This window comes from Nocardioides sp. J54, from assembly GCF_000519005.1.
Classification (GTDB): Bacteria; Actinomycetota; Actinomycetes; order Propionibacteriales; family Nocardioidaceae; genus Nocardioides.
In genome coordinates, this window is record NZ_JAER01000025.1 from 1 (window position 1) to 55,620 (window position 55,620).

Sequence of the window (55,620 nt, forward strand, 5' to 3'; positions counted from 1 at the left end):
ACGTCATCTGCGACACCGACGGCACCCCCGTCACCGCAGCGCAGGCCAAGCAGATCATCGCCCAGCAGTGGACCGTCCCACCCGAGGTGCGCTCGCGCCGCCGCAGCAAGAAGGCGGGGAAGGCCCCTCACCAAGCCCCAGCGGGGCATGCAAAGCCAGACACCCAACGGCGTCGGCACACGAGGCGACCTTCCCCACCAACGATCCTGACAACCGGCATCGACGACGTCAAACAACCCGCCACTTGACGCCTGATCCCCAATAGGGAATCAGCCGAAGCGGTTCACCACCCAGAGCAGCTCGCGGTACTCGTCGTCCTCCTCGGGCGGCGGCGGGTCGACGTCGTGCACCGTCCGCACGGCCGACGGGTCCACCGGTGGGGGCAGGCGCCGGAAGCGCTCGGTGCGGGGCTGCTCGGCCATGGCGACTCCTTCCGTCACCTCCACGGTACGCCGGAACGCGTCCTCCCGGGAGGTGATCCGGCGGCCCGGGGATCAGACCGGGGTCGGACGCCGCGCCCGTCCGTCCCACCTACGGTGGTGCCGTGGCACGTCAACTGAGGCAACCCCTGCGGCTCGGCCCGCGCGCCGAGCGGTGGTTCGACGTCACGCTGGTCGTGCTCCTGCTCCTGCCGGTGCCGCTGGTGCTCGTGCTGGTCGACGTCCTCGACGGCGTGCTCATGACCGCCCAGATCACCCCGCTGCTGTGGCGGCGCCGGCACCCGGTGGAGGTCTTCGTCGTCATCGCCGCCGCGACCGGCCTCCAGGCGCTGCTCGTCGACTACCCCCTGTGGAGCCAGCTGGCGTTCCCCGTCGCGACCTACTCGGTCGCCCGCCACGCCAGCGCCCTGCCGGCTGCGGGCGCGCTCCTCGTCGGCGTGGTCGGCGCCGGGGTCGCGGCGGTGGACTGGCTCACCAACTTCGACGACCAGGCGATCACCTGGCAGAACTTCACCGCCTATTTCGTCCCCGTCGCCCTCTTCGTCGTGGTCGCGTGGGCGCTCGGCACGCTCGCGCGCACCCAGCAGGCGTACGTCGACGCCCTGGTCGAGCGGGGTGAGCGGCTCGAGCGCGAGGCCGCGCAGCAGGCCGCGCTGGCGGCGGTCGAGGAGCGGCACCGGATCGCCCGCGAGATGCACGACGTCGTGGCGCACAGCCTGACCACGATCGTGGTGCAGGCCGACGGGGCGGGTGCGGCCGCGCGGCAGGACCCGGCGGTCGCCGTACCGGCACTGGGCACGATCGCCGCCACCGGGCGCGAGGCCATCGCCGAGCTGCGCCGCATGCTCGGGGTCCTGCGCGCGGAGGACACCGGCGTCACCGCGCCGCAGCCGCGGCTCTCCGACCTGCCCGCACTGCTGGCGGAGGCCCGCGACGCCGGCACCCCCGTCGAGTGGTCGCTCCCGGACCCGGCCCCGGCGGTGCCGGACGGGGTGGCGCTGACCGCCTACCGGATCGTGCAGGAGGCGCTGAGCAACGTGCGCAAGCACGCCGGACCCGACGCCCGGGCGAGGGTGGAGGTGCGCGAGGACGGCCCGGAGCTGGTCGTCGAGGTGCACGACGACGGCCGTGGTGCGGCGGCGACCGACGACGGCCGCGGGCTGGGGCTCGCCGGGATGCAGGAACGCGTCGCCGCCCACGGCGGCAGCCTCGCCATCGGACCGGTGGCGGGTGGCGGCTTCCGCGTGTGCGCGAGGATTCCCCGGTGACCGCGACCACCGACGGCACCCCCGACGCGACCCCGACGCCGATCCGCGTCTTCCTCGTCGACGACCAGGAGCTGGTGCGCGCGGGCTTCCGGATGCTCATCGACAGCGAGCCCGACCTCACCGTCGTCGGCGAGGCGGGCGACGGCAGCGAGGCCCTCCAGCGGCTCGCGGTGACCGGTTGTGACGTGGTGCTGATGGACGTGCGGATGCCGCGCCTGGACGGGGTCGAGGCCACCCGCCGGCTGGCCGAGCGGCCCGGTGCGCCGCAGGTGGTGGTGCTGACGACCTTCGACCTCGACGAGTACGCGTTCGCCGCGATCCGGGCCGGTGCCGCCGCCTTCCTGCTCAAGGACGCCACCCCGGACACCCTGCTGGGCGCCATCCGCACCGTGCACGCGGGCGACTCGGTGGTCGCGCCGAGCACCACCCGCCGACTGCTGGAGCACTTCGCGTCCGCCCTGCCCGCCCCCGGCGCGGCGACCGGGGACGCCCCCGCACCCGACGAGCGACTGGCGACGCTGACCGACCGCGAGCGGGAGACCCTGGTGCTCGTGGGCCGCGGGCTGTCGAACAGCGAGATCGCCGCAGAGTTCGTGGTGTCCGAGGCGACCGTGAAGACGCACATCGGCCGGCTGCTCGCCAAGACCGGCTCCCGCGACCGCGTGCAGCTGGTCGTCCTCGCCTACGAGACCGGGCTCGTCCGACCGCAGGAGGACTGAGCCCGCCCCGGCGGTCGCGACGTCCACCCGTCGTCGTACCTGCAGCTCACGCCGTGGCCTGACGACCTGGCGGCCGCGGCGGACGAGGCTCGGGGCATGTCCTTCCCGACCTCACCGACCACCCGTCCCACTCCCCCGACCCACCCTGCGCCGCCGGCCCCGACGACCCCGACCGCGCCGGCCGCGACCGCCCGCGGCCTGGCCCGCAGCTACGGCCGCGGCGACACGGTCGTGCACGCGCTGCGCGGTGTCGACCTCGACCTGCCGGCCGGCAGGTTCACCGCGATCATGGGCCCGTCCGGCTCCGGCAAGTCCACGCTGATGCACTGCCTCGCCGGCCTCGACCAGCCCACCGGAGGCTCGGTCAGCGTGGCCGGCCAGCCGCTCGACGGGCTCTCCGACGACGCGCTGACCCGCTTCCGCCGCGACCACGTCGGGTTCGTCTTCCAGGCCTTCAACCTGCTGCCGATGCTGACCGCGGAGCAGAACATCTGGCTGCCCACCGAGCTCGCCGGCCGCGCCCGCGCCGACCTGCGCGAGCGCTTCGACCACGTCGTGGAGACCCTCGGCCTCACCGGGCGGCTCGACCACCGTCCCGCCGAGCTCTCCGGCGGCCAGCAGCAGCGGGTCGCCATCGCCCGCGCCCTCGTCGGCAGCCCCGCGATCGTGTTCGCGGACGAGCCCACCGGCAACCTGGACTCAGCCGCGTCGGCGGAGGTGCTGTCCTTCCTGCGCGGCTCGGTGCGCGAGCTCGGCCAGACCGTCGTCATGGTCACCCACGAGCTCGACGCCGCGGCGTACGCCGACGACGTCGTGGTCCTCGCCGACGGCCGCATCACCCACCGGCTCACCGATCCCGCCCCGGCCGACCTCGTGGCCGCGCTGAGCCCGGCGGCCGCCTGATGCGCACCGTCCTGCTCGCCTCGCTGCGCACCCACACCCGGCGGTACGGCGCCGCGCTGCTCGCAGTCGTCGTCGGGGTCGTGCTCGTGGTGGTCACCGCGGCCCTCTCCTCCGCCGTCCGTGACGGCCTGACCGCCGGCCTCGACGAGCCGTACGACGGTGCCGACGCCGTGCTCGACCGGCCGGCTGCCGACGACGCGGCCCGGCTCCTCGCCGCCGCACCCGAGGCCGGTGCCGACGCGTGGCTGGTCGGCTGGACCCTGCAGCCCCTCGGCCACGGGGGCACGGTGGTCGACACCAGCGCCGACGTCGGCCAGGTGCCGGACCGCCCGGACCACCGCTGGCAGGAGCTCGTCGCCGGCCGGTTCCCCGCCTCACCGGGTGAGGCGCTGATCGACCCCAACGCCGCGAAGGCCGACGACGTCGCCCTCGGCGACCGGCTGCGCGTCGGCACCGGCGCCGACGCGCTCGACGTGACCGTCGTCGGGCTCGCCGACTCCCCCTCGTCGTTCTCGGTGGCGTCGGTCTACCTGCTGTGGTCCGACCTGTCCCGGTGGCAGGACGAGCTCTACGTCAGCAGCGTGGCGTGGTCCGGTGGCGAGGGGTTCGGCGCCGCCCGCGACGCGGTCCGCTCCGTCGTACCGGGGGCGGAGCCGGTGCGCGTGGGCGCCTTCGTGCAGGAGCTGCAGACCGAGGTCAACAACGGCGTCGACGTCGTCGCGATCATCGCCCTGCTCTTCGCCACGATCGCCCTGCTGGTGGCGGTGCTGGTCATCAACAACACCTTCGCCATCCTCTTCGCCCAGCGCAGCCGCGACTTCGCGCTGCTGCGCTGCGTCGGGGCGACCCGCCGCCAGGTGCTGCGCTCGGTGCGCGCGGAGTCGCTGGCCCTCGGGGTCGTGGCGGCCGTGGTCGGCACCGGGGCCGGCCTCGTCGCGGGCCGTGGCCTGGTGGCGCTGGTCAACGACCGCTGGCCGGAGGCACGCCTCGGCGCGGCCGCCGTCAGCGTCCCCTGGCTGGTGGTCGCCGCGGCCGTGGCCGTCGGGGTGCCGCTGGTGGCGGCATGGCTGCCCACCCGCCGGGTCGTGCAGGTCAGCCCGCTCGCGGCGCTGCGGCCCGACGACAGCACCCGGCTCGCGACCGCGCCCGGCCGCACCCGGGTCGGCCTCGGGATGCTGCTGGTCCTCGCCGGATCGGCTGCGCTCGCGGTCGCCGTCGCCGTCGCCGCACCGGCCTTCCTCGTGCTCGGCGGTGCCGCCACCTTCCTCGGGGTGCTGCTGCTGGGCCCGGCGGTGGTGCCCGGCGCGCTGCGCGCCGTCTCCGGGCTCGTCGGGCGTGCCGTCGGCCCGGCCGGCCGGCTCGCTGCCGGCAACGCGGTGCGCAACCCCCGGCGCACGGCCGCGACCACGGCGTCGCTGCTGATCGGGGTGACGCTGACGACCGCGGTGCTCACCGGGCTCGCCAGCTCCCGCACCGCCGTGGGGGACGAGATGGACGCCCAGCACCCGGTCGACCTCGCCCTGACCGCGCCACGACCGCTGCCTGCGGACCTGCCGGCGCGGGTGCGGGCCGTCGAGGACGTGGCGGAGGCGGTCCCCGTGCCCGGCGCCCCGGCCACCGTCGCGGGCGAGGAGCTGCCGGTGCTGGCTCCGACCCGGGCGGCGGACGCGGTGCTGCACCAGGCGCTGCCACAGCCGCGGCCGAGGCAGGTCCTCGTGCCGTGGGACCTGCTGGGCGACGACCTCGTCGAGGGCGACCTCGTCGACGTCGTCGTGGGCGGTCGCGCCACGACGCTGCGGGTGCGCGGCGGCGAGGGGTGGGGCGAGGCGGCGCTGGTGGCGCCGCAGACCCTCGCCCGGCTCTCCCCCGCGCCCGGCACGCAGGCCGTGTGGGTGCGCGCCGCGGAGGGTGCGGACCCCGAGGACCTCGCCGGGGCCCTCGAGGCGATCGGCGGCCCCGTCGACGCCGCCGTCGAGAACGGCCTCGCCCGCCGTGCGTACGTCGACCTCCAGCTCGACGTCCTGGGCGGCGGCGTGGTCGGCCTGCTCGCGATCGCCGTGGTGATCGCCCTCGTCGGCATCGCCAACACCCTGGGGCTCTCGGTGCTCGAGCGGGGCCGCGAGCACGCGCTGCTGCGGGCGCTCGGGCTCACCCGCCGGCAGGTGCGCCGGATGCTGGCCGTCGAGGCGGTCCTGCTGTCCGGCGTCGCCGCCCTGCTCGGCACCGCGCTGGGCGTGACCTACGCGTGGCTCGGCGTGCAGGCCCTGGTCGCTCCGGCCGTGTCCGGCGCCGCGCTGGTGCTGCCGTGGGGCCAGCTCGGGCTCGTCGTGGCGCTCTCGGCGGCGGCCGGCCTCGCCGCGGCGGTCCTGCCCGCGCGACGTGCCGCCCGCACCGCTCCGGCCGCGGGGCTCGCCCTGGACTGAGCGGCACCCGAGCACGCCGGAAAGGGCGGAATCCCCCGGTCGCTTTCGCACCGGCCACTAGGCTGCGCCGCGTGAGTGACTGGGGGAAGGTCCGCCTGCACGTGGTCACGGGCAAGGGGGGCACCGGCAAGTCGACGGTCGCCTCCGCGCTCGCCCTCGCCCTGGCGACCCGCGGCCGCAACGTCCTGCTGTGCGAGGTCGAGGGACGCCAGGGCATCGCCCGGATGTTCGACGTCGACCCGCTCCCCTACCAGGAGCGGCGGCTCACCACCGGCCTGCCCGACGCCACCGGCGGCCGCGGCGTCGTGCACGCGCTGCACATCGACGCCGAGTCGGCGCTGCTGGAGTACCTCGCGATGTACTACCGGCTCGGCCGCGCCGGCAAGGCGCTCGACAAGTTCGGGGTCATCGAGTTCGCGACCACCATCGCGCCGGGCGTCCGCGACGTGCTGCTGACTGGCAAGGTCTACGAGGCGGTGCAGCGCAACGCCCGCAACAAGGGCGCCATCGAGTACGACGCCGTCGTGCTCGACGCGCCGCCGACCGGCCGGATCACCCAGTTCCTCAACGTCAGCAACGAGCTGGCGGGGCTGGCGAAGGTCGGGCCGATCAAGGCCCAGTCCGACACGATGATGACGCTCTTCCGGTCCCCGCAGACCGCCGTCCACCTGGTCACCGTGCTCGAGGAGATGCCGGTGCAGGAGACCGCCGACGGGATCGCCGAGCTGCGCTCCGCGGGGCTCCCCGTCGGCGGGGTCGTGGTCAACCTGGTCCGCCCCCGCGACCTGTCGGCCGAGCAGCTCGCCGCGGCCCGCGCCGGCACCCTCGACCGGGCCGCCCTGGAGGCCGACCTGGCCGCCGGCGGGATCGACGTCACCCCCGAGCTCGTCGACGGCCTGCTCGCCGAGGCCGCCGACCACGCCGAGCGCCGCGCGCTCGAGGACTCCCAGCGCACCCTGGTCGCCGGCCTGGGTGTGCCGTCCTACGAGCTGCCACGGATCGCCGGCGGCATCGACATGGGCGGGCTCTACGAGCTCGCCCGGCTCCTGCGCGAGCAGGGCATGGCGCCGGCAGGAGGAGAGCGCTGATGGCCCGCAGCACCCAGCACCGTCCGACCCGGGTCGGACCCGCCACCCACGAGCGCGCCGGGACGCTCGACGTCGACGCCCTCCTCGACGACCCGACCACCGGGATCATCGTGTGCTGCGGGTCCGGCGGCGTCGGGAAGACCACGACGAGCGCCGCGCTCGCGCTCCGGGCCGCCGAGCGGGGTCGCAAGGTCGTCGTACTCACCATCGACCCGGCGCGCCGGCTCGCGCAGTCGATGGGCATCGAGGCCCTCGACAACACCCCGCGCCCGGTCGCCGGGGTCGCGGGCGAGGGCCACCTCGACGCGATGATGCTCGACATGAAGCGCACCTTCGACGAGGTGGTGCTCTCCCAGGCCAGCCCCGAGAAGGCGCAGCAGATCCTGGCCAACCCGTTCTACGTCGCGCTGTCGAGCTCGTTCGCGGGCACGCAGGAGTACATGGCGATGGAGAAGCTCGGCCAGATCCACCGCGACGCGCAGGCGGCCGGCACCTACGACCTGATCGTCGTGGACACCCCGCCGTCGCGCTCGGCCCTGGACTTCCTCGACGCCCCGGAGCGGCTCTCCAGCTTCCTCGACGGCCGGTTCGTCCGGCTGCTGCTGGCACCGGCGAAGGGGCCGGCGCGGCTGATGACCGCCGGCTTCAGCCTGATCACCAACGCGCTCACCCGGATCCTGGGCGCGCAGTTCCTCAAGGACCTGCAGACCTTCGTGACCGCGCTCGACACCGTCTTCGGCGGCTTCCGCCAGCGCGCGCAGCAGACCTACTCGCTGCTCAAGGCCGACGGCACGGCGTTCCTCGTCGTGGCGGCACCCGAGCCCGACGCCCTGCGCGAGGCGGAGTACTTCGTCGAGCGGCTCAGCGAGGACGGCATGCCGCTGGCCGGACTGGTCGTCAACCGGGCCAGCCCGGAGCCGGCCGGCGACCTGTCCGCCGACGAGGCGACGGCCGTGGCCGACCGCCTGCGCCGCACCGACGGCACGTCGGTCGCGGCCGCGCTGCTGCGCCTGCACGCCGACCGGGTGCGCATGGTCGAGCGCGAGCGCACGCTGCGCGAGCGGTTCGCGACCGCCCACCCGCAGGTGGAGACGGTCGTCGTGCCTGCCCTGGCCGGCGACGTGCACGACCTCGGCGGCCTGCGCCGGGTCGGCGACCTGCTGGCCGAGGGCGCGTAGCAGCGACCGGCGACGCCGTCGTACGACGGCGGTCCGTCAGGCGCCGGCCGTGCCCGACCGGTGGCACCGTCGGCACGGCCGCCGGGGTGTCCCGGCGGGCCGCACCAGGCGGTCGGTCAGACGCGCGCGGCGTTCTGGTTGCGCGCGTCCTCGAGGACCTTGCGCCACGAGGCGTTCGGCCGGCGACGCAGGAGAGCGCGACGCTCCCGCTCCGTCATGCCGCCCCAGACACCCCACTCGATCTGGTTGTCCAGCGCCTCCGCGAGGCACTCGGTGCGCACGGCACAACCCGCGCACACCTGCTTCGCCTTGTTCTGCTCCGCACCCCTCACGAAGAGCTGGTCCGGCTGGCCCTCGCGGCACGCGGCGCGCGGAGCCCAGTCATCTACCCACATGTTGTCCCCTTGTGGTCCCACTCGGAACGCCAGCACCCCCACAGCGCTCGGTCGTTCCGTCCGGTTCAAAGTAAAGGATTCAACTGCCGACGGCTACCGCTCGTTGGGCCCAACCTGTCTAGTCACATCGGACTAGACAGGAGGAGGTCACCGCGAGGCCCTCCGGTCCGTCCGGGCACCTCTGGCGAATCCGGTCGGCCGGGACCGGTCACGTACCCTGACGGCATGTCCAAGACCCGGTTCGACGGCCTGCCGCCCGGCAAGGTCTTCTCCCACCTCGGAGTCATGCTGCTGGTGGCCGCCGTCCTCGGCGTCGTCGTGTCCGGACTCGCGATCCCGTTCGCGGGCGTCGCCGGCTTCACCGCCCGCAACGTCGCCGAGTCGGTCGACGAGCTGCCCCAGGAGCTGGAGACCGAGCAGCTGCCGCAGCGCACCGAGGTGCTCGACAAGGCGGGCAAGACGATCGCGACGCTCTACGACCAGAACCGCGTGAACGTCCCGCTGCGCCAGATCTCGCGCACCATGGTCGAGGCGATCGTCGCCATCGAGGACTACCGCTTCTACCAGCACGGCGCGCTGGACCTGAAGGGCACGTTGCGGGCCCTGTTCACCAACCAGGCCGCTGGCGGCGTGACCCAGGGTGGCTCGTCGATCACCCAGCAGCTGGTCAAGCTGACCCTCATCACCCAGGCCAACGGTGACGAGGAGGCGATCCGCAAGGCCAAGGAGGACAGCTACGGCCGCAAGCTGCGGGAGCTGCGCTACGCGATCGCCCTCGAGAAGCGCCACAGCAAGGACTGGATCCTCGAGCGCTACCTCAACACCGCCTACTTCGGCGACGGTGCCTACGGCGTCCAGGCGGCCGCCCAGCACTACTTCGGCGTCAACGCCAAGGACCTCAACCTGCGCCAGTCCGCGCTGCTGGCCGGCCTGGTGCAGAGCCCGGAGGCCTACAACCCGACCCGCAACCCGGCCCAGGCCAAGGTGCGCCGCAACGTCGTCCTCCAGCGGATGGCGCAGCTGAGCGTCATCCCCCAGAAGAAGGCCGACCGGCTGGTCACCACCGGTCTCGGCCTCAAGGTCGAGGAGCAGCCGAACGGCTGCGTGAACTCCCGTGCCCAGTTCTTCTGCGACTACGTCGTGCGCTGGCTCAAGACCGACCCCGCCCTCGGCGAGACGCCCGAGGAGCGCGACCGCCTGATCTTCAACGGCGGCCTGACGATCAAGACCACCATCGACATGGGCTTCCAGCGCGCCGCGCAGGACGCCGTCGGCCGGGCTGTCTTCAAGGACGATGGCGCCATCGGCGGCATCGCGCTCGTGGAGCCGCGCAGCGGCAACGTGCGGGCGCTCGCCCAGTCCCGCCCGATGGGCAAGGGCAAGGGCGAGACCTTCCTCAACTACACCGTCCCGCGCAAGTACGGCGACGCCGCCGGCTTCCAGCCCGGCTCGACCTTCAAGGCCTTCGTGCTGGCTGCCGCGATCAAGCAGGGCATCCCCCTGACCCGCACCTTCCCGGCGCCGAACCCGGGCTACTTCCCGCTCAACCAGTTCGAGACCTGCGACGGGCCCTACCAGAGCTCCGAGGTGTGGCAGCCGAAGAACTCGACCAGTTCCTCGTCGAACCCGAACCTCTACGAGGGCACCCAGAAGTCGGTCAACACGTTCTTCGTGAACCTCGAGCGCGAGACCGGTCTGTGCGAGCCGTGGAAGCTGGCCCGCGCGATGGGCATCGACTTGTCGAAGGAGTGGCAGAAGCCGGCCTTCACCCTCGGTGTCGCGGACGTCAGCCCGCTCGACATGGCTCAGGCCTACGCGACCTTCGCCGGCCGCGGGCTGCACTGCGAGTCGCGCCCGGTGACCCAGATCGAGGACGCCGACGGCAACGTGCTGAAGAAGTACGACAAGAACTGCACCCAGGCCCTGCCCGGACCGGTGGCCGACGGCGTCAACGACGTCCTGCGCGGCGTCGTGGCGCCGGGCGGCTTCGGCGCGGCCCTCAACCCGGGCCAGCCCGCTGCCGGCAAGACCGGGACGACCAGCGACAACAAGGCCGTGTGGTTCGCGGGCTACACGCCGAACCTCGCCGGAGCCGCGATGGTGGCCGGCGTCAACAAGGCCGGGCAGCCCGAGTCGCTCGACTACAAGTACGTCGGCGGCCGGACCCTCTACTCGTCCTCCGGCTCGACGACCGCCGGTCCGATCTGGGGCGACACCTTCAAGGCGATCGCCCAGTGGCTGCCCGACGACGACTTCGTCCGTCCGTCGTCCTCCGACGTGGCCGGCCTGCTGGTCCCCGTGCCCTCCGTGGGCGGCCTGAGCTACGACGAGGCGGCCGACCGGGTCGAGGCAGCCGGCTTCACCGCCGTCCGCGGCCCGTCCCGCACGTCGGGCTACCAGCGCGGCCTGGTCGCCTACGCCTACCCCGGCGACAAGGCCGGCGAGGGCGACACGATCACGCTCTACATCTCCAGCGGTCCGAAGGAGCAGCGCAAGCCCAAGGGCAACAAGGGCAACCGCGGCCGCGGGGGCGACGGACCCGGCAACAACGGCCGCGGCGGCGGTCGCGGCGGGAACTGACCCGCCCGGCTGGCGCAGACGCACGACGAGGGGCTGACCGGACCGGTCAGCCCCTCGTCGCGTCCGTGCCGGTGCCCCGGACCGGGGCAGGCGGTCAGCCGAGCTGGCGACGTACCTCGGCGGCGACCGCGGCGCCGTCGGCGCGGCCCTTGACCTGCGGGGTCACCACGCCCATGACCTGGCCCATGGCCTTCGGGCCGGCGCCGGCGACGCCGAGCTTCTCGACGGCCTCCTTGACCACGGCGGCGATCTCCTCCGGGCCGAGCTGGGCCGGCAGGTAGTCCTGGATGACCGCGGCCTCGGCCCGCTCCTTTGCGGCGCTCTCGGGGCGGTTGCCCTCCTCGAAGGCGACCGCGGCCTCGCGGCGCTTCTTCGCCTCGCTGGCGAGCACGGTCAGCACCTCGTCGTCGGTGAGCTCCTTGGCGACCTTGCCGGCGACCTCGGCGTTGGAGACGGCGGTGAGGATCATCCGCAGCGTCGAGGACCGGACGTCGTCACGAGCCTTCATGGCGGTGGTCAGGTCGGTGCGCAGGCGGTCCTTGAGGGTGCTCATGGTCCGATTCTGCCGGGTGTGCGGGAGAGTGTCCCCATGGGTTTCCTCCGCACGCTGCTGCGCACCGCCGCCCTCGGTGGCACGGCGGGGGCTGCGGTGACGTCGTACGCGCTGTGGGAGGCGCGGCAGTACACGGTGCGCCGGTTCGACGTGCGGGTGCTGCCCGCGGGCTCCCGGCCGCTGCGGGTGCTGCACCTGACCGACATCCACATGACGCCGGGGCAGCGGCGCAAGCAGGAGTGGTTGCGCTCGCTCGCCGACCTGCGACCGGACCTGGTCGTCGACACCGGCGACAACCTCGCCCATCGCGACGCGGTGCCGGTCGTGCTCGACAGCCTCGGCCCGCTGCTCGAGGTGCCGGGCGTGTTCGTCCACGGCTCCAACGACTACTTCGAGCCCGGGGTGCGCAACCCCCTCGGCTACGTGCTCCCCGACACCGGGCACCGCTACACGCACACCCCGCAGCTGCCGTGGCGCGACCTCAGCGCCGGCCTCACCGGCGCCGGGTGGCTCGACCTCACCAACCGCCGCTCGCGGCTGACCGTCGGCGACACCACCATCGCGTTCGCCGGCGTGGACGACCCACACCTGTCCTACGACGACCTGCCGGCCGTCGCCGGGGCCGTGGACCCGGCGGCCGACCTGCGCCTCGCGGTCGCGCACGCGCCGTACCTGCGGGTCCTGGACCAGTTCGCCGCCGACGGGTACGACGCGATCCTCGCCGGCCACACCCACGGCGGCCAGGTCCGCCTGCCCCTGCCCGGCGGGTCCCGCGCCTACGCCACGAACTGCGACCTCGAGCCGGCTCGGGCGCGCGGCCTGCACCGCCACCCGGCCGGCTCGCGGCCCGGCGACCCCGGCTCGTCGTGGCTCGAGGTCTCGGCCGGCATCGGCACGAACCCCTACACCCGGATCCGGGTGGCCTGCCGGCCCGAGGCCGTGCTGCTCACCCTGCTCCCGGCGGCCTGACCCCGGCGTCGGCGCGTGGCGTCCCCCGATTCGGGATCAGGCCCTCCGCTCCGCTATGCTCCCCTGCGTTGAGTGGCCCTTCCGGGGTCGCTGAACGGCGGGCTGTGGCGCAGCTTGGTAGCGCGCCTCGTTCGGGACGAGGAGGCCGCAGGTTCAAATCCTGTCAGCCCGACCGACCAGCAGGTGGATCCCACGGGATCCACCTGCTGTCATTTCCGGGTCCGTTCCGGGGACCGAGCCGACGCCGATCCGCCGGGCGGTCGTGACAGACTTCCCCCCATGTCTGACGAGCAGGACAAGCTGAAGCTCAGCCTGGAGGCGCCCAGGCTGTTCGGCCGGAAGAAGAAGGCGGCCGAGCCGGCAGGCTCACCGACCCCCGCCCGGTCGTCCCGTCCTGCCGCCCGCAAGCCGGCCCCCGCCGAGCCCGAGCGCGCCCCGGAGCCCACGCCCGCGCCGGTCGAGGAGACGGCCGAAGCGCCCGTCGAGGCAGCCACCGTCGAGGCGGCCGCCGAGCCCGTGGCAGCCGAGCCCGTCCCCGAAGCGGTCGTCGACCCGGTCGTCGAGCCCGAGCCGGTCGTCGAGCCCACCCCGGATCCGGAGCCGGTCGTCGAGCCGGAGCCCGTCGAGCCGGAGCCGACCACGGTCCTCGAGCCGGTCGAGGCCGCGCCGGCCGCCGCCGTGCAGAAGCCTGCGGCGAAGGAGAAGCCCGCCGCCGAGGAACCTGCGGCCGGGAAGCCGGCCCCCAGGAAGCCGGCCCTCAAGAAGCCGGCCCTCAAGAGGCCGGCGGCCACCGAGCCGGCGACCGGGCCCGGCATCGACGCCGACCTCGAGGACGCCGAGATCGCAGCCCTGGCGAGCCAGGAACCGCTTCTGACGACGTACCGCGCGGCTGCCGTGGTCGGCCTCGTCGTGGGCGCGGCGATGGTCGTGCTGACCTTCCTGTCGCTGCGCGGCTGCGAGGCGGTGCGCGGCACGTCGTCGTGCGGGGGCGGTCCGGGCTTCCTGCTGCTGGTCGCGACCTTCGCGGTCTGCGTGCTGCTCGGCAGCGCCCTGCTGCGGACCTTCCAGATCCCCGACCCCGGCAGCAGCAGCTTCCTGGCCGTCGGCCTGGTCGCCGTGGTCGCGCTGCTGTTCCTGATCGACGTCCTGGACCACTGGTCGATGCTGGTCGTGGTGCCGCTGCTCAGCGTGGGCGGCTTCCTCGCCTCGGTGTGGGTCACCAAGACCTTCGTCGAGCCCGCCGACGCCTGAGCGGGCAGACCTGACCGACAAAACTCACCCCTGACCGACGAAGCTTTGTCGGTCAGGCGTGAGTTTCGCCGGTCGACCGGCGAATCTGTCGTCAGCGCGCGGCGGCGATGAGCTCCGCGATCTGCACGGTGTTCAGCGCGGCACCCTTGCGGAGGTTGTCGTTGCTGATGAAGAACGCCAGGCCGCGGTCGCCGTCGACGCCCTCGTCCTTGCGGATCCGGCCGACGTACGACGGGTCCTTGCCGGCCGCCTTGCGCGGCGTCGGGACCTCCTCGAGCTGCACGCCCGGGGCGTCGGCGAGCAGCTCGCGCGCCTTGTCCGGGGTGATCGCGGCCGCGAACTCGGCGTTGACGGCCAGCGAGTGGCCGCTGAAGACCGGCACGCGCACGCAGATGCCGGAGACCTTCAGCTCGGGGATGCCGAGGATCTTGCGGGACTCGTTGCGGAGCTTCTGCTCCTCGTCGGTCTCGTTGAGGCCGTCGTCGACGATCGAGCCGGCCAGCGGCAGCACGTTGTAGGCGATGGTCTCGACGTAGGGCGCGGGGTCGCCGAAGGGCACGGCCTCGCCGTCGTAGGCCAGCGGCCGGGGGTCCTCGATGGCCGCGACGCCGGAGGCGAGGGCCTCCACGCCGGCGACGCCCGAGCCGGAGACGGCCTGGTAGGTCGACACCACGAGCCGCTGGAGCCCGGCGGCGTCGTGCAGCACCTTGAGGATCGGCATGGCAGCCATCGTGGTGCAGTTGGGGTTGGCGATGATGCCGCGCCCGGCCTCGACCACGCCCTTCATCGCGTCCGGGTTGACCTCGGAGACGACCAGCGGGATCTCGGGGTCCTTGCGGAACGCCGAGGAGTTGTCGACGACGATCACGCCGGCGTCGACGAAGCGCTGGGCCTGGGCGCGGGAGGTGGTCGCGCCGGCGGAGAAGAGCGCGACGTCGAGCCCGGCCGGGTCGGCGGTCGCGACGTCCTCGACGACGACGTCCTTGCCCTGGAACGGCAGCACCTTGCCCGCGGAGCGCGCGGAGGCGAAGAAGCGGACCTGGTCGGCGGGGAAGCTCCGCTCCTCCAGGATCTGGCGCATCGCGACACCGACCTGCCCGGTCGCGCCGACGATTCCGATGTTGATGCCCATGGTGATCAGCGACCCGTTCCGCCGTACACGACGGCCTCGATCTCGTCCGAGCCCAGCTCGAACGCAGCGTGCGCGGCGTTGACCGCCGCCTCGACCTGCGCCTCGGCCACGACGACCGAGACCCGGATCTCCGAGGTGGAGATCATCTCGATGTTGACCCCGGCCTCGGAGAGCGCCTCGAAGAAGCGCGCCGAGATGCCCGGGGAGGAGCTCATGCCGGCGCCGACGATCGACACCTTGCCGACGCTGTCGTCGTAGAGCAGGCTGTCGAAGCCGACGCTCTCCTGCAGCCGCGAGAGCGCCGTCATCGCCGTCTGGCCCTCGCCGGCCGGCAGCGTGAACGAGATGTCGGTCAGGCTGGTCGCGGCCGCCGAGACGTTCTGCACGATCATGTCGATGTTGATCTGCGCATCGGCCACGGCGCGGAAGATCGCGGCCGCCTCGCCCGGCTTGTCCGGGACACCGACGACGGTGATCTTGGCCTGGCTGCGGTCGTGGGCGACGCCGGTGATGATCGCGGCTTCCATGTTCTGATCCTCCTGGTGGACGTCCTCGGCCTTGACGACCCAGGTGCCCTCCTTCTCGGAGAAGGAGGAGCGGACGTGGACGGGCATGCCGTAGCGGCGGGCGTACTCGACGCACCGCAGGTGCAGGATCTTGGCCCCCTGCGCGGCCATCTCGAGGGTCTCCTCGTAGGAGATCCGCGGCACCTTGCGGGCGCGGGGCTCGATGCGCGGGTCGGCGGTGAAGATCCCGTCGACGTCGGAGTAGATCTCGCACACGTCGGCCTCGAGCGCCACCGCGAGCGCGACGGCGGTCGTGTCCGACCCGCCGCGGCCCAGCGTGGTGATGTCCTTGGTCGTCTGCGAGACGCCCTGGAATCCAGCGACGATGGCGATCGCGCCCTCGTTGATCGCGGCCTCGATGCGGCCCGGCGTGACGTCGATGATCTTGGCCTTGCCGTGCGCGGCGTCGGTGATCACGCCGGCCTGCGAGCCGGTGAACGAGCGCGCCTCGTGGCCGAGGTTCTGGATCGCCATGGCCAGCACGGCCATCGAGATGCGCTCACCGGCGGTGAGCAGCATGTCGAGCTCGCGCGCCGGCGGCAGCGGCGACACCTCGTTGGCGAGGTCGATCAGCTCGTCCGTCGTGTCCCCCATCGCCGAGACCACGACGACGACCTGGTGGCCGGCCTTCTTGGTGTTCACGATGCGCTGCGCGACGCGCTTGATGCCGGCGGCATCGGCGACCGACGAGCCGCCGTACTTCTGCACGACAATGCCCACGGGGGCTCACTCCTGGCGGTTCGGGGGAAGGGACGCACCCTGCGACCGCCTGGCCGCCGGGCCTCGGAGCCTGGCTCCGGGGCGATTCTACCGAGCGGCGCTAGGCGTTTTCGGGGCTGTCCAGCGCGGCGGACGCCGCCTCGACCAGCTCGATCTCCCCGGTGCTGGCGAGGTCGACGTCGAGCCGGTCGTGGGCGACCACCGAGAGCAGCGCCTTCATCGACGCACCGGCCAGGGTGCCCCACGACGAGACGTAGGAGAACTGCCACCACCACAGGGCCTCCTCGACGTCACCGGCCTCGTAGTGGCGCACCCCGACCGCGAGGTCGGCGGCGACGCTGGTGAGGTCGTCGGAGAGCAGGCCCTCGACCACCTCGGGCTGGTAGGGGTCGAAGACGTAGCTGTAGGTGTCGAGGTCGCCGAGCAGCTCGGCGAGCTGGAGCCGCAGCTCGTCGAGGTCGGGGTCCGGGCCGTCGTCCGGCTGGAACTCCTCGCGGGGCGAGAAGTCGCGGTGCACGCCCAGCCGGGCGCCGGTCAGCGCGATCTGGCCGATCTGCAGCAGCAGCAGCGACACCGCCTGACCGCCGGTCGCCTCGGCCGCGACGACCCGCAGGCCGTCGAGGAAGGAACGCACCGACGACGCGATGTCGTCGGCGAAGCGCACCGTCTCGGTCTCGACCGCGATCAGCGCCTCGAGGGCCGCGAGCCCTGGAAGCTGCTCGCCGCTGGTGTCGGCGGTGCCGTTGCCGTGTCCGCTCATGTCGCTGCCTGCCTTCCGACGAATGCCCGTCCGAGGGTGACCTCGTCGGCGTACTCGAGGTCCCCTCCCACCGGCAGTCCACTGGCCAAACGCGTGACGCGCAACCCCAGGGGGCCGAGCATCCGGGTGAGGTAGGTGGCCGTGGCCTCCCCCTCGAGGTTCGGGTCGGTCGCCAGGATCACCTCGGTGACCGTGCCGTCACCGAGGCGGGTGAGCAGCTCACGGATGTGCAGCTGCTCCGGCCCGATCCCGTCGATCGGCGAGATCGCCCCGCCCAGCACGTGGTAGCGGCCGCGGAACTCCCGGGTGCGCTCGATGGCGACGACGTCCTTGTACTCCTCCACCACGCACAGCACCGACGGGTCGCGGCGCGGGTCGCGGCAGATGCGGCACTGGTCGTCCTCGGCCACGTTGAAGCACACGGTGCAGAACTTGACCTTGTCCTTGACCTCGACCAGCACGTCTGCGAGGCGGCGTACGTCGGCCGGGTCGGCCTGCAGCAGGTGGAACGCGATCCGCTGCGCGCTCTTCGGACCCACGCCCGGCAGGCGGCCGAGCTCGTCGATCAGGTCCTGGACGACACCTTCGTACACGGCTGGTGCCCGATCAGAACCCGAGCTGGCCGGGCTGGCCCGGAGCCTGCCCGGAGCCGCCGAGGCCGGGGAGGCCGCCCATGCCACCCATCTCGCCGAGCGGGCCGAGGGAGTCCTGGGCGAGCTGGTCGGCCTTCGCCCGCGCGTCGCGGAAGGCCGCCACGACGAGGTCACCGAGGTCCGCGAGCGCGTCGGCGTCGGTGCCCTCGACCGCCTCGGGCTTGATCGTGACGGCGGTCAGCTCGCCGGAGCCGGTGAGCGTCACGCTCACCGCACCGCCGGCGACGGTGCCCTCCACGGTCGCGTCGGCCAGGCGCTGCTGCGCCTCGACCAGCTGCTCCTGCATCTGCTGGGCCTGCTGGAGCAGGGCGTTCAGGTCGAGGCCACCGCCTCCGCCCAGCGCGTCGAACGGGTTCTGGCTCATCGGTCGTCTCTTCCCTCGGGGGTGTGGTGGGCAGTGGTGCGGGTCGGGGTGGGCGGGGCGACTCAGCCGCCGCGCGGGATCTCCTCGATCACCTGGGCGCCGAGCTCGCGGGCGAGCAGCTCCGCGCTCGACTCGGCGTCGACCTCGGCGTCGTCGAGGTCGACGTGCGCGTCGGGGTCCTCCGGCGGGGCCGCGGCGTACTCGTCCTCGCGGGCCTGGATGTCGGCCATCCGGGGCCGGCGCGGGGTCGGCTCGGCCGGGGCCGCGGGTGCCGCGTCGCCGGGCACCGCCCACGGCGGGGCGTCACCGGCCGGTTCCGGGGAGCCGGCCGCCGGCTGGGCCGGGGCGGCCTGCGCGGGAGGAGCCGCCGGGGCGGGCGGCGGGGTGCCGCCGGGCTGGGCGGCCGGGTCGATGATCGCGTCGATGCGCACCGTGGCGCCGATCTCGTCGATCACCGCCTGCTGGACGATGTCGGCGTGCCCGCCCGACTCGAAGGAACGGCGGGGGCCGTCGGCCTGGAACCCGAGCGAGATCACGTTGTTGTCGAACGCGACGACCTGGGAGTTCTGGGTCAGGTGGATCCAGGTGACCCGCTTGACGCCCTTCACCCGGTCGATCACCGAGGGCCACAGCCGGCGGATGTCGACCAGGGTCAGCCCGCTGCCCCCATTGCCCCCACTGCCCCCGCCGGCGGCCGGCGCGGGCGCCGGCGGCTGGGACGCTGCGGGCTCCGGGCGCTGCGCCGGCGGCGGCGTGGGCTGGACCGGCTGCTCGACCGGCTGCTCGACCGGCTGCTCGACCGGCTGCTGGGCCGGCTGCTGGGCCGGCTGCTGGGTGGGGGCCGGGGCAGGCTGCTGCGGGGCGGGCGGCTGGACGACCTGCAGCTGGATCGCGGGGGCCGCGGCGGCCGGGCGCTCGTCGACCCGCTCCGGCGCGGCGCGCTCGGCGCGCGACGGCGCCGGGCGGTCCTGGGCCGGGACGACGGGGGCCACCGCCGGGGCGGCCTCGGCGGACGTCGTGCCGCTGATGGAGATGCGGCGCTCGAGGCGGTCGAGGCGGGCCATGACGCCCTCGGTGCTGTGGTCGGCGGCCGGGAGCAGGATCCGGGCGCAGATCAGCTCGAGCAGCAGCCGCGGCGCGGTCGCGCCGCGCATGTCGGTGAGGCCGGTGGCGACGAGGTCGGCGGCGCGGGTGAGCTCGGCGCGGCCGAAGGCGTTGGCCTGCGCGACGAGGCGGTCGGCCTGGTCGCCGGACACGTCGAGCAGGCCGGACGCGGCGGCGTCGGGGACGGCGGAGAGGATCACGAGGTCGCGCAGCCGGCGCAGCAGGTCCTCGGTGAACCGGCGCGGGTCCTGGCCGGTCTCGATCACCTTGTCGACCACACCGAACACCGCCGAGCCGTCGCCGCTCGCGAACGCGGAGACCACGTCGTCCAGCAGCGTGTCGGGGGTGTAGCCGAGCAGGCCGCTGGCCAGGTCGTAGGTGACGCCGGCCGGTCCGGCACCGCCGAGCAGCTGGTCGAGCACCGAGAGGGTGTCGCGGGCGGACCCGGCGCCGGCGCGCACCACGAGCGGGAGCGCGGCCGGCTCGATGGAGACGCCCTCGCGCTCGCAGAGCTCGGTGAGGTAGCTCGTCAGCAGCCGCGGCGGGATCAGCCGGAACGGGTAGTGGTGGGTGCGCGAGCGGATGGTCGGGATGACCTTCTCCGGCTCGGTCGTGGCGAAGATGAACCGCAGGTGCGGCGGCGGCTCCTCGACGAGCTTGAGCAGGGCGTTGAAGCCCTGCGTGGTGACCATGTGGGCCTCGTCGATGATGTAGACCTTGTAGCGGCTCTTCACCGGGGCGAAGAACGCCTTCTCGCGCAGGTCGCGCGCGTCGTCGACACCGCCGTGCGAGGCCGCGTCGATCTCGATGACGTCGATCGACCCGGGGCCGTTGCGGGACAGGTCGCGGCAGCTCTCGCACTCGCCGCACGGGTCGGCGATCGGGGCCTGCTCGCAGTTCAGCGCGCGGGCGAGGATCCGCGCGCTGGTGGTCTTGCCACAACCACGCGGCCCGGAGAAGAGGTAGGCGTGGTTGACCCGGTTGCCGGCCAGCGCGGCGCGCAGCGGCTCGGTCACGTGCTCCTGACCGATCACCTCGGCGAAGGTCTCGGGCCGGTAGCGGCGGTAGAGCGCAAGCGGGGAGTCCACCCCTGAACACTAACCAGCGGCCCCGACACCCCGACAGGGCACCGGCCCCGGGACGCAAAGGCCCCCCGCACACCCGATAGAGCTCACTTACCCTTGCTGCCTTCCGGCCCTGGGGGAGTTGGGTGAGATACCGCCGCACGGGGGGTTGTCCCCCACTGTAGACGACCCCACCGGGCGCACCGAACTCCGGGCCGGGCGGACCCGAGCGGCACCCACGCGGGAGTCGAGCGGGGTACGAGGCGATTTCCTCGACCCGGTCGCCGACCGGTAACCTCCTCCGCGGAGGTATCGCCTAGTGGCCTATGGCGCTCGCTTGGAAAGCGGGTTGGGTTAACAGCCCTCGGGGGTTCGAATCCCCCTACCTCCGCCATCGGACGGCGTCGACCAGCGGGTCGGCGCCGTCTCGCATTTCCACCGGCACCCGCCTCAGGGGCATGCCGCACCGCTCGCCGTCGAGCCCGGCGACGAGGCTCGCGGCGGGCAGAGCGCGGCGGACTGCGACAGCTCGGGGCCGGGGGTGAGAAGCCCGAGCCACGTGGCCGGTACGACGACCGGGGGCACCCGGCGGTAGCCGAGGTTCTCCAGCTCGGTGCGCCCCGCGACCGGGTACCTGCGGCCGGTGTCGTCGACGAGGTGGACGCTGTCGCTGCGGGAGGTGTCCCAGCCCGCGGAGCGCACCACGGCGCCGTACCCCGGTTCGACCACGACGGCGGCCTGGGCGGGGCCGACGTCACCGATCATCGCCGAGCCCGGGGGGAAGGTCGCCAGCAGCACGGCCGGCTCCTCGTCCTCCGCCGTCTCGAGGACGCCGCAGAGGGTGTCGGTGCGCTGGGCGGCGCCGTCGCGGAGCAGGTCCTCGGGCCAGCGGGCGTCGTAGGTGCGGGCGGCGGTGCGGAAGTCGCGCTCGCCGCCCACGGCGCGGACCGCACGCGGCAGGCCGCCGCCGACCGGGGTGTTGCGCAGCACGGCGAGGGCGAAGTCGCTCAGCAGCACGAACCCGTCGCGGCTCACGGCGTAGTGCTGGCCGCTGCGCTCGTGGAAGTCGCCGACCCGGGCCCTGGAGTAGCCGGGCAGGTCGACCGGCTCGCCCCAGCCCTGCAGCCCGAGCCCGCTCGCCGTGAGCGCGCCGCCGGCAGGGAACAGGTCGAGCCAGGCGTCGGGGACGCGGACCTCGTTGCTGGCGTCGAGGCGGAGGTCGGCGTACAGCCCGTCCCGGTCGGGGGCGCGGTAGGCGTAGGCGCGCACGGGGTGCCCCGGGACCGACGCCTGGGCGACGAGGTAGCGCTGGCCGCTCGGGACGCCGCGCACGACGAACCCGAGGTCGGGCGTCACCTGTACCGACCGGGTCGGTCGCACCTCGGCCTGCACCCCCTTGCCGTCGGCGGTGCACGCGACCCACCCGGTGTTGAGCAGGTGGTCGGCGGCGGGGACCGTGGGGGGCGCGTCCAGGATCCCGATCGAGGGTCCCTTCCTCCGGTCGGCCAGGACGTCGTCGGGGACCTTCGTGGTCGTCACGTCGGCGCCGAGGACGAGTCGGGCCGACGTCGCGTTGGCGACCGGGCGCAGCTGCTCGTGCCCCTGCGCCCGGGCCTCGTCGAGGATGACGTAGAGCGCGCCGCGGTCGTCGGTGAGCAGGCCGGGGCGGTCCCAGTCGACGGTGGGACGCTGGGTGAGGGCACCGGCGACCGCAGCGCCGGCGAGCAGGAGCACCGACAGGGCGATGCCGCCGACGACGGTCCGGCTCGGTCGGGCAGGCTCGACCTCGCGCCCACCGGGTGCGCCGGAGACGAACGCCGTGACCAGGCGGCGCCGGTTGAACGCGTGGGCCTCGACGAGGTCCTTCCTCGACGCCATCAGCCGAGCGCCCCGCGCACGGACTCGAACAGCCCGACCGCGACGACGAGCAGGGGCAGCAGCGCGATGAGTGCCGTCGACTCGAGGACGTCGCCGAGCCGCCCGCGCCGCACGGACGGGGCAGCCGGCACGAGCGTGGCGACGAGCAGGACCGCGCCGACGACGGCGAGCAGCGCGCTCAGCGTCGGGCGCCAGTCGTCGTGCAGGACGAGCACCGCGAGCGCCGTGGCCGCGAGCCCGGCGACACCCGACACCAGGCCGGCGAGCACCTCGCTGCCGGTGCGGTACTGCCGGGTGCGCAACATGACGACCAGGCACGCGTCGACGGCCAGCAGGGTGCCGGCAACGCCCAGGCTGACGGCCAGCGGAGCGGCGACCACGACCAGGAGGCCGACGGTGCCGGTGATGGCGAGCAGGATCTCGTGCGCGACCCGCGCGTCCGCGGCGACCTGCTGGCGCGCCACGTCGACGCCGGCAGCACGGTCGGCACGGTCGGTGCCGGCGACGAGGTCCGCGATCTCGGCGACGTCGGTGCCCGGCGGTGCAGTCGGGGTGGTCGGGGCGGTCGGGGTGGTCGGGGTGATCGGGGTGGTCGCGTTCGGCTCCACGGCCCCCATGACCGGGTGGGGCTCGGGGACGCGGGTCGAGGTGGCGCCCAGGGCCAGCCACGGGAACACGCTGCCGGCGAGCACGGCGAGGCAGAGCACCACCGTCATCACCTCGGCCGCGCCGACGGCCCCGTCGCCGGCGTCGAGGTAGAGGCCGAGGAGCAGGCCCAGCGCGCCGACGACCACGGGCGGGAAGACGAGGGTCCGCCCGGCGCCGAGGCCCAGCACGCAGGCCAGCCCGGCGAGGAGGGCACCCGCGCCCGCCCAGGCGAGTGGCCGGCCGAGCAGCGCGGCGTCCTGCGGCGCGAGCATCACGCCCGCCGCGGCGGCGTACCCGGCGCCGAGCCAGGCGACGCCGACCGCCGCCTCCGCCTCGCGCTGGACGCGGGACAGCACCACGGCACCGGCACACAGCCCGACGGCGACCGCGACGGTCGCGCCCGCAGCGAGGTCGGACCCACGCTGCACCAGCAGGGCCGCAGCGCCGAGGGCGAGGAAGAGGCTCGCCGCCACCAGTGCCGTACGACGACCCGTGGCCGGGCGCCACGGCTCGAGGTCCTCCTCGACGACGTCGGCCATCGCCTCGACGACGTCGTCGTAGACCCGTGGCGGCGGCTCGTCGACCCCGGCCGTGACGGTGAGCAGACCACCGTCCTCGACGCCCTGGAGGGTGAGCCCGGTGTCCGGGCCGAGCCGGCGGCCGTCGGCGGTGACGACCCGGTAGCCGCCGTGCACGGTGGCCGGGTCGAGCAGCCCGACGCTGCGGGCGAGCTCGGGGAGGAGCTCGGCGACCGGCACCGCCCCGGGCAGCACGAGGTCGACGCGCCGGGTGCCCGAGGTGACCGTCACCCGGACCAGCCCGGACGCGACCGTGCCTGGCGCCCGGCTGGCTTGCGTCATCTGCTCACACCTTCCCGAGAGGGTCGAGGGGGTCATCGTGGCACGGCCGCCCCGCCCGGCCCGGGGCGGTCGTGGCGGAGCCGTGGTGCTCAGTCCTGGAACCGTCCGGCGCCGCGGCGGTCGGCGGCGAGGTACTCGGCGTTGGACTGGTAGACGCTCTGGTGGCTGCGGTCGAGCAGGTCCTTGAGCTCCTGCATCGCCCAGTCCCAGGCGGCCTTCGAGGCGCGGTAGGCCTCCTGCTGCTGGCCGCTCCAGGTAGCGACCTTCGGGGCGACGTCCTGCTCGAGGTGGTTGAGGCTCTCGTCCATCTTGCGGACGGTGTTGTACATGGCCTGGGCGGCGGCGTCGAGGGCGCCGTGCTGCACGCGCAGGCCGTCGAGGGATCCGAAGTCAGCGGTCATCGTGGTGTCTCCTCAGCTCTGGGGGTGTGCCTGGTGTGCGGACGGGGTCACTGGGCGCCGAGGCGGTTGAGCAGCGCGTTCATGCCCGCGCCCTGCGCCTCGTCGACGGCCCGGTTGTCGGCCTCGGTCGCGGTCAGCGCGGCGTGGAACCGGTCCAGCGCGCCGGTGACGACCCGGTGCTTCTCCACCCATGCGGCCTTGAGCTGCTGGAAGGTGAGGCCCCCGGTGCCGACCCAGGCCCGCTGCATGTTCGCGAGGTCCGCCTCCATCTGGGCGGAGTGCTGCGCGAGCTCCTGCTTGGCCTGGACGACGCGGTCCGCGATCTGCTTCAGCGCCCCTTCTGCGTGGCCGAACTCGACATCCGACATCTGTTGCTCCTTGGTCAGTGGGGCTGCCGCCCCGCGGTCATCTCCCTGTGCGGCTCCCGAGAAGCACCCACTGCCAGTAAGAGCCGGTGTCGTGCCTGCTACCCGGACGGCGACCGGCGCGAAACCTCAGCTCGTGATTTCCCACAGGTGGCGGAACAGGCCGACCGCGACCACCAGCGACCCGACCGCGAGGGTGCCGCACAGCGCCTCGGCGACCTCGGCACGACGGGCCCACCAGGTCGAGCGCCACCCCCGCCCGACGAGGACCGCGGCGACGACGAGCGCCACGCCGACGGCGACGGCGACGGCGGCCGGCGCGAGCAGGGCGGGCAGGTCGGCGGCGGCCCCGTCCGGCTGGACGCCGAGCAGCACCGCGGCGAGCAGGGCCAGGGCGAGGACACCCGCGACGCGGAGCAGGCGCCGGGCCGCGCGGTGGCGGTGGTTGCGGGCGGCGAGCAGCAGGCAGGCGCCCCCGAAGCCGACCAGGCACCGGGCGCCGGTGCGGTCCGGCGGCAGGTCGGCGGTCCACAGCAGCAACGGCGCCGACAGGGCGACGACGACGAGGATCGCGACCGACGCCGCCCGGAGCGTGCGCCCGGCGCGTTCGGCGACGTCGGCGACACCGGCGACACCGGCGACACCGGCGACACCGGCGGCCGGTACGACGGACCGTCCGCGCCCACCCTCGGCGGGCTCGCGCGCGGACCAGGCGGTGACGGCGAGCCGGTCGAGGTCGAGGAGGTGGTCGTCGGGCACGTCGACCGCGAGCCCCGGCGCGAGCCGGGCCGCCAGCACGGCCGCGAGGAGGAGCACCGCCCAGATCGCCTGGGCGGGAGCTCCGGTGAGCGGGGCGGTGCCGGCGACGACGAAGGTGGCCGTGCCGGCCACCAGCCAGACGTGGAGGGCCTGCTCGGCGGGGCTGCCCGACCGGCCCAGGGCGCGACCGGCGGCAGCCGTGACCGCGGCGGCGAGGCCGACCGCGCCCAGCACCACCGGCAGCCGCCCGGGGTGCGGGTCCCAGAGCACGGCGAGCGTCGCGGCAGCCGCGAAGGCCGGGGCCGCCACGACGCGCTGGGCGGCGCGGGCGCCGTACGGGAGGCAGCCGGCGAGCGCAGCCAGCCCGAGCACGACGACCCCGGGCCAGCGCTCGTCCTCCGGCAACGACGCGGTGCACAGCCCGGCGAGGAGGGCGGCGGCGACGGCGGCGCAGAGCCACGCCGCCGGCCCCGTGCCGGGCACGAGCCCGGGGTCGCGCCGGCCCGTGGCGGTCGCGGTCCGGCGCGGCGCGGCACGATCCGCGGGCTCGACGGCGACGAGCAGGGCACCGGGCTGCAGGCCGGCTGCACCGACCCGGTCGGTCATCCGGAGCGGGGCACCGGTGGGCGTGACGAGCGGCAGCGGCGCCGGCAGGTGCGCCTCGGCGGCGTACACGCGGGCGACGTCGGCGAGGGTCGCGCCGGCGGGAACGGTCAGGTCGAGCACCCCACCCGGTCCGTGCACGGTCACGGCGGTGACCGTCCCAGCCGAGGACGGCCGGGACGACGGACGCGACATCGTGGCTCCCGGGATTGGTGGCTGTGCCCGCAGGGTAGTCCTCGACCTCATGCGGCCCCACCTAACCGCCCGGCGACCGGCCTATCATCGTGGGCGTCGCATCGCGACGATCGGGCGTCGACGACAGGGGACCACGGCGTGACCGTGACGCAGGACAGGACCGGCAGCAGCCCGGAGGGCGCGGACCGCCCGGCCCCGGCCGGTGCGCTGACCCAGCGGGGCCGTCGTGGCGAGCGCCCGGACCTCCCCTCGGGCCGGCTCCAGGTCGAGCCACCCCCGCGCGTCCGGCCCGGCGAGGGCGCCGCCGGGATGGCCATGAACGCGATCCCGATGCTCGGCAGCCTCGGTGCGATCGTGCTGGTCGCGGGCGTCGGCGGCACGGGGCAGGGCCTGGTGCTGCGCCTCGTCGCGGCCGGCATGTTCCTGCTCGCCACGGTCGGCTTCATCCTCGTGCAGGTCGACCGGCAGCGCCGCCAGCGCCACCAGCAGGTGACCGGCTCCCGCACCGAGTACCTCCACTACCTGTCCACCGTCCGCGAGGCGGCCCGCGCCGCCGCCGGGCAGCAGCGCAGCGCCCTGGCCTGGACGCACCCCGAGCCGACCGCCCTGGCGGCCCTCGCCGAGGACCGCTCGCGGGTGTGGGAGCGGTCGTCCGCCGACCCCGCCTTCCTCGAGGTGAGGTACGGCGTGTGCGCCCAGCCGCTCGCCCTCGAGCTGGTGCCGCCCCGGGACGTCCCCCTCGACGCCGACCCCGCCTCCGCGTCGGCCCTGCACCGGCTGCTCGCCGTGCACCGGACGCAGCCGGACCTGCCCGCGTCGGTCGACCTGCGCGCCTTCGACCGGGTCGAGGTGTGCGGCGGCGAGGAGGAGGCGCGCGGCCTGGCCCGGGCGCTGATCGCCTCGGCCACGACCTTCCAGTCCCCGGAGAACCTGCTCGTCGCCGTCCTCGCGACCGACGCGACGCTGGCCCACTGGGACTGGGTGAAGTGGCTGCCGCACGCCCACAGCCGGCACCAGACCGACGCGGTCGGGCCGGCCCGGATGGTCTCGACGTCGCTGGGCGACCTCGCGGCGATGCTGCCGCCGGACCTCGGCGAGCGGCCGCGGTTCGGCACCGACGAGCGCGCCGCGCTCCCCCACATCCTGCTGGTCACCGACGGCGCACAGCTGCCGCCCGGCAACCACCTGGTCCCGGAGGACGGCCTGCACGGCGTCACCGTCCTGGACCTGTCCGCACGCTGGGGGGAGCTCGAGCACCCCACGGCGCTGCGGCTCGAGCTCGGCGGGCGCGACGACCGCAGCGCCGAGGACGGCCGGGTGCCGCTGACCGCGCTCCGGGTGCGCAGCGAGCCGGTGCCGGCCCGCGGGGACCAGTGCGGCCTGGCCTCGGCGGAGGCGCTCGCCCGCCGGTTGACACCGCTGTTCACCCCCACCAGCGGCGCGGCCGTCGGCGACGACGCCGCCGACATCTCGGCGCCGACCGACTTCATGGACCTGCTCGGCCTGGGCGACGTCCACGCCTTCGACCCGGCCAGCGCCTGGCGGTCGCGACCGGCCCGCGACCGGCTGCGCGTGCCGATCGGTGTCGGCGACGCGGCGGCACCGATCCACCTCGACATCAAGGAGTCCGCCCAGCAGGGGATGGGTCCGCACGGCCTGGTCATCGGCGCGACCGGGTCCGGCAAGTCCGAGCTGCTGCGCACCCTCGTGCTCGGCCTGGCGATGACCCACTCCCCCGAGCAGCTGAACATGGTGCTCGTCGACTTCAAGGGCGGCGCGACCTTCGCCGGGATGTCCGCGATGCCGCACGTCTCGGCGGTGATCACCAACCTGTCGCAGGAGCTGACCCTCGTCGACCGCATGCAGGACGCGCTGTCCGGGGAGATGGTGCGTCGCCAGGAGCTGCTCCGCGGGTCCGGCAATTTCGCCTCGGTCCGCGACTACGAGAAGGCCCGGCTCTCCGGCGACCCCGCCGGGGCCGGACTCGCGCCGCTGCCCTCGCTGTTCATCGTCGTCGACGAGTTCAGCGAGATGCTCGCCGCCAAGCCCGAGTTCATCGACCTCTTCGTCGCGATCGGCCGGCTCGGCCGCTCCCTGGGACTTCACCTGCTGCTGGCCTCGCAGCGGCTCGAGGAGGGCCGGCTGCGCGGGCTCGAGTCGCACCTGTCGTACCGGATCGGGCTGCGCACCTTCAGCGCGCAGGAGTCACGCGCGGTGCTCGGCGTCCCCGACGCCTACGAGCTGCCGGCGGTGCCCGGGTTGGGCTACCTCAAGCCCGACCCGACCGCGCTGACCCGGTTCAAGGCGGCCTACGTCTCGGGACCGCCGGAGACCGGGCGCCGGCGTGGCACCCGCGACGGCGGCGGGCGGGCCATCGGCATCCTGCCGTTCACCATCTCGGAGGTGCAGACCTTCGACGACCCGCGCGCGGACGAGGTGCCGGAGGAGGTCGCGGCGCCGACGGGCGAGGAGTCCGCGTCCCTGCTCGACGTCGCGGTCGCCCGGATGGCCGGGCGCGGCCCGGCAGCCCACCAGGTGTGGCTCCCGCCCCTGGACACCCCGGACACGCTCGACTCCCTCATGCCGGACCTGGCCGCGCACCGCGACCTCGGCCTGGTGTCGGCGCGGTGGCGGCAGGCCGGCACCCTCACCGTCCCCCTCGGCACGGTCGACCGGCCACGCGAGCAGCGGCGCGACACGCTCACCGTCGACCTCAGCGGCGCCGCCGGGCACGTCGCGGTCGTCGGCGGCCCGCGCAGCGGCAAGTCCACGCTGCTGCGCACCATCGTCACCAGCCTCGCGCTGACCACGACGCCGCTGGAGTCGCAGTTCTACGTCCTCGACTTCGGAGGCGGCGCGTTCGCACCGCTGGCGGGCCTGCCGCACGTCGCCGGCGTCGGCACCCGCTCGGAGCCGGAGGTGGTGCGCCGCATCGTCGCGGAGGTCAAGGGCGTCGTCGACCGGCGCGAGGCGTGGTTCCGCCAGCACGGCATCGACTCGATCGAGACCTACCGCAGGCGCCGCGCCCAGGGCCGCGCGGACGACGGGTACGGCGACGTGTTCCTCGTCGTCGACGGGTGGAGCACGCTGCGGGCGGAGTTCGACGACCTCGAGCTCGAGATCCAGCAGCTCGCCGGGCGCGGCCTGACCTTCGGCCTGCACGTCGTCACCGCCTCGACCCGCTGGCCCGACTTCCGCGCCGCGATGCGCGACCTGCTCGGCACCCGCCTCGAGCTGCGCCTCGGCGACCCCATCGACTCCGAGATCGACAGGAAGGTTGCGGCGCTGGTGCCGGCCGACCGCCCCGGGCGCGGGCTGGTGCCCGGCAAGCTGCACTTCCTCGCCGCGCTGCCGCGCACCGACGGCGACTCCTCGGCACAGACGCTCGGCGACGGCGTGGAACGGCTCGTCGGCGCCGTGGCGGGGGCCTGGCGCGGTCCGGCGGGCCCGAAGCTGCGGCTGCTGCCGGACCGCATCACCCTCGACGACGTACGACGACTGGCCGGTCCGCCGCCCGAGCGGTCGCTGCTGCTGGCTGTCGACGAGAAGGACCTGGCCCCGGTCGCGCTCGACGTCGACGCCGAGCCGCACCTGTTGCTCTTCGGCGACGGGGGCTCGGGCAAGTCCGCCTTCCTGCGCACCTACTGCCACGAGGTGATGCGCACCCGCACGCCGGCCGAGGCGCAGGTGGTGCTGCTCGACTACCGCCGCTCGCTGCTCGGCGAGGTGCCGGAGGAGTACCTCCTCAACTACCTCACCTCGTCCACCCAGGCGCAGCCGGCGCTGAACGACCTCGCGACCTACCTGCACAACCGCCTGCCCGGGCCGGACGTGACGCCGGACCAGCTGCGCAACCGGTCGTGGTGGTCGGGCGCGGAGGTCTTCGTCGTGGTCGACGACTACGACCTGGTCGCCACCCAGCAGAGCTCGCCGGTCGCGCTGCTGCAGCCGCTGCTGGCCCAGGCCCGCGACGTCGGGCTGCACCTCGTGGTGGCCCGCCGCTCCGGCGGCGCCTCACGGGCGCTCTACGAACCGGTCGTGCAGACCCTGCGCGACCTGGCGATGCCCGGCCTGGTGCTGTCCGGCAGCCGCGACGAGGGCGTGCTGCTCGGCACCGTGCGCCCGGAGCCGGCGCCGCCCGGCCGCGGCCGCCTGGTCACCCGCGACCAGGGCACCGAGGTCGTCCAGCTGGCGTGGACCGACCCCTCACTCTGAGCGGCTCGTCGCGTCGTCCGCGGTGGTGGCCGCGGCGGTCCCACCAGCGTCGTCACCGCGGGGCGCGGCGACGAGGGCAGCCAGGCCCGTGGTGATCGGGACGGCGAGCACGAGGCCGATCGAGGTGACCAGGGTGCGCACGACCTCCTCCGCGAGCTGCTCGGTGGAGAGCAGCTCGAGCAGCGGCCGGTCGTACACCTTGAGCAGCATCAGCAGGATCAGCGCGGTGCCGACGTAGGCGAACACGATCGTGTAGATCGTCGAGGCGATGTGGTCGCGACCGATGCGCATCGCGCTGGCGAAGACCTCGGCCCGCGAGGCCCCGGGGCTCGCGGCCCGCAGCTCCCAGACCGCCGAGGCCTGCGTGATGGTGACGTCGTTGAGGACGCCGAGGCCGGCGATGACCAGCGCGCAGCCCAGCAGCGCCTGGAAGTCGAGGGCGGCGAAGGTCGCGATGATCGCGCCGCTCTCGTCGCTGATGCCGGTCAGGTGCGCGTCGCTGATCGCGAGCACACCCAGGCCGGCGGTCAGCACGATGCCGACCAGCGTGCCGGCGAGCGCCGTGCTGGTGCGCAGCGAGAAGCCGTGGGTCGTGTAGAGGACGACGAACATGATCGCTGCCGCGCTGGTCAGCGCGACGCCGACGCCGGGCGAGCCGTCGAGCAGCGCGGGCAGCATCCACCACCACACCACGGCGCCGCCGAACGCGAGGCCGAGGAGCGAGAACAGCCCGCGCCAGCGGGCGATCGCGAGCACGACCACGACGAAGAACACCGCGAGCCAGCGCAGCGTGCCGTCCCGGTCGATCCCGAAGAAGGAGTACGACGCCGCGCCGCTCGTGTCGTCGGCGGCGGGCGGTCGGCGGAGCAGCTGGACGGTGTCGCCCTCGCTGAGGCCGGAGTCGAGCACCTCCGGCGGGACCGAGACCTCGACCGGGCCGTCCTCGCCGTCGACCTGCACCTGCAGGGTGCTGCAGCCGGACCCGTCCGGCAGGCCCTGCCCGGGGCAGCGCGGGCCGACGGAGGTGATCTCGCCGCTCGGGAAGGTGACACCCGGGGCGGCGAACTGCGCCGCCTCCCCGCCCTCGCGCGCGGCGCGCTCGACGGCGTCCCCGGGCGGGAACCACACGACCAGGCCGACCAGGGTGAGCAGCAGCGAGACGCCGAGCCCGGCCAGCAGCACGGTCCGGGCGGTGCTGCCGACCCGGATCTCGTCGTCGACGCCGCTGCTCGCCCGGTGGGAGTGTCCGTGACCCATGGGCACCAGCCTCCCAGCCGGAACCTACGATGCGCCCCGTGCCCCGTCGCGTCCCCGTCGTCGCCCTCACCGGCCACCTCGGTGCCGGCAAGACGACCCTGCTCAACCACCTGCTGCGCCAGCCCGGCGCCCGGGTCGGCGTGGTGGTCAACGACTTCGGTGCGATCAACGTCGACGCCGCGCTCGTCAGCGGCCAGGTCGACGAGCCGGCCTCGATCGCCGGCGGCTGCCTGTGCTGCCTCGAGGACGCCGGTGGCCTCGACGACGCGCTGGAGAAGCTGGCCCAGCCCCGGCGCGGCCTCGACGTCATCGTGGTCGAGGCCAGCGGGATCGCCGAGCCCGGCGCGCTCGCCCAGATGATCCGCGCCAGCACCGCGCCCCACGTCCGGCCCGGTGGCGTCGTCGACGTCGTGGACGCGGCCCACTACTTCGACACCGTCGACGGGGGCGGCATGCCACCGGCCCGCTTCGCGGTCGCGACCCTGGTCGTGCTGAACAAGTGCGACCTCGTCGACGAGGCCACGCTGCAGCGGATCGAGGGCCGGGTGCGGGAGATCAACCCCGGCGCGCACGTCGTGCGCACCACGGCGGGGAAGGTGGACCCCGCGCTCGTGTACGACGTCGCCTCGCTCGAGGAGCCGGAGGACGAGCTGCCGATCGCCGCACTCCTGCGTGCGGATCCCCCCGCAGCGGAGGGCCACGTGCACGCCGCGTCCGCCGACGCCTCGGTGGCCGGTCCGGTCGAGCCGGCGCCGCTGGTCGACCTGCTCGCGAACCCGCCCGCTGGCGCCTACCGGGTGAAGGGCAGGGTCGCGGTCCACGACGGTGGGCGCCGGCGCGGGTTCGTGGTGCACGTCGTCGGGCGGCAGGTCGACGTCGCGCCGTGCCCGCCCCCGGCCACCAGCACGCTCGTGGCCATCGGGCTCGACCTCGACCCGGCGGTCGTCGTACCCGCGCTGGAGGGGGCGCTGCGCCCGGCCGACGGCCCCGACCCGTCCGGCCTGCGCCGGCTGCGCCTGCTCGCCCGCTGACCCTCCTCGGCAGAACTAGAACACGTTATCGTTCGGCCATGAGCGAGACCGCGGCCGCGACCACCCCCCTCCTGCCCGAGTACGACGTTGTCGTGGTCGGCTCCGGCGGCGGGGCCATGACCGGCGCGGCGCTGGCCGCGCGGGCCGGGCTGCGGACCCTGGTGCTCGAGCGCACGCCGCTGATCGGCGGCACGTCGGCCTACTCCGGCGGCGCGTGCTGGTTGCCGGGCACCGACGTGCAGCAGCGGGCCGGCCTGCCGGACTCGACCGAGGGCGCCCGCGCGTACCTGGAGGCGGTCCTCGACAAGCCCGACCACGAGCGGGTGGAGGCGCTGCTGCGCCAGGCTCCGCGGCTGGTCGCGGCGCTCGAGGCGGACCCACTCATGGACTTCGAGTGGATCCCGTTCTCGGAGTACTACGACGCACCGGGCCGGGTCCCGATGGGCCGCTCCGTCCAGCCGTCGGCGATCCGCCGCGACGAGCTCGACCCGCGGGTCGGCGAGCTGCTGCGCCCGCCGGTCGAGCGCGACCGGGCCGGGCAGCGCGGCCGGTCGACCCTGTCGGGCGGGCAGGCACTCATCGGCCGGCTCGCCGCGATGCTGCTGCGCGACGGCGGCACGATCGCCACCCACCACCACGTCACCGGCTTCCGGCGCGACGACGACGGCCGGCTCACGACCGTGCTCGCCGACGGCCCCGACGGGCCGGTCGAGGTGCGCGCGGCCCGCGGCGTGCTGGTCGCGGCCGGCGGGTTCGAGGGCAGCCCGGAGCGCCGCGCGGCGCACGGCACGCCCGGCCGGGCCGAGTGGACGATGGCGCCACGGGGCACCAACACCGGCGAGGTCATCGACGCGGCCGCCGCGGTCGGCGCGGCGACCGACTGGTCGGGCGAGGGCTGGTTCTGCCCCGGCCTGCTGCAGCCCGACGGCAGCGGCACCTTCACCCTCGGCTTCCGCAGCGGCCTCATGGTCGACCAGGCCGGGCGCCGCTACGCCAACGAGTGCCTGCCCTACGACCGCTTCGGCCGGGCGATGGCCGCCGCGCCGGAGCGCACCCCGTCGTGGTTCCTCTTCGACTCCCGGGAGGGCGGCCGTCTCCCCGCGATCGCGATGCCCGAGGGCGACCCGGCCGAGCACCTCGCCGCCGGCACGTGGAAGCAGGCCGACACCGTCGAGGGACTGGCCGGGGCGACCGGCCTCGACCCGGACGTGCTGGCGGAGACCGTCGCGCGGTTCAACGCCTTCACCGAGCGCGGCGTCGACGAGGACTTCGGTCGCGGCGAGGACGAGTACGACACCTTCTTCGCCTCCGCCGGCAGCCCCAACAAGGCACTGGTCCCGCTCGACCAGCCGCCCTTCTACGCCGCGACCTTCGTGCTCTCCGACCTCGGCACCAAGGGCGGCCTGGTCACCGACGCCGCCGGTCGCGTGCTCGACACCGCCGGCGACCCGATTCCGGGCCTCTACGCCGCGAGCAACTCCACGGCGTCCGTGTTCGGCTCCGCCTACCCCGGCCCCGGCGCCCCGCTCGGCGCGGCGATGGTGTTCGCGTCGCTGGCGGTGGAGGACATGGCGGGCTGAGCGGTGCAGGAATCCCCGCTCAGCCGGGGATTCCTGCGCTTGTCGACGTTTGCAACGGCCACTAACCGCAAGAAGAAGTCACCAGGCTCGCCACCCGGGCACCGCGGTACGACGGTCAGTCGGTCAGTCGGTCGCGGCGAGCCGGGCGAGCACGCCCTCGGCGAAGTCACCGAGCTGGCGCACCTGCTCGTCGCTGAGCCCGGCGAAGAAGAGCTCCCGCACGAGCTCGACGTGCCCGGGCGCAGCCGCCTCGATCGCGACGCGCCCCTCGGGCGTCAGGTCGACGAAGGCGCCGCGGCGGTCGTCGGCGCAGTGGCGGCGCACGACGAGGTTGCGGGCCTCCATCCGGGAGACCTGCTTGGACACCCGGCTCTTCTCCCACTGCAGCCGCTCGCCGAGCTCGAACATCCGCAGCGAGCCCTCGGCCTCCTCGGGGGTGAGCTCGACGAGGATCGCGTAGTCGGACAGCGAGAGGCCGGTCGCGGCCTGGAGCTGGCGGTTGATCCGGGCGTTGAGCTGGGCGTGGAGGTCGAGCCAGCTGCGCCACGTGCGCTGCTGGTTGTCGTCCAGCCAGTTCGACGTACCCATCCGGGCGATTCTAGCGGAGGATGTTGACACATCCACGACCTCGGAGGAGGGTTGTTGACATGGCAACCATCGACCTCGACGCGATCACGAAGGACCGCGAGCGGATCAAGCGGGAGTACCTCCCCCCCGAGGGCGAGCGGCCGGAGAGCAGCGCCCGCGGGATCCACCACGCCGCGCTGCTGTCGTCGGACGTACGACGGACCATCGAGTTCTACCAAGGCCTGCTGGAGTTCCCGCTGACCGAGATCTTCGAGAACCGCGACTACGCGGGCTCCGACCACTTCTTCTTCGACGTCGGCGCCGGCAACCTGCTCGCCTTCTTCACCCTGCCCGGCCTCGACCTCGGGCCCTACCGGGAGGTCCTGGGCGGGCACCACCACATCGCCATCTCGGTCACCCGGGAGAAGTGGGACCACCTGCGGGCCAGGCTCGACGACGCTGGTGTCGACTACCACCTCGAGTCGAAGGTGTCGCTCTACTTCGCCGGCCCCGACGGCGAGCGGCTCGAGCTGCTCGCCGACCCGCTCGGCGAGATGTACGGCACCAAGGTCCTCTGACCCGGCCACGGCGTCGCGCCGTGTGACCAACCCCACTCGTCCAAGAACGCGGGTGGATTGGTCACCCCACCCGTGGACCGGCCTACGATCACCGCGGCCTGTCGACTGCTAGTAGGGGATTTGCGTGAGCGTCATCGAGGAGAAGTTCGACCGCTGGAAGCACCACGAGGAGCTCGCGGAGGCGATGATCCCGGTCGTCGGCAAGCTGCACCGCGAGAAGGACGTCACGATCCTGCTCCACAGCCGCTCGCTGGTGAACAAGTCGGTCATCGACATCCTCAAGACCCACCGCTACGCGCGCCAGATCGACGGCGTCGAGCTGTCGGTCACCGACACCTTCCCCTTCCTCGAGGCGATCGCCGACCTCGACCTGGGCGCCTCGAAGATCGACCTCGCGCTGCTGGTGCGCGCCTACCGCTCCTCGGGCGAGGGCTCCTCCGTCGCCGAGTTCACCGCGCAGGCCCTGGCCGACGCGACCGGTGAGAACAAGCCCTCCGCGCCCGGCTCGCAGGACGTCGTCCTCTACGGCTTCGGCCGCATCGGCCGCCTCGTCGCCCGCCTGCTCGTCGAGAAGTCCGGCTCCGGCAACGGCCTGCGCCTGCGCGCCGTCGTCGTCCGCAAGGGCAAGGGCGACGACCTCAAGAAGCGCGCCTCGCTGCTGCGCCGCGACTCGATCCACGGGGCCTTCAAGGGCTCGATCACGGTGGACGAGGAGAAGAACCAGATCATCGCCAACGGCAACGTGATCCAGGTGATCTACTCGAACGCGCCGAGCGAGGTCGACTACACCGAGTACGGCATCAAGGACGCCATCCTCATCGACAACACCGGCATCTGGCGCGACCGCGAGGGCCTCTCGCAGCACCTGCGCCCGGGCATCGCCAAGGTGCTGCTGACCGCGCCGGGCAAGGGCGACGTCCCGAACATCGTGCACGGCGTCAACCACCTCGGCGTCGACCTCGACGAGCGCGTGCTGTCGTGCGCGTCCTGCACCACCAACGCGATCGTCCCGCCGCTCAAGGCGATGGACGACGAGTTCGGCATCACCCGCGGCCACGTGGAGACGGTCCACTCGTTCACCAACGACCAGAACCTGCTGGACAACTACCACAAGGCCGACCGCCGCGGCCGCTCCGCGCCGCTCAACCTCGTCATCACCGAGACCGGCGCCGCCTCGGCCGTCGCCAAGGTCCTCCCGGACCTCGACGCCAAGATCACCGGCAACTCGATCCGCGTCCCCACCCCGGACGTGTCGATCGCGATCCTGAGCCTGCAGCTCAAGCGCGAGACCACCCGCGAGGAGGTCAACGCCCACCTGCGCCAGACCTCGCTGGTCGGTCCGATGGCCCGCAACCTCGACTACACCGTCGCCACCGACGCCGTGTCGACCGACTTCATCGGCGCTCGTGCGGCCTCGATCGTCGACGGCAACGCCTCGATCGTCGACGGCGACAGCGCGATCCTCTACGTCTGGTACGACAACGAGTTCGGCTACTCCTGCCAGGTGCTGCGCACCGTGCAGTACATCTCGGGCGTCGAGTACCCGACCTTCCCGCGGGCCTGAGCGCCTGCTGACGTGAGCTGACCCCGGGCCGGACGGCCCGGGGTCAGTGCGTCTTCCGGGGCGCTGTCACCCGTCCGGAGGGTCCGGTCAGCCCCCCGCCTCGGCGACGATCTCGGAGAGCCGGCGCACCTGAGCGACCTTCTCCTCGTCGGTGGCCGCCAGCGGGTTGAGCAGCAGCGTGCGCACGCCGGCCGCGTGCAGGTCGGCCACGTGCCGTCGCACCGCGTCCTCGTCGCCGAGCAGGCTGACGGCGTCCACCAGCTCGTCGGGTACGGCCGCAGCCGCGTCCGCCTTGCGGCCCGCGAGGTAGAGGTCCTGGATCTCCGCGGCCTCGGCCTCGTAGCCGTAGCGGCGGGCGAGCTGGTTGTAGAAGTTCTTGTCCCGCGCCCCCATGCCGCCGATGTAGAGCGCCAGCTGGTTGCGGATCGCCTGCAGGGCCTCCGGGGTGGTCTCGCCCAGCTGGAAGGCGATCTGCAGCTGGATGTCGAGCTCGCCCAGCGCCGGGTCGCGGCGGCTGAAGCCCTCCTCGAGCGACTCGCCCCACGCCTGCTGCGCCTTGTGCGGGTGGAAGAACAGCGGCTGCCAGCCGTTGGCGAGCTCCGCCACGAGCGCCACGTTCCTCGGCCCCAGCGCCGCGACCGAGATCGGGATCTCGCTGCGCACCGGGTGGTTGATGATCTTGAGCGGCTTGCCGAGGCCCGAGCCGCCGTCCTCCTTCGTGAGGGGGATCGTGTAGTGCTGGCCGCGGAACTGCACGGGCTCGCGCTGCCACACCCGGCGGCAGATCTCGATCACCTCACGGGTGCGACCCAGCGGGGCGTCGTACCGCACGCCGTGGAAGCCCTCGACCACCTGCGGGCCGGACGCGCCGAGGCCGAGCGTGAACCGCCCCCCGGAGACGTAGTCGATGCCGGCCGCGGTCATCGCGGTCAGGGACGGGGTGCGCGTGTAGACCTGCAGGATCGCCGACATCAGCTCCAGCCGCTCGGTGCGCGCGGCGATGTAGCCGAGCTGGCTGACGGCGTCGAAGGAGTAGGCCTCCGGGATGGCGACCAGCTCGAGGCCGTTGCGCTCGTACTCCTGCAGCAGCTCGACGGTCTCGGCGAACCCGCCCGCGTAGTCGATGATCATTCCCAGGCGCATGGGCGCGCTCCTCTCGGTGGGGGGCAGTGCCGGACCATCCTGCCGCAGCCGGGCCCCCGGTCCGGTCAGCGTCCGCCGGCCACGCGCAGCGTCGTCGCGGTGACGTACGACGCCGCGTCGCTCATCAGCCACGCCACCGCCTCGGCGATCTCCTCCGGCTGCCCCGCCCGGCCCAGCGGCACCTGCGGCGCCATCCGGGTGAGCCGCCCGGGGTCGCCGGTGGTGGCGTGCAGCTCGGTCTCGACGAGCCCGGGCGCGACCGCCACGACGCGGATGCCGCGGCCGGCGACCTCGAGGCCCAGCCCGCGGGTGAACAGGTCGAGGCCCGCCTTCGCCGCGGCGTAGTGGACGTACTCCCCCGGCGAGCCGAGGGTCGCGGCACCGGAGGTGACGTTGACGACCACGCCGCCTGCTCCCATCCGCTCCACGGCAGCGCGGGCGACGAGCATCGGCGCGGTCAGGTTCACCTCGACCGTGCGCCGCACCTCGTCGGCCGGGGTGTCCACCAGCGGCGCGAACCGGTAGGTCGCGCCAGCGTTGTTGATCAGGCCGGTGAGCCCGCCCATCCGGTCCGCCGCGTCGAGCAGCGCGTCGATGCCGGCGTCCGTCGTGACGTCGCCGGCGACCGCCACGCACCGCACGCCGGTCGCCTCCAGCGAGGCCACCACCGCCCTGGCGCTGTCGGTGTCGGCGCGGTGGCCGAGGACGAGGTCGTGCCCGGCCTGGGCCAGCCGGGCGGCGACGGCCGCCCCGATCCCCCGGGTCCCTCCGGTGACGATGGTGAGCGGCATGCCCGAATCCTGCCAAGGATTCGGTGGCCCCGGGCAGGTCCTAGCATGTGGAGCCCTGTGGAGCCCGTCGCGAGGACCGTCGCGAGGACCCGTCCCGAGGAGCAGACCATGAGCGAGCGCCAGGTGCGACGCAGCAACGCGCTGCGTGAGGCGTGGTTCACCGCAGCCAACGAGATCCTCGCGACCGAGGGCTACGGCGCGCTGAAGCTCGCCCCGCTGTGCCGCCGGCTCGGCGTCACGACGGGGTCGTTCTACCACTCCTTCGACAACTGGCAGGACTTCACCGACGCGCTGCTCGAGGCGTGGCTGGACGAGCGGACCCAGCAGACCGTCGACATCGTCAACCAGCACGACGACCCGGTCACCCGGCTGATGATGCTCGCCGAGGCCAGCTCGCAGCTGCTGCACCGTGCCGAGGCGGCGATCCGGGTGTGGGCGGGCGTCGACGAGCGGGTGGCCGCCTTCCAGCGCGACGTCGACCAACGGCGCTACGAGGTGGCGCACGCCGCGCTCGTCGAGATCGTCGGCGAGGAGCGGGCGCCGCAGTACGCCGCCTGGGCGATGAGCACCCTCGTCGGCTTCGAGATGCTCGCCGAGGGCCAGGACGGCGAGCGCCTCTACTGGGCGCTGCAGCAGGTCCTCGCGGCCGCCCGCGCCGCGGCCTGAGCACTCCCGGCGGCACCTCCCAGGCCACCTGCGGCCTGCCCTTGAGGTCCGTCGCTCGCCGGCGCACACTGGACGGTGGGGGTCCCTCGGGGAAGGACGCGAACCATGACCGATGACGACATCGGCACCGGCGTCGACACCCTCGCCGACACCGTCGCCGAGACCCACGACGTGCTCAGCAAGCGGCTCGCCGAAGCAGGAGCGTGCCGCCCCACCCGGGACCGGCCACGCGACCGCGTGCGCGCGACCGACCCGTTCCTGGCGAGCACCAGCCGCCACGTCGCGGCGGTCAACGCCGTGCTGGGCCCGGCCGCCCGCCGCCACCTCCCGGACGGCCGGCAGCGGGCACACGAGCTCGTCCACCAGAGCCGGCTCCTCGAGGCCGCCCTCTTCCAGACCAAGTCGAAGCTCTACGGCTCGACTTTCGCCGTACGCCGCCCGTGGACGTCGGTGTGGGACGAGGTGACCGCGGAGTTCGACGCGTGGTGGCGCCTCGAACGGGCGCTGGTCGACGACATCGCCGCGGCCGCGCCGGCCGACGAGCGCGAGCGGCTCGCCGAGCGGCTCTTCCACGCCGAGCAGCACGTGCCCACCCGGCCGCACCCCTACCTCCCCCACCAGGGGGTGCCGGGCCGGGTGGCACGCCAGGTCGCGATGCGCGTCGACCGGTTCTGGGACACCGCCGAGGGCCGGATGGTCCCCGAGCCGGTGCACCCGCACCGCTCGCGCGAGGGCCGGCTGACGCAGTACCTGCTGGCCGACCCGCACGTCGACCCACCGGCACCGGACGAGGGATGACCGGATCCGGGGCGTGAGCAGCGACACGGGTCGATGGTGACCACGACCACTGCGCCACCGCCCGGGTGCGTGGCGCAATGGAACGTCAGCCCTCCCCGGTCCCGGGGAGGCCGCCCACGCGCGCCGAGGCCCGCGACGACGTGGTGCGACATCGATCGACGATGAGGTAGTCGCGGGCACGGGAGAGCCAGCAGTACGCCGGCCGCAGGGGTTTCGCCCCGTGCGACGGCTCGGGGCGAAGGAATCGTTCCGGGGCACCAGCAGCCCCAGCCCGACAGGTCCCCTCTCGCAGGCGTCGCTGCGGAGAACCTCCGGATGTCCACCACCTTCGTGCGCGCTGCCGCGCGCCTGCTCGTCGTGCCCGTCGCCACCTCGGTCTTCCTGGCCGCGCCCGCCCCGGCGAGCCACGCCGTCGACCGGGCGGTCGCGACGACCACCCTCACCGCGGGCAGCCCGACGGCCGCCCGGGTCCAGCGCAAGGTCACGCGCGTCGCCCTCGGCGAGCGCGCGGTCGCCAAGGCGCGCAGCCGCGCCGGCAGCCCCTACCGCTACGGCGCCAACGGCCCGCGCGCCTTCGACTGCTCCGGCCTGACCCAGTGGGTCTACAAGAAGCTCGGCAAGCGCCTGCCCCGCACGTCGGGCGCCCAGGCCGGCGCCGTGCGCCGGGTCGGCAAGCCACGCCGCGGCGACCTCGTGTTCTTCCACAGCGGCGGCCGCGTCTACCACGTCGGCATCTACGCCGGGAAGCGCAAGGTCTGGCACGCCTCGCGACCGGGCCACCCGGTCGCGAAGGAGCGGATCTGGACGCGCTCGGTCTTCTACGGCCGGGTCCGCTGAGGCCCGGCGGGCGTCGTACCCCTTCCGGCGTGCGGGATCATCGGGGCGTGGTCATCTACGTCGACGACATGCAGCTCGCCGCCCGGGTCGGCCCCGTCGACGGCGTCTGGTCCCACCTGCTCTCCGACCTGCCGGGAGCGGCGGGCCGCGCCGAGCTGGTCGCCTTCGCCGAGCGCCTGGGCATCGACCCGCGCTGGATCCAGAACGAGGGCACCCCGACCGAGCACTTCGACGTCACCGAGCCCACCCGCCAGCGCGCCCTCGCCCTCGGGGCCACCCCCGTGCGCTACGGCCGCGAGGTCGCCCGCATCACCATGGCCAAACGCGCCACGTCCCCCGACCCCACCTGACCCCGACCACGACGAAGTGCGCCTCCTGGCGCCACGAAGTGCGGGTTGTGGTCGTTCGAGGTGCGGGTTGTGGCGACCTGGTCGTCACCACAGAGCACGCCTCGGACCACCACAACGCGCACCTCGCGCAGCCACAACACGCACCTCGCGCAACCACAAAGCACACCTCGCGCCACCACGAGGCGCACTTCGTCGGGGCGGGGTCAGCGGCCGGTGTACTCGGGAGGGCGGCGCTCGACGAAGGAGGCCATCGCCTCGTCGAGGTCGTTGCTGAGCAGGAAGGCGGCGTTCCAGACGGCGGTGTAGCGCAGGCCGGCCTCGACGCGGGGGCCGCGCTCGGCGTCGAGGACGTCCTTGATGCCGCGCAGCACGAGCGGGGAGTTGGCGGCCATGCGCGCGGCGAGGTCGGCGGCGGCGGTACGGGCGGCGTCAGCGTCGGGGTGGACGTGGTTGACCAGGCCGATCTCCGCGGCACGCTCGGCGGTGATGTCGTCACCGGTGAGGGCGAGCTCGCGCAGGTGGCCGTCGCCGATGACGCCGACGAGGCGCTGGAGGCTACCGAGGTCCGCGACGATGCCGACCTTCGCCTCGCGGACGCTGAAGCTCGCGTCGGCCGAGGCGACCCGGACGTCGCAGGCGACCGCGAGGTCGACGCCGCCGCCGACACACCAGCCGGTGACCGCGGCGACCGTGGGCTTGCGCACGTTCGCGACGACGTCGACGGCGCGCTGCCAGCGGCGGATGAGCGCGAGCAGCTCCTGGCGGGCGCCGGCGTCGGTGGCCGAGCGCAGCGGGGCGAACGTGGCGGCCGCGGAGCCGAGGTCGAGGCCGAAGGAGAAGTGCGGGCCGGAGCCGGTGACGACGATCGCGCGGACCGCCTCGTCGGCGTCCAGCGCGGTGAAGGTCTCGGCGAGCTCGGAGAAGAACTGCTCGTCCATGACGGCCTTCCCGCCGGGTCCCGCGAGGCCGACCGTGGCGACGTGGCCGTCGCGGGTGACGGTGAAGCGCTTCGCGTCAGTCATGCTGCGGAGCCTAGTGCCGAGGGGACCCGATAGATTTCGCCTCGTGCCCGGTCCTGCTGCTCGTCCTGTGTCCCGGCCCGGGATCGGGGCGGAGATCAGGCGTCTCGGGGTCCCCGACGTCAGCGACGACGCCGCCGTCCTCGGCGCCTACTCCTCCGACGCCTCGCTCTACCGCGTGCCGCCCGCGGCCGTCGTCTTCCCGCACAGCGCCGACGACGTGCGCGCCACCCTCGCGGCCGCCCGCGAGCTGGGGCTGAGCGTCACCGCGCGCGGCGCCGGTACGTCGGTGGCCGGCAACGCCATCGGCCCCGGGATCGTCGTCGATTTCAGCCGGCACATGAACCAGGTGCTGTCGGTGGACGCGGACGCCGGCACCGCCGTGGTCCAGCCCGGCGTGGTGCAGGCCGCCCTGCAGGCCGCCGCGGCGCCGCACGGCCTGCGCTTCGGCCCCGACCCGTCGACCAGCACCCGCTGCACGATCGGCGGGATGATCGGCAACGACGCCTGCGGCGCCCGATCGCTGGCGTTCGGCCGCACGTCCCACAACACCCTCGGCCTGCGTGCCCTGCTCGCCGACGGCACCGACCTCGTCACCGGTCGCGACGCGGACGGCACCCCGACCGCCGAGGCCGCCAACGGCGTGCTCGACCGGGTGCGCGACGTCGTCGCCGCCGACCTCGCGACCGCGCGCACCGAGTTCGGCACCTTCGGCCGCCACGTCTCCGGGCTCGCCGTCGAGCACCTGCTCCCGGAGAAGGGCTTCGACGTCACCCGCGCCCTGGTCGGCTCCGAGGGCACGCTCGCGGTCATCCACGAGGCCACGGTCCGCCTCGTCAGCACGCCGCCGGCGAAGCTGCTCGTCGTCCTCGGCTTCCCCGACTTCCCGACCGCCGGCCACGCGACGCCCGAGGTGCTGAAGTTCGAGCCGTCCGCGTGCGAGGGCATCGACCGCCGCATCATCGACGTGATCCTCGAGCGTCGCGGCCCCTCCGCCGTCCCGGACCTGCCGGCGGGCGACGCGTGGATGTTCGTCGAGCTGTCCGGCACCGACCCCGACGACGTACGACGCAAGGCCGACCTGCTGGCCGCGGCCGGCCTCGGCGTCTCCGCGCTGGTGGTCGACAACCCTGTCGCGACCGAGCGGCTCTGGCGGATCCGGGCCGACGGGGCCGGGCTGGCGGGCCGGGCGCCCTCGGGCCGCCCCGCGTGGGCCGGCTGGGAGGACGCGGCCGTGCCGCCGGACCGGCTGGGTGACTACCTCACCCGCTTCGACGAGCTGCTGACCACGCACGGGCTGACCGCGATGCCCTTCGGCCACTTCGGCGAGGGCTGCGTGCACGTGCGGATGGACTTCGCGTTCGACGCGCCGGACGGGCCGGACCGCTACCGCTCGTTCGTCGAGGACGCGGCCGACCTGGTCTCCTCGCTCGGCGGCTCGCTGTCCGGTGAGCACGGCGACGGCCGGGCGCGCAGCGAGCTCCTGCCGCGGATGTACTCCCCCCGCGCGCTCTCCCTGATCGCCGGCGTGAAGCAGGCCTTCGACCCCGACGGCCTGCTCAATCCCGGCGTGATCGTGGACGCGGCGCCGCTGACCGCCGACCTGCGCTACGGGGCGCGGACGAGCCTGCGCAAGGGCCTCGCGATGGCCTACGCCAGCGACGGCGGCGACTTCGGCCAGGCCGTGCACCGCTGCACCGGCGTCGGCAAGTGCCGCGCCGACAACAGCTCGTCGGGCGGCGTGATGTGCCCGTCGTACCAGGCGACCGGCGAGGAGATCCACTCCACCCGCGGCCGCGCCCGGCTGCTGCAGGAGATCGTCAACGGCGAGAGCGACATCTCGTGGGGCTCACCGGCCGTGCACGAGGCGCTCGACCTGTGCCTGGCGTGCAAGGGGTGCGCGTCGGACTGCCCCACCGGCACCGACATGGCCAGCTACAAGGCCGAGGTGCTGCACCAGACCTACAAGCGCAGGCTGCGTCCGCGCAGCCACTACTCCGTCGGCTGGCTGCCGCGCTGGGCCAAGGTCGGCTCGGCGATGCCGCGCTTCGCCAACAAGTCGATGGACGTCGGTCCCCTTCGCAAGGTCGCGCTCAAGGCGGCCGGCGTGGACACGCGGCGGCGGATGCCGGCGTTCGCACGGCGCACCTTCCGGCGTACCTTCGCCGGCGGTGGCACCGGCACGCCCGTCGTGCTCTTCGTCGACTCGTTCACCAACCACTTCGCGCCGCAGGTCGCGGACGCAGCGGCACAGGTGCTGCGCGACGCGGGCTACGCGCCGAAGATCACCCGCCAGCAGGAGTGCTGTGGGCTGCCGTGGATCAGCACCGGGCAGCTCGACGGTGCGGCGAAGCGGCTGCGGTCGATGGTCGACGCGCTCGCCGAGGACGCCCGCGCCGGGCTGCCGGTCGTCGGCCTCGAGCCCAGCTGCACCGCGGTGCTGCGCCACGAGCTCACCGAGCTCGTCGAGGGCGAGGACGCCGCCCGGGTCGCCGCGGCCACGGTGACACTGGCCGAGCTGCTGACCCGCACCGAGGGCTGGCAGGCGCCCGACCTGTCGGAGGTGACCGTGGTGGCGCAGCCGCACTGCCACCACCACGCGGTGATGGGCTGGGAGACCGACCGGGCGCTGCTGGAGAAGGCGGGCGCGCGCGTGCAGTCGGTCGCCGGCTGCTGCGGCATGGCCGGCAACTTCGGCGTCGAGCAGGGCCACTACGAGGTGTCGGTCGCGATCGCGGAGGCCAACCTGCTGCCCGCGCTGCGCACGCCTGCCGCCAACCGGGTCGTGCTCGCCGACGGCTTCTCCTGCCGCACCCAGATCGACGAGCTGGCGCCCGGCACCCAGCCGAAGCACCTCGCCGAGCTGCTCGCGGGGCGCTGACCCGCACACCGACCCGGGTCTACCGGCCCGGCGTCAGCCGCGCAGCAGCCCGTTGCCGCGCGAGCGGCGCAGCCAGTCGGGGTACTCGGTCATCAGCCGCTCGAACAGCGCGTCGTCGCTGATCGGGTTGCGACCGAGGATCTCGTCGTCGCTGACGGCGAAGAAGTCGGCGTTGTCGGTGTAGCGCTGGTCGAGGTCGTCGAGGCGCTGCAGGAACTCGAACCGGTCCGAGCCGATGCCGACGAACTGCCAGAAGATCGGCTCGTACGACGCCGCCCGGACCTGCCGCGTCGCGTCGTTCTTGTCGCTGGGCGCCCCGTCGGTCAGGAACATCACGTAGACCGGGGTCGTGTCGGCGACGGGCTCGCCCCGCTCGCCGGCGTGGCCGAGGTAGTGGGTGCGCACGGCGGCCATGGCGGCGCCGTACTTCGTGGCGTACTCGAGCTTGTACTTCCGCGTGATGCCCTTGACGTAGGCCTGGTAGCCGTCGAGGGTGAGCGGCTCGGGCTGGTGCACGCGGTTGCCGAAGAGGAACACGTCGACCGCGCCGTCATCGTCGAAGCGGAGGCCGAGGGCGAGCACCCGCTCGGCAAGACGCTGCACCAGCCCCTTCTTGTAGCGCGAGGCCATGGAGCCAGAGATGTCGAGCACCAGCGCCACCCGGGCGGTGTGCTCGGACAGGCCCTTCTTCTCCAGGGAGACCCCGGCGGTCTTGACCAGCGACAGCATGGCGGTGTCCCCGGCGCCGGTGAGCTTCTTCTCCAGGTCGACGACGCGGCGCTTCCCCAGGCTGACCGCCGGTGCCGCCGGTGCCGGAGCAGCAGGCGGCGGAGGCGGCGGAGGCGGAGGGGGTGTGGCAGCCGGTGCCGTTGGCGGAGGCGGAGGAGGGGTCGCCGATCCCGGCCCGGGCGGTGGCGGCGGAGGGGCGGCAGTCCCTGCCGTGGGCGCGGGCGGGGCAGCCGGTGCCGCCGGAGCCGCCGGCTCGTCCTCGACGTCCACGCCGACGTCGCGGGCGAGCGCCGCGAGCCCGTCGGTGTAGCCCTGGCCGACGGCGCGCACCTTCCACTCGCCGTTGCGGCGGTAGACCTCGGCGAAGACCATCGCGGTCTCGGTGGTCGCGGGGATCTCGCAGCGCACGGCGGCCGGGCCGTGCTCGTCGGCCGCGACCTCGACGCCCAGCCCGGGCAGGGCGCCGAAGCTGCCGCTGCCGTCGAGCGAGGCGCCGATGACGACCTTGTCGACGTCGGCGGGCAGGACAGCGGTGTCGATCCGCACCCGGTCGATGGTGGTGGCACCCCGCGCGCCCTTGCCGAGGTGCGTGACGGCACCAGCAGCGCCCTGCGGCTGGTTGTAGAAGACGAAGTCCTCGTCCGAGCGCACCTTGCCGGTGGCGGCGCAGAGGAAGGCGGACAGGTCCGCGTCGACGCCGGGACGGGCCTCCCAGGTCAGGGTGACCACGACGCACGCAGGCAGTCCTGCCTGGCCGAGTCCGGTGTTGCCTCCCCGGGCAAGCATCTGCGTCACGTCGCGCTGCTCCTGTCCCGACGGGCCGGCCCGTCGTCGGTGTGGCTGGGGTCGCCCATCGTACGGACGGCCGATCGGCACCCGTGCGGGCGATGCCGCCCGGTCCGGCGCACGAGCTGCCCGGCACAATGGCGGCCGTGAACAGCGACGGCGAGTCCCCGGTCCTCCTGCGCCGCGAGGGGCACGCCGCGCACGTCGTGCTCAACCGGCCGCGGGCCATCAACGCGCTCACCCACGAGATGGTCGGCATCATCACCGCGGCCCTCGAGGAGTGGCGCCACGACGACAGCGTCCGCACGGTCGTGCTCACCGGGGCCGGCGAACGCGGGCTGTGCGCGGGCGGCGACATCGTCGCGATGTGGCACGACGCGAAGGCGGGCGGCTCCGAGTCGGCGGCGTTCTGGGCGGACGAGTACCGCCTCAACGCCACCATCGCCGCCTACCCCAAGCCGTACGTCGCCATCATGGACGGCATCGTGCTCGGCGGCGGGATCGGGCTGTCGGCCCACGCCCCGCAGCGCGTCGTGACCGAGCGCTCCTCCATCGGCATGCCCGAGGCCGGCATCGGGTTCCTGCCCGACGTGGGCGGGACCTTCCTGCTGTCGCGGGCACCCGGGGAGACCGGCACCCACCTCGGCCTCACCGCCGGTTCCATCGGCGCCGGCGACGCGATCGCCACCGGCTTCGCCGACCACTACGTCCCGACCGAACGGGTCCCGCGCCTGCTCGAGGAGCTCGCCACCCGCGACGCCGACGAGGCGCTCGCGGACGCCGAGCAGCCCGCGCCGCCGTCCCCGCTCACCGGGGCGCGGGCCTGGCTGGACGAGGCCTACGCCGGCGACGACGTCGTCGAGGTCCTCCGGCGGTTGCGCGCGCTCGGCCACGAGGAGGCCGAGCGCGCCGCCGCGACCATCGAGGCGAAGTCGCCGACCTCGGTCAAGGTGACCTTGCGCGCCCTGCGCGAGGCTGCGCGGATGACGGACCTGCCGCAGGCGCTCGACATGGAGTTCCGCCTCGCCGTGCGGCTGCACCACTCCCACGACTTCGTCGAGGGCGTGCGGGCCCAGGTCGTCGACAAGGACCGCAACCCGCGCTGGGAGCCGCCGCACGTGCGTGACGTCGACGACGCCGCCGTGGCAGCGCTCTTCGAGCCGCTCGGCGACCGCGAGCTGGGGCTGTCCGCCCGCTGACGGTCGCCGACCGTCAGCGGGCGGTCAGTCTGCTTCCCCCGGTCGCACCTGCTCCCGCCGACCACCGGGGACGAGGAGGTCGAGCAGGAGCAGGGCGGCGACCGAGGACGACACGACGAACGCCATCCACGACCCGACGGCCATGAGCACCACGGTGCCCGCCGCCCCGACCACCACCAGCGGGAGCAGCGCCGGGGAGTGACCGAGCCAGAGGGCGACGCAGGCCACCATCGACGCGAGGCCCAGGGTCCCCAGGAGGATGCCCTCGCTGACGATCCCGGTGTCGTCGAGGCCGACGGTCCCGCGCGCGGCGGGGACGACCGCGGCCAGGCCGACGAGCAGCAGGCCGGCCGCCTGGACCTAGCCGGTGGCGACCGTTGCGCTGGCGGCCCACCCCCGGACGTCCGGGACGACCTGCGGCCGGCCGGTCTGCACCTGGATCATGTCGTCGACGATAGGTCGCAGGAGCCCCCCGGCGCGTGCCCCTCGGGGGGTGAGGTCGTACCTCCTTCGGGGGTACGACCTGGCACCCACCCGGGCTGGAGCGTTCCCAACGCCCGCGAGCCGACCTACGCTGGCACGAGCGCAACGTCGCGCGCCGAGGAGGCGAGACATGGGGGGACGTCGTACGGACCCACCTGTTCGCCAGCCGGCCGGGCATCTGGGCCCAGCACATCGGGGCGGACACGGTCGAGGAGGTCGAGGCCGTGCTCGACGAGGCCCAGCGCCTGCTCGGTCCCGACTCGGTGCCGGCGATCGACGACATCACCGACTTCGAGGCTGCCATCGCCGCGCTCGAGACCGGGTGGAGCGCGGTCCGCACCGCGCTCGTCGGCGGGCACCTGGCCCTGGCCCCCGTCAGCGGCAGCACGGTCGACGACCTCATGGCGCGGACCATCCGGAGCGAGCGGCTCGTCCGCACGGCGCAGGTGCGCCACCGCGAGTCCGCCCTGGCCCAGGTCCGCGAGACCCTCATCGAGCTGCGCGACATCGACAGCGTGGACGGCTTGATGAGCGCCGGAGCGGAGGCGTTGTGCCGGCTCGGGTTCGACCGAGCCCTCGTCTCCCGCGTCGAGCAGAACACCTGGTTGACCGAGGCGGTCCACCTGGTCGACGACGACCCCGAGTGGGCCGCCGCGATCCTCGCCGCCGGCCGGGCGCACCCGGTGCCGCTGGTCCACGGCCTGCCGGAGGACGAGGCGCGACGACGGGCGGTGCCGGTGCTGGTGACCCGCGTGCAGGAGCGCGAGGCAGTCCGCCAGGCCGTCGCCGAGGCGTCGCAGTCGCGCTCGTACGTCGCAGCGCCGGTCATGCCCGGCCGGCGGTTGCTCGGGTTCGTCCACGGCGACCGGTTCTTCCGGCGCGGTGACGTGTCCGAGCACGACGCCGAGCTGATCGGGGTCTTCTCGCAGGGTTTCGCGTTCGCCCTGGAGCGGGCGATCCTCGCCGACGAGCTCGCCCAGGTCCGGGCCGCGGTGCGCCAGGTGGGCCTCGGCCTGCAGGGCTTCGCCGACGGCGACGCGTCGCCGAGCCTGCTGTCCGTGCCGACGGCGCCGGCGAGGTGGAGCAGCGGCACCGGCCCGCTGACCGGCGCCGCCCCTCGGGCCGACGGTGTCGAGCTCACCCGGCGTGAGCTCGAGGTGCTCGAGCTGATGGCCCAGGGCGACACCAACCAGCGGATCGCGCGGCGGCTCACGATCTCGGAGGGCACGGTGAAGTCCCACGTGAAGCGCATCCTGCGCAAGCTCGGCGCGGCGAACCGGGCCGAGGCCGTGGCCCGCTGGCACACCGCGCAGTCCCGCTCGACCGCCAGCTGACCCCCACGGACCGGGCCGGCATCCCCCCAACGGGCTACGACATCCATCCCAGGGGAGGCTGTGGACCGCGGCTTCGCAGGCGCACCCTCGGAGGGTGCTCGATGACGGGCACCACGACGCCGAAGGGAGGGGGGGTCATGACGTGGCACACCTCGACGACGACCCGCGACGACCTGCAGCAGCTGATCACCCACATCCGCCACTGTGGCGGGACGGTCGCCAGCTGCCAGCGGTGCGCCGAGGGCCTGCTCGTCACCTGGTTCACGCTCTGAGCCGTCCCGGCTAGCCTCGCAGGGTGGACAACCCTGACGAGGCACTGGCCCGGTTCGCCGCCCAGCAGCCGGGCGCTGCCCTGGGAGACGTGCTCGGCGCCTCCGGACGCAGCCTGCAGCCGATCAGCCGCGCCGGCCAGGAGGCCGCCACGAACCTGCTGGACAAGGCCACGCGCGGCCTGCTCACCGGCGACATGGACCGGGCGCGGCGGTTCGCCGACCGGGCATGCCGACTGGCCTACGACCGCCACGAGGAATCCCACCCGGCTGCCACGGTCGCCCACATGCAGTTCTTCGACCTGGTGGTCGACACCCTGGAGGACTGCGAGCCCGGCGACACGCTCTGGCTCCAGGCCGCCGCGATGGCCGCCGCGGACGCCGACGAGCGGGGGCGCTCGGAGGTGCGGGACGTCCTCGAGGCGATCAGCCGGGACTACCACCTGACCCGGCGCGAGCACGCCGCGGTACGCGCAGCAGTCGTCGACCTGCCCGTGCTCACGTCAGCGTGGGAGCTCCGATTCGGACCCGCGGAGCACGATGCATTCGTGGAGACGGTGCTGTCGATGCTGAGGGTGACCATCGGCTACCTCGCCGCACTCGGTGCCCTCGAGGGCGTCGGCTCCTGAGCGTGCTCTAGCGTGCAGGGGTGTTCGCGTACGAGTTCGAAGGCCGTTCCCCGCAGGTCCACCCCGAGGCGTTCGTCGCGCCGACCGCCACGCTGATCGGCGACGTGCGGATCGAGAAGGGCGCGAGCGTCTGGTACGGCGCCGTCCTGCGCGCCGACATCTGCACGATCATCGTGCGCGAGGGCGCGAACATCCAGGACAACTCCGTGGTGCACGGTGCGCCCGACGTCGTCGTCGAGATCGGCGCCCACTCCACCGTCGCCCACGCCTGCGTCTTCCACGGCGACTCCCTCGGCGAGAAGGCGCTGCTCGGCAACGACAGCACCGTCCTCGACGGCGCCCGCGTCGGGTCCGGCAGCCTGGTTGCCGCCGGCTCGCTCGTGGCGCCCGGCACGGAGATCCCCGACGGGGTGCTCGCCGCCGGCAGCCCGGCGAAGGTCAAGAAGCCGATCGAGGGCACCGGGGCGTCGGTGTGGGTCGAGACCAACGCGCCCTACTACGCCGACCTCGCCCGCCGGCACCGCGAGGGCATTCGCCCCGCCGAGTGAGGCGGGACCTCAGAGGATCCCGGCGACCAGGTCGACCTGGCGCGGGTCCCCGCCGGTCGGGATGAGCTGCACCTCGTCCGTGCCGATCTCGGCGAACCGGTCGAGCAGCGCCCGGAGCTCCCCGAGCGTGCCGGCGAACCCCGCGCTGGGGGCGAGGGCGTCGACGATCTCGACCGGCAGCCAGTTCATGTAGTGCCGCAGGTGCGCGTGCACCTGCCCGCGCGGGTCGTCGGTGGCCTCGGCCAGGGCGAACCAGAAGGACGTGGTCAGCCGCGGCGCCGGACGGCCTTCATCCGCCCAGGCCTTGCGCGCCACGTCGAAGAGGGCAGCGGTCTCGTCCACGTCGGCGGTCAGCGTCATGCCGGCGAGCCCGTCGGCCCAGCGCGCCGCGTGCTCCGTCGTACGACGACCGAGGGTCCCGACGAGCAGCTCGGGGCCACCCTCCGTGGCCGGTCGGGGGCCGACCGGGCGGGTCGCGCCGGTGGTGTTCTCGCCGGCCCACACCCGGCGCAGCACGTCAGCGCGCTCGGCGAGCTGGGCCATGGTGCGGGTGCCCCAGTCGGCGCCGACGGCGCGGTAGTCCTCCTCGCGACCACCGACGCCCAGGCCGATCGAGAGCCGGCCGTCGCACAACCGGTCGGCGGTGGCGAGCGCCTTGGCCAGGTGGACCGGGTCGTGCAGCTGCGGCACCACCACGGTGGCGGCGATGCCCACCCGCGAGGTCCACGCCGACACGGCGCCGAGCAGGGTGAGGATGTCGGGGTTGTCGAAGGCGATCCGCTCGCCGAAGCTGAGCGTGCTCCACGGCCCGGCGTCGATGCGGGTCGCCCACTCCCGCAGCAGGGCGGGGTCGACGTCCGGCTCCATGACCGGCAGCGTCATGCCGACCTGCATCGCGCTCACCAGACCACGCCGCGGTCGACGACGAGGTTGGCGCCGGTGATCGACGCGGCCGCGTCGGAGGCCAGGAAGAGCAGCGACTCGGCAACGTCCGCGGGCGGCATGAAGCCGGGGATGACCGACTGGCTCTTGGCGACCAGCTCCCAGTTCGCGTCCTTCGGCAGGCCGGCCGCGGCCGCCTCGATCATGGGGGTGGCGATGCCACCGGGCGAGACGCAGTTGACCCGCACCCCGCGCGTGCCGAGCTCGACCGCCAGCGAGCGCATCCCCAGCAGCAGGGCGGCCTTCGAGGCGCAGTACTGCGCGTTGTAGGGCTGGCCCATCACGGCCGAGATGGACGCGACGGACACGATGTTGCCGCCGCTCTCGGCGAGCGCGTCGGCGAAGGACTGGGCGAGCAGCAGCGGCGCGAGCGCGTTGACGTCGAAGTGGCGGCGCAGGCCGGCGGCGCTGATCTTCCCGACCTCGGCGAACTGCTGGATGCCCGCGACGTTGCACAGCACGTCGAGGCCGCCGAGCTCGTCGAGGGCGGCGGCGACGAAGGACTCGCGCGCCGCGTCGTCGGCCAGGTCGCACGGCACGACACCGTCGGCGGCAGCCACGTCGGTGGCGACGACGCGCGCACCTTCCTCGCGGAACAGGTCGGCCACCACCTGGCCGACACCCCCGGCAGCTCCGGTGACGACGACGCGACGGTCGGTGAACCGCTGGGCGCGGGCAGGGGCGGTGGTCATGGGTCCTCCTCGGTACGGGAGGCCCCACAATAGAACGCGTTCTACTTCTTGTCTCCCTACGATCTCCCCATGACCGACGGCTGGGAGTCCGACCGGCTCGACCTCGACGGCTACCTCGCCCGGCTGGGCGTCGCGCGCGCGGCGCCGGACCGGGCGCTGCTCGACACCCTGCACCGGGCGCACGTGCGGACCTTCCCCTTCGACAACGTCGACGTCGTGCTCGACCAGCACCCCGGCGTCGGCCTGGCGGCGCTCGACGCGAAGTTCGTGGGCCGCGGCCGGGGCGGCTACTGCTTCGAGCACGCGAGCGTCTTCGCGGCCGCCCTGGAGCAGCTGGACTACGACGTGCGCCGGCACCTGGGCCGCGTCGGCGACCCGGCGGCGGGCACCGTGCAGGGTCGCACGCACATGACGGTGGAGGTGCGGCTCGACGGTGAGCGGTTGCTGTGCGACCCCGGCTTCGGGATGAGCCTGCTGCACCCGGTGCCGCTCGTCGACGGCACGGAGTCCGACCAGGCCGGCTGGCCCTACCGGGTCGTGCGCGACGCTGCCGGCGGGTGGGGCCTGTGGCGGCTGCGCGAGGCCGGGTGGGAGCTCGCGCACACGACCGACGAGCTGGCGGTGCTGCCGGTCGACGTCGTGATCGGCCACCACTACACGAGCACCTTCCCGACCTCGCACTTCCGCAACAGCCTGATGGTCACCCGGCACGAGGAGGGCCGTCACGTCGCGCTGACCGCCTCCACCCTGACGGTACGACGCCCGGGCGAGCCGACCGAGCACCGCGAGCTCGCCGACGGCGAGCTGGTCGAGTGGCTCGACGCGCTGCAGGTCGGCCTCAGCCCGGACGAGACGGAGCGGCTGCTGGCCCGGCTCGCAGAGCTCGCCCGACCGGCCTGACGTCGCCCGACCGACCTGACGTCGTACGTCAGCGGCGGCTGCCCATCCGGGCGCCGAGCTGGTGGGCCTCGCGCAGCAGCAGCTCCCCGAGCTCGCGCTGGCGCGGCGGCGCGAGCCGCGACTCGATGCCGTTGATGCTCAGCGCCCAGCGCGGCTCCTCGTGGGCGTCGAAGACCGCCGCGCCCAGGCCCCAGCTGCCGGTGACGATGAGGCCAGGGTTGACGGCGTAGCCGCGACGCCGGGTCTCGGCGACCCGCTCGCGCAGGGCGGCTGCCGTGTGCTGCCCACCGTGGCTGGCGGCCAGGTCGGCCCGGGCGAGCCAGGACTCCCGCTCGCGCTCGGGCAGGAACGCGAGGATCACCAGGCCCGCGGAGGCGACGCCGAGGGGGAACCGGATGCCCTCGTGCAGGACGTGGGAGCGGATGGGGAAGCTGCCGTCCTCGCGGAGCAGGCAGACGGTCTCGTTGCCGCGGCGCACCGAGAAGTAGGCGCTCTCGCCGGTCTCGGCGGCGATGCGCAGCACTGCCTCGCGCGCCGCCGGCGCAATGTCGTGGCGGGTGGTGGCTGCGGCACCGAGCAGGAAGCACTCAGGCCCGAGGTGCCAGTCGGCGGTCTCCTCGTCGCGCTCGACCATGCCCTCCTCGCGCAGCGCGACGAGCAGCCGGTGCGCGGTGGGCCGTGGCAGGCCGGTGGCCTGGGCGAGGCCGGTGGTGCTGGCGCCGTCGGGCTCGCGGGCGGCGAGGGCGCGCAGCAGGGTCCCGACTCGTCCGACCACGCTCGCACCGTTGTCCACGCCCGGCAGCCTAGCCTGCGTCCACTGAGTGGACGCTTCTCCCCGCTACTGCCCGGGCAACGAGAAATCAGGCGGAAAGTCGCGCTCACCTGTTGACCACGATCGGGCACCTGGCCGAACCTCGCGGACATGGACAAGGTGATCTCCTCGGCCGCCGAAGCGGTCGCCGACATCCCGAGCGGAGCGACCCTCACGGTCGGCGGCTTCGGCCTGTGCGGCATCCCCTCGGTGCTCATCAACGCGCTCCTCGAGGCCGGCACGACCGACCTCGAGGTCGTCTCCAACAACGCCGGCGTCGACGACTGGGGGCTCGGCCTCCTGCTGACCGCCGGCCGGCTGCGGCGCGTGGTGGCGTCGTACGTCGGCGAGAACAAGGAGTTCGCGCGGCAGTACCTCTCCGGCGAGCTCGAGGTCGAGCTGACGCCGCAGGGCACGCTCGCCGAGCGGATGCGCGCCGGCGGCTCCGGCATCGCGGCGTTCTACACCCGCACCGGCGTGGGCACCCAGGTCGCCGAGGGCGGGCTGCCGTGGAAGTACGACTCCGCCGGCAACGTCGTGAAGACCTCCCCGGAGAAGCCGGTGATGGTGTTCGAGACCCGCGACGGGGAGCAGGAGTTCGTGCTCGAGGAGGCGATCGTCTCCGACTTCGGCCTGGTCCGCGCCTGGAAGGGCGACCGGCACGGCAACCTGCTCTTCCGCGACTCGGCCCGCAACTTCAACCCGCTGGCCGCGATGGCCGGCCGGGTCACCATCGCGGAGGTCGAGGAGCTCGTCGAGCCCGGCGAGATCGACCCCAACCACGTGCACCTGCCGGGGGTGTACGTCCACCGCGTCGTACCGCTCACCCCGGAGCAGGCCGCGGACAAGAGGATCGAGAAGAGGACGGTGCGCTGAGATGGCCTGGGACCGTGAGCAGATGGCGGCACGCGCCGCGGCGGAGCTCGTCGACGGCGACTACGTCAACCTCGGCATCGGCCTGCCGACGCTGGTGCCCAACTACGTGCCCGACGACGTCGAGCTGGTGCTGCAGAGCGAGAACGGCATCCTCGGCACCGGCGCCTACCCGACCGAGGACGAGGTCGACCCCGACCTCATCAACGCCGGCAAGGAGACCGTGACCGTCCGCAAGGGCGCGAGCTTCTTCGACTCCGCCACGAGCTTCGGGATGATCCGCGCCGGCAAGATCGACGCCGCGATCCT

At 74.0% G+C, this 55,620-nt stretch carries 52 protein-coding genes, 2 tRNA genes and 1 other RNA gene (1 of these 55 only partly in view); 30 read left to right on the plus strand and 25 right to left on the minus strand.

Going from position 1 to position 55,620, the window contains the following annotated elements:
- Positions 1-248, plus strand: a 248-nt coding sequence (locus tag NOCJ54_RS30340; RefSeq protein ID WP_232221729.1) for a hypothetical protein, incomplete at its 5' end; no start/stop codon positions are given.
- A 21-nt stretch (positions 249-269) separates the two neighbouring features.
- Here the strand turns inward: NOCJ54_RS30340 and NOCJ54_RS29525 are convergent.
- Entirely contained in the window at positions 270-422 is a 153-nt protein-coding gene (locus NOCJ54_RS29525; protein ID WP_157514924.1) for a hypothetical protein, read from the minus strand.
- A gap of 122 nt (positions 423-544) precedes the next feature.
- On the opposite strand from NOCJ54_RS29525, the gene NOCJ54_RS0115365 reads away from it, so the two are divergent.
- The 6 genes from NOCJ54_RS0115365 (at position 545) to NOCJ54_RS0115390 (ending at position 8,019) form a co-directional block, all read left to right on the plus strand.
- Positions 545-1,708 (plus strand): sensor histidine kinase, encoded by a 1,164-nt coding sequence (locus NOCJ54_RS0115365; RefSeq protein WP_051485903.1) that lies wholly within the window; start codon positions 545-547, stop codon positions 1,706-1,708.
- Positions 1,705-2,427, plus strand: coding sequence for a response regulator transcription factor (locus NOCJ54_RS0115370; protein ID WP_051485904.1), 723 nt, complete (start codon positions 1,705-1,707; stop codon positions 2,425-2,427). The genes NOCJ54_RS0115365 and NOCJ54_RS0115370 overlap by 4 nt, the downstream gene beginning before the upstream one ends.
- 96 nt (positions 2,428-2,523) lie before the next feature.
- Positions 2,524-3,330 carry an ABC transporter ATP-binding protein gene (locus NOCJ54_RS26140; RefSeq protein ID WP_084255281.1) on the plus strand — a complete coding sequence of 269 codons (807 nt, stop codon included), beginning with the start codon at positions 2,524-2,526 and terminating at the stop codon, positions 3,328-3,330.
- On the plus strand, positions 3,330-5,753 hold the full coding sequence (locus NOCJ54_RS0115380) for an FtsX-like permease family protein (RefSeq protein WP_028656200.1): 2,424 nt from the start codon (positions 3,330-3,332) through the stop codon (positions 5,751-5,753). Before NOCJ54_RS26140 ends, NOCJ54_RS0115380 begins: the two co-directional genes overlap by 1 nt.
- A 71-nt stretch (positions 5,754-5,824) precedes the next feature.
- Entirely contained in the window at positions 5,825-6,841 is a 1,017-nt protein-coding gene (locus NOCJ54_RS29530; protein WP_145725532.1) for an ArsA-related P-loop ATPase, read from the plus strand.
- Positions 6,841-8,019, plus strand: a complete 1,179-nt coding sequence (locus tag NOCJ54_RS0115390) for an ArsA family ATPase (RefSeq protein WP_036518259.1) — start codon at positions 6,841-6,843, stop codon at positions 8,017-8,019. Before NOCJ54_RS29530 ends, NOCJ54_RS0115390 begins: the two co-directional genes overlap by 1 nt.
- A gap of 116 nt (positions 8,020-8,135) precedes the next feature.
- On the opposite strand, the gene NOCJ54_RS29055 is transcribed toward NOCJ54_RS0115390, so the two are convergent.
- Positions 8,136-8,414, minus strand: coding sequence for a WhiB family transcriptional regulator (locus tag NOCJ54_RS29055; RefSeq protein ID WP_028656202.1), 279 nt, complete (start codon positions 8,412-8,414; stop codon positions 8,136-8,138).
- Positions 8,415-8,639: 225 nt separating this feature from the next.
- Here NOCJ54_RS29055 and NOCJ54_RS0115400 point away from each other — a divergent pair, with 225 nt between their 5' ends.
- On the plus strand, positions 8,640-10,994 hold the full coding sequence (locus NOCJ54_RS0115400) for a penicillin-binding protein (protein WP_028656203.1): 2,355 nt from the start codon (positions 8,640-8,642) through the stop codon (positions 10,992-10,994).
- A gap of 94 nt (positions 10,995-11,088) precedes the next feature.
- Here the strand turns inward: NOCJ54_RS0115400 and NOCJ54_RS0115405 are convergent, their stop codons facing one another.
- Positions 11,089-11,547, minus strand: a complete 459-nt coding sequence (locus NOCJ54_RS0115405; protein ID WP_028656204.1) for a GatB/YqeY domain-containing protein — start codon at positions 11,545-11,547, stop codon at positions 11,089-11,091.
- A 36-nt stretch (positions 11,548-11,583) separates the two neighbouring features.
- Here NOCJ54_RS0115405 and NOCJ54_RS0115410 point away from each other — a divergent pair, with 36 nt between their 5' ends.
- The 3 genes from NOCJ54_RS0115410 to NOCJ54_RS28405 all read left to right on the plus strand — a co-directional run bounded on the left by NOCJ54_RS0115410 (position 11,584) and on the right by NOCJ54_RS28405 (position 13,767).
- On the plus strand, positions 11,584-12,516 hold the full coding sequence (locus NOCJ54_RS0115410; protein WP_051485906.1) for a metallophosphoesterase: 933 nt from the start codon (positions 11,584-11,586) through the stop codon (positions 12,514-12,516).
- Between the two features lie 98 nt (positions 12,517-12,614).
- A tRNA-Pro gene (locus NOCJ54_RS0115415) sits at positions 12,615-12,688 on the plus strand.
- Positions 12,689-12,795: 107 nt separating this feature from the next.
- Entirely contained in the window at positions 12,796-13,767 is a 972-nt protein-coding gene (locus NOCJ54_RS28405; protein ID WP_028656206.1) for a hypothetical protein, read from the plus strand.
- Between the two features lie 91 nt (positions 13,768-13,858).
- On the opposite strand, the gene NOCJ54_RS0115425 is transcribed toward NOCJ54_RS28405, so the two are convergent.
- The 7 genes from NOCJ54_RS0115425 to ffs form a co-directional block, all read right to left on the minus strand.
- Positions 13,859-14,899, minus strand: coding sequence for an aspartate-semialdehyde dehydrogenase (locus tag NOCJ54_RS0115425; RefSeq protein ID WP_028656207.1), 1,041 nt, complete (start codon positions 14,897-14,899; stop codon positions 13,859-13,861).
- Between the two features lie 5 nt (positions 14,900-14,904).
- Positions 14,905-16,185 carry an aspartate kinase gene (locus tag NOCJ54_RS0115430; RefSeq protein ID WP_028656208.1) on the minus strand — a complete coding sequence of 427 codons (1,281 nt, stop codon included), beginning with the start codon at positions 16,183-16,185 and terminating at the stop codon, positions 14,905-14,907.
- 100 nt (positions 16,186-16,285) lie between these two features.
- On the minus strand, positions 16,286-16,945 hold the full coding sequence (locus tag NOCJ54_RS0115435) for a DUF5063 domain-containing protein (protein ID WP_084255283.1): 660 nt from the start codon (positions 16,943-16,945) through the stop codon (positions 16,286-16,288).
- Positions 16,942-17,538 carry a recombination mediator RecR gene (gene recR, locus NOCJ54_RS0115440; protein ID WP_028656210.1) on the minus strand — a complete coding sequence of 199 codons (597 nt, stop codon included), beginning with the start codon at positions 17,536-17,538 and terminating at the stop codon, positions 16,942-16,944. The genes NOCJ54_RS0115435 and recR overlap by 4 nt, the downstream gene beginning before the upstream one ends.
- A 13-nt stretch (positions 17,539-17,551) precedes the next feature.
- The gene (locus NOCJ54_RS0115445; protein WP_051485907.1) at positions 17,552-17,962 is read right to left on the minus strand and encodes a YbaB/EbfC family nucleoid-associated protein; all 411 of its coding nucleotides are present in this window, start codon (positions 17,960-17,962) and stop codon (positions 17,552-17,554) included.
- Between the two features lie 62 nt (positions 17,963-18,024).
- Positions 18,025-20,154, minus strand: coding sequence for a DNA polymerase III subunit gamma and tau (locus NOCJ54_RS0115450; RefSeq protein ID WP_028656212.1), 2,130 nt, complete (start codon positions 20,152-20,154; stop codon positions 18,025-18,027).
- Positions 20,155-20,210: 56 nt separating this feature from the next.
- Positions 20,211-20,301: signal recognition particle sRNA small type (gene ffs, locus NOCJ54_RS29060), an RNA gene on the minus strand.
- Between the two features lie 134 nt (positions 20,302-20,435).
- On the opposite strand from ffs, the gene NOCJ54_RS0115455 reads away from it, so the two are divergent.
- Positions 20,436-20,524 (plus strand) — tRNA-Ser (locus NOCJ54_RS0115455).
- Between the two features lie 56 nt (positions 20,525-20,580).
- Here the strand turns inward: NOCJ54_RS0115455 and eccB are convergent.
- From eccB to NOCJ54_RS0115480, 5 genes are all read right to left on the minus strand, one after another.
- Positions 20,581-22,008 carry a type VII secretion protein EccB gene (gene eccB / locus NOCJ54_RS0115460; RefSeq protein WP_028656213.1) on the minus strand — a complete coding sequence of 476 codons (1,428 nt, stop codon included), beginning with the start codon at positions 22,006-22,008 and terminating at the stop codon, positions 20,581-20,583.
- Positions 22,008-23,516: a type VII secretion integral membrane protein EccD gene (gene eccD, locus NOCJ54_RS0115465; protein WP_028656214.1), complete on the minus strand. Its 1,509-nt coding sequence runs from the start codon at positions 23,514-23,516 to the stop codon at positions 22,008-22,010. Before eccD ends, eccB begins: the two co-directional genes overlap by 1 nt.
- A gap of 89 nt (positions 23,517-23,605) precedes the next feature.
- Complete coding sequence (locus NOCJ54_RS26150) at positions 23,606-23,917, minus strand: WXG100 family type VII secretion target (RefSeq protein ID WP_051485908.1); 312 nt, start codon at positions 23,915-23,917, stop codon at positions 23,606-23,608.
- A 47-nt stretch (positions 23,918-23,964) separates the two neighbouring features.
- Positions 23,965-24,285, minus strand: coding sequence for a WXG100 family type VII secretion target (locus NOCJ54_RS0115475; protein WP_028656215.1), 321 nt, complete (start codon positions 24,283-24,285; stop codon positions 23,965-23,967).
- 126 nt (positions 24,286-24,411) lie between these two features.
- Positions 24,412-25,791: a DUF2339 domain-containing protein gene (locus NOCJ54_RS0115480; protein ID WP_157514925.1), complete on the minus strand. Its 1,380-nt coding sequence runs from the start codon at positions 25,789-25,791 to the stop codon at positions 24,412-24,414.
- Between the two features lie 186 nt (positions 25,792-25,977).
- Between NOCJ54_RS0115480 and eccCa the strand changes: the two genes are divergently transcribed.
- Positions 25,978-30,054 carry a type VII secretion protein EccCa gene (gene eccCa, locus NOCJ54_RS0115485; RefSeq protein ID WP_232221805.1) on the plus strand — a complete coding sequence of 1,359 codons (4,077 nt, stop codon included), beginning with the start codon at positions 25,978-25,980 and terminating at the stop codon, positions 30,052-30,054.
- Here eccCa and NOCJ54_RS26155 read toward each other — a convergent pair.
- Positions 30,046-31,311, minus strand: coding sequence for a YibE/F family protein (locus NOCJ54_RS26155; RefSeq protein ID WP_084255285.1), 1,266 nt, complete (start codon positions 31,309-31,311; stop codon positions 30,046-30,048). The genes eccCa and NOCJ54_RS26155 overlap by 9 nt on opposite strands.
- A 29-nt stretch (positions 31,312-31,340) precedes the next feature.
- Here NOCJ54_RS26155 and NOCJ54_RS0115495 point away from each other — a divergent pair, with 29 nt between their 5' ends.
- Both NOCJ54_RS0115495 and NOCJ54_RS0115500 read left to right on the plus strand, forming a co-directional pair.
- Positions 31,341-32,342 carry a CobW family GTP-binding protein gene (locus tag NOCJ54_RS0115495; protein ID WP_036518262.1) on the plus strand — a complete coding sequence of 334 codons (1,002 nt, stop codon included), beginning with the start codon at positions 31,341-31,343 and terminating at the stop codon, positions 32,340-32,342.
- Positions 32,343-32,380: 38 nt separating this feature from the next.
- Positions 32,381-33,922, plus strand: a complete 1,542-nt coding sequence (locus tag NOCJ54_RS0115500; protein WP_051485909.1) for an FAD-dependent oxidoreductase — start codon at positions 32,381-32,383, stop codon at positions 33,920-33,922.
- 123 nt (positions 33,923-34,045) lie between these two features.
- On the opposite strand, the gene NOCJ54_RS0115505 is transcribed toward NOCJ54_RS0115500, so the two are convergent.
- Positions 34,046-34,510, minus strand: a complete 465-nt coding sequence (locus NOCJ54_RS0115505) for a MarR family winged helix-turn-helix transcriptional regulator (RefSeq protein WP_028656220.1) — start codon at positions 34,508-34,510, stop codon at positions 34,046-34,048.
- A 59-nt stretch (positions 34,511-34,569) separates the two neighbouring features.
- Here NOCJ54_RS0115505 and NOCJ54_RS0115510 point away from each other — a divergent pair, with 59 nt between their 5' ends.
- Entirely contained in the window at positions 34,570-35,067 is a 498-nt protein-coding gene (locus tag NOCJ54_RS0115510) for a VOC family protein (RefSeq protein ID WP_028656221.1), read from the plus strand.
- Between the two features lie 124 nt (positions 35,068-35,191).
- Positions 35,192-36,631, plus strand: coding sequence for a glyceraldehyde-3-phosphate dehydrogenase (locus tag NOCJ54_RS0115515; RefSeq protein ID WP_028656222.1), 1,440 nt, complete (start codon positions 35,192-35,194; stop codon positions 36,629-36,631).
- An 87-nt stretch (positions 36,632-36,718) separates the two neighbouring features.
- On the opposite strand, the gene NOCJ54_RS0115520 is transcribed toward NOCJ54_RS0115515, so the two are convergent.
- Both NOCJ54_RS0115520 and NOCJ54_RS0115525 read right to left on the minus strand, forming a co-directional pair.
- Positions 36,719-37,774: an LLM class F420-dependent oxidoreductase gene (locus NOCJ54_RS0115520; protein WP_028656223.1), complete on the minus strand. Its 1,056-nt coding sequence runs from the start codon at positions 37,772-37,774 to the stop codon at positions 36,719-36,721.
- 65 nt (positions 37,775-37,839) lie between these two features.
- Entirely contained in the window at positions 37,840-38,565 is a 726-nt protein-coding gene (locus NOCJ54_RS0115525; RefSeq protein WP_028656224.1) for an SDR family NAD(P)-dependent oxidoreductase, read from the minus strand.
- A gap of 108 nt (positions 38,566-38,673) precedes the next feature.
- Between NOCJ54_RS0115525 and NOCJ54_RS0115530 the strand changes: the two genes are divergently transcribed.
- The 4 genes from NOCJ54_RS0115530 to NOCJ54_RS26160 all read left to right on the plus strand — a co-directional run bounded on the left by NOCJ54_RS0115530 (position 38,674) and on the right by NOCJ54_RS26160 (position 41,216).
- Positions 38,674-39,231, plus strand: a complete 558-nt coding sequence (locus NOCJ54_RS0115530) for a TetR/AcrR family transcriptional regulator (protein WP_051485922.1) — start codon at positions 38,674-38,676, stop codon at positions 39,229-39,231.
- Positions 39,232-39,336: 105 nt separating this feature from the next.
- The gene (locus tag NOCJ54_RS0115535; RefSeq protein WP_028656226.1) at positions 39,337-40,029 is read left to right on the plus strand and encodes a hypothetical protein; all 693 of its coding nucleotides are present in this window, start codon (positions 39,337-39,339) and stop codon (positions 40,027-40,029) included.
- Positions 40,030-40,344: 315 nt separating this feature from the next.
- Positions 40,345-40,866: a C40 family peptidase gene (locus NOCJ54_RS0115540; RefSeq protein WP_084255289.1), complete on the plus strand. Its 522-nt coding sequence runs from the start codon at positions 40,345-40,347 to the stop codon at positions 40,864-40,866.
- Positions 40,867-40,913: 47 nt separating this feature from the next.
- On the plus strand, positions 40,914-41,216 hold the full coding sequence (locus NOCJ54_RS26160; RefSeq protein WP_051485910.1) for a DUF4031 domain-containing protein: 303 nt from the start codon (positions 40,914-40,916) through the stop codon (positions 41,214-41,216).
- 203 nt (positions 41,217-41,419) lie between these two features.
- On the opposite strand, the gene NOCJ54_RS0115550 is transcribed toward NOCJ54_RS26160, so the two are convergent.
- Positions 41,420-42,238, minus strand: a complete 819-nt coding sequence (locus tag NOCJ54_RS0115550) for a crotonase/enoyl-CoA hydratase family protein (protein ID WP_028656228.1) — start codon at positions 42,236-42,238, stop codon at positions 41,420-41,422.
- A 43-nt stretch (positions 42,239-42,281) separates the two neighbouring features.
- Between NOCJ54_RS0115550 and NOCJ54_RS0115555 the strand changes: the two genes are divergently transcribed.
- A complete protein-coding gene (locus NOCJ54_RS0115555; protein ID WP_051485911.1) occupies positions 42,282-45,116 on the plus strand; it encodes an FAD-binding and (Fe-S)-binding domain-containing protein in 2,835 nt (944 codons plus the stop codon).
- A 33-nt stretch (positions 45,117-45,149) separates the two neighbouring features.
- Here NOCJ54_RS0115555 and NOCJ54_RS26165 read toward each other — a convergent pair whose 3' ends face one another.
- Positions 45,150-46,631, minus strand: a complete 1,482-nt coding sequence (locus NOCJ54_RS26165; protein WP_232221806.1) for a VWA domain-containing protein — start codon at positions 46,629-46,631, stop codon at positions 45,150-45,152.
- Positions 46,632-46,777: 146 nt separating this feature from the next.
- On the opposite strand from NOCJ54_RS26165, the gene NOCJ54_RS0115565 reads away from it, so the two are divergent.
- Positions 46,778-47,830 carry an enoyl-CoA hydratase/isomerase family protein gene (locus NOCJ54_RS0115565; RefSeq protein WP_222430525.1) on the plus strand — a complete coding sequence of 351 codons (1,053 nt, stop codon included), beginning with the start codon at positions 46,778-46,780 and terminating at the stop codon, positions 47,828-47,830.
- A 24-nt stretch (positions 47,831-47,854) separates the two neighbouring features.
- On the opposite strand, the gene NOCJ54_RS0115570 is transcribed toward NOCJ54_RS0115565, so the two are convergent.
- On the minus strand, positions 47,855-48,061 hold the full coding sequence (locus NOCJ54_RS0115570; RefSeq protein ID WP_028656231.1) for a hypothetical protein: 207 nt from the start codon (positions 48,059-48,061) through the stop codon (positions 47,855-47,857).
- Between the two features lie 476 nt (positions 48,062-48,537).
- Between NOCJ54_RS0115570 and NOCJ54_RS26170 the strand changes: the two genes are divergently transcribed.
- The 4 genes from NOCJ54_RS26170 (at position 48,538) to NOCJ54_RS0115595 (ending at position 51,093) form a co-directional block, all read left to right on the plus strand.
- Complete coding sequence (locus NOCJ54_RS26170; protein ID WP_051485913.1) at positions 48,538-49,647, plus strand: LuxR C-terminal-related transcriptional regulator; 1,110 nt, start codon at positions 48,538-48,540, stop codon at positions 49,645-49,647.
- Between the two features lie 137 nt (positions 49,648-49,784).
- Positions 49,785-49,919, plus strand: a complete 135-nt coding sequence (locus tag NOCJ54_RS30550) for a hypothetical protein (protein ID WP_269634542.1) — start codon at positions 49,785-49,787, stop codon at positions 49,917-49,919.
- Between the two features lie 23 nt (positions 49,920-49,942).
- Positions 49,943-50,545, plus strand: coding sequence for a hypothetical protein (locus NOCJ54_RS0115590; RefSeq protein ID WP_028656232.1), 603 nt, complete (start codon positions 49,943-49,945; stop codon positions 50,543-50,545).
- 20 nt (positions 50,546-50,565) lie between these two features.
- Entirely contained in the window at positions 50,566-51,093 is a 528-nt protein-coding gene (locus NOCJ54_RS0115595; protein ID WP_028656233.1) for a gamma carbonic anhydrase family protein, read from the plus strand.
- A 9-nt stretch (positions 51,094-51,102) separates the two neighbouring features.
- Here NOCJ54_RS0115595 and NOCJ54_RS0115600 read toward each other — a convergent pair whose 3' ends face one another.
- Positions 51,103-51,987: an LLM class flavin-dependent oxidoreductase gene (locus tag NOCJ54_RS0115600; RefSeq protein ID WP_028656234.1), complete on the minus strand. Its 885-nt coding sequence runs from the start codon at positions 51,985-51,987 to the stop codon at positions 51,103-51,105.
- 5 nt (positions 51,988-51,992) lie between these two features.
- Entirely contained in the window at positions 51,993-52,727 is a 735-nt protein-coding gene (locus NOCJ54_RS26175; protein ID WP_051485914.1) for an SDR family NAD(P)-dependent oxidoreductase, read from the minus strand.
- Positions 52,728-52,796: 69 nt separating this feature from the next.
- On the opposite strand from NOCJ54_RS26175, the gene NOCJ54_RS0115610 reads away from it, so the two are divergent.
- Positions 52,797-53,627, plus strand: a complete 831-nt coding sequence (locus tag NOCJ54_RS0115610) for an arylamine N-acetyltransferase family protein (RefSeq protein ID WP_028656235.1) — start codon at positions 52,797-52,799, stop codon at positions 53,625-53,627.
- A 28-nt stretch (positions 53,628-53,655) separates the two neighbouring features.
- Here NOCJ54_RS0115610 and NOCJ54_RS0115615 read toward each other — a convergent pair whose 3' ends face one another.
- Positions 53,656-54,420 carry an IclR family transcriptional regulator gene (locus tag NOCJ54_RS0115615; protein ID WP_028656236.1) on the minus strand — a complete coding sequence of 255 codons (765 nt, stop codon included), beginning with the start codon at positions 54,418-54,420 and terminating at the stop codon, positions 53,656-53,658.
- Between the two features lie 129 nt (positions 54,421-54,549).
- Between NOCJ54_RS0115615 and NOCJ54_RS0115620 the strand changes: the two genes are divergently transcribed.
- On the plus strand, positions 54,550-55,314 hold the full coding sequence (locus NOCJ54_RS0115620; RefSeq protein ID WP_028656237.1) for a CoA transferase subunit A: 765 nt from the start codon (positions 54,550-54,552) through the stop codon (positions 55,312-55,314).
- Between the two features lies 1 nt (position 55,315).
- Positions 55,316-55,620: the start of a CoA transferase subunit B gene (locus NOCJ54_RS0115625; RefSeq protein ID WP_028656238.1), read on the plus strand. The gene runs 328 nt beyond the window's last position; only the first 305 of its 633 coding nucleotides appear in the window; it begins with the start codon at positions 55,316-55,318; its stop codon lies off the right edge, out of view.

Bases quoted from the DNA above. Each gene is read 5' to 3' on its own strand.
- NOCJ54_RS29525 (WP_157514924.1), bottom strand. From the start codon at position 422: ATGGCCGAGCAGCCCCGCACCGAGCGCTTCCGGCGCCTGCCCCCACCG.
- NOCJ54_RS26140 (WP_084255281.1), top strand. From the start codon at position 2,524: ATGTCCTTCCCGACCTCACCGACCACCCGTCCCACTCCCCCGACCCAC.
- NOCJ54_RS0115380 (WP_028656200.1), top strand. From the start codon at position 3,330: ATGCGCACCGTCCTGCTCGCCTCGCTGCGCACCCACACCCGGCGGTAC.
- NOCJ54_RS0115390 (WP_036518259.1), top strand. From the start codon at position 6,841: ATGGCCCGCAGCACCCAGCACCGTCCGACCCGGGTCGGACCCGCCACC.
- NOCJ54_RS29055 (WP_028656202.1), bottom strand. From the start codon at position 8,414: ATGTGGGTAGATGACTGGGCTCCGCGCGCCGCGTGCCGCGAGGGCCAG.
- NOCJ54_RS0115400 (WP_028656203.1), top strand. From the start codon at position 8,640: ATGTCCAAGACCCGGTTCGACGGCCTGCCGCCCGGCAAGGTCTTCTCC.
- NOCJ54_RS0115405 (WP_028656204.1), bottom strand. From the start codon at position 11,547: ATGAGCACCCTCAAGGACCGCCTGCGCACCGACCTGACCACCGCCATG.
- NOCJ54_RS0115410 (WP_051485906.1), top strand. From the start codon at position 11,584: ATGGGTTTCCTCCGCACGCTGCTGCGCACCGCCGCCCTCGGTGGCACG.
- NOCJ54_RS28405 (WP_028656206.1), top strand. From the start codon at position 12,796: ATGTCTGACGAGCAGGACAAGCTGAAGCTCAGCCTGGAGGCGCCCAGG.
- NOCJ54_RS0115425 (WP_028656207.1), bottom strand. From the start codon at position 14,899: ATGGGCATCAACATCGGAATCGTCGGCGCGACCGGGCAGGTCGGTGTC.
- NOCJ54_RS0115435 (WP_084255283.1), bottom strand. From the start codon at position 16,945: ATGAGCGGACACGGCAACGGCACCGCCGACACCAGCGGCGAGCAGCTT.
- NOCJ54_RS0115445 (WP_051485907.1), bottom strand. From the start codon at position 17,962: ATGAGCCAGAACCCGTTCGACGCGCTGGGCGGAGGCGGTGGCCTCGAC.
- eccB (WP_028656213.1), bottom strand. From the start codon at position 22,008: ATGGCGTCGAGGAAGGACCTCGTCGAGGCCCACGCGTTCAACCGGCGC.
- eccD (WP_028656214.1), bottom strand. From the start codon at position 23,516: ATGACGCAAGCCAGCCGGGCGCCAGGCACGGTCGCGTCCGGGCTGGTC.
- NOCJ54_RS26150 (WP_051485908.1), bottom strand. From the start codon at position 23,917: ATGACCGCTGACTTCGGATCCCTCGACGGCCTGCGCGTGCAGCACGGC.
- NOCJ54_RS0115475 (WP_028656215.1), bottom strand. From the start codon at position 24,285: ATGTCGGATGTCGAGTTCGGCCACGCAGAAGGGGCGCTGAAGCAGATC.
- NOCJ54_RS26155 (WP_084255285.1), bottom strand. From the start codon at position 31,311: ATGGGTCACGGACACTCCCACCGGGCGAGCAGCGGCGTCGACGACGAG.
- NOCJ54_RS0115495 (WP_036518262.1), top strand. From the start codon at position 31,341: ATGCGCCCCGTGCCCCGTCGCGTCCCCGTCGTCGCCCTCACCGGCCAC.
- NOCJ54_RS0115500 (WP_051485909.1), top strand. From the start codon at position 32,381: ATGAGCGAGACCGCGGCCGCGACCACCCCCCTCCTGCCCGAGTACGAC.
- NOCJ54_RS0115505 (WP_028656220.1), bottom strand. From the start codon at position 34,510: ATGGGTACGTCGAACTGGCTGGACGACAACCAGCAGCGCACGTGGCGC.
- NOCJ54_RS0115510 (WP_028656221.1), top strand. From the start codon at position 34,570: ATGGCAACCATCGACCTCGACGCGATCACGAAGGACCGCGAGCGGATC.
- NOCJ54_RS0115520 (WP_028656223.1), bottom strand. From the start codon at position 37,774: ATGCGCCTGGGAATGATCATCGACTACGCGGGCGGGTTCGCCGAGACC.
- NOCJ54_RS0115525 (WP_028656224.1), bottom strand. From the start codon at position 38,565: ATGCCGCTCACCATCGTCACCGGAGGGACCCGGGGGATCGGGGCGGCC.
- NOCJ54_RS0115530 (WP_051485922.1), top strand. From the start codon at position 38,674: ATGAGCGAGCGCCAGGTGCGACGCAGCAACGCGCTGCGTGAGGCGTGG.
- NOCJ54_RS0115535 (WP_028656226.1), top strand. From the start codon at position 39,337: ATGACCGATGACGACATCGGCACCGGCGTCGACACCCTCGCCGACACC.
- NOCJ54_RS0115540 (WP_084255289.1), top strand. From the start codon at position 40,345: ATGTCCACCACCTTCGTGCGCGCTGCCGCGCGCCTGCTCGTCGTGCCC.
- NOCJ54_RS0115550 (WP_028656228.1), bottom strand. From the start codon at position 42,238: ATGACTGACGCGAAGCGCTTCACCGTCACCCGCGACGGCCACGTCGCC.
- NOCJ54_RS26165 (WP_232221806.1), bottom strand. From the start codon at position 46,631: ATGCTTGCCCGGGGAGGCAACACCGGACTCGGCCAGGCAGGACTGCCT.
- NOCJ54_RS0115570 (WP_028656231.1), bottom strand. From the start codon at position 48,061: ATGGTGGCCTGCGTCGCCCTCTGGCTCGGTCACTCCCCGGCGCTGCTC.
- NOCJ54_RS30550 (WP_269634542.1), top strand. From the start codon at position 49,785: ATGACGTGGCACACCTCGACGACGACCCGCGACGACCTGCAGCAGCTG.
- NOCJ54_RS0115600 (WP_028656234.1), bottom strand. From the start codon at position 51,987: ATGCAGGTCGGCATGACGCTGCCGGTCATGGAGCCGGACGTCGACCCC.
- NOCJ54_RS26175 (WP_051485914.1), bottom strand. From the start codon at position 52,727: ATGACCACCGCCCCTGCCCGCGCCCAGCGGTTCACCGACCGTCGCGTC.
- NOCJ54_RS0115610 (WP_028656235.1), top strand. From the start codon at position 52,797: ATGACCGACGGCTGGGAGTCCGACCGGCTCGACCTCGACGGCTACCTC.
- NOCJ54_RS0115620 (WP_028656237.1), top strand. From the start codon at position 54,550: ATGGACAAGGTGATCTCCTCGGCCGCCGAAGCGGTCGCCGACATCCCG.